The organism is Nonomuraea basaltis, assembly GCF_005893125.1.
GTDB classification, from domain to species: domain Bacteria; phylum Actinomycetota; class Actinomycetes; order Streptosporangiales; family Streptosporangiaceae; genus Nonomuraea; species Nonomuraea basaltis.
This window is the reverse complement of the sequence record NZ_VCJS01000004.1, coordinates 1-56,507: the sequence shown is the minus strand read 5'-3', so window position 1 is coordinate 56,507 and position 56,507 is coordinate 1. Positions and strand designations below refer to the sequence as shown.

The following is a 56,507-nucleotide window of genomic DNA, read 5'->3' as shown; positions in this document are numbered from 1 at the left end:
CGGCGCCGGCTATCGCATGGCGCACCTGCTCGACAACGAGGTGCTGCTGCACTTCGCCAACGCCTCCGCCTTCACCGGGCTCATGCTGGCCGCGATGACCAAGTGGGGCTACTTCCGGTACTGGTGGGTGCTGATCAAGCTGGTCATCACGCTGTCCCAGCTCTACGCGGGGATCTTTCTGCTCGGCCCCAGGCTGTCGGCGCTCGCCGACGGCACGCGTGACGCCGACCCGGTCCTGCTCGCCGCCACACTGCTGATGGCCTCGGCCATCGCCTTCCAGGCCTGGCTGTCGGTGGCCAAACCCTGGAAACGCACCCCTTGGGCGGAGGCGCGGCCGCGGACGATCGCGCCGCCCGGCTGGGTGACCGGCTTCGTGCTGCTGGTGCCCGTGCTGGACTTCCTGCTGGCCGTGCTCGTGTTCGGCAATCCGGCGCCGCTGTTCTTCGTGCTGACGGCGGTCGCGTACCCGATCTGGCGGGCACGCGCCCGTCGGCGGGATCCGGCCCTGGCGTAGCGGCTACCGGGCCCGGGCCGGTGGTGAGCCAGAGGCGGAGCAGGTGGCGGCGGTCCGGCTCCGGGTGGTCCTCGTAGGCACGCCATCCGCTACGCCGAGAACGCCCGCGTTCTGCTGGCCACCGCAGCCGAAGAGCAAGACCCCGCCAGTCGCGACGAACCCAAGAGTCGAAACGGTCCATCAGGGATGAAGACCCTTCGGTTCAGTCCAATGAACCTTCAGTTCGCATGAACTCTGGGACTTCCACGGGGTTGAGGACCCGGGGAACAGCCGTTATCGATGAGAACGATCTTGCTAGGGCTCCGAAGGACAGCAGCGGGACGCGGGTGGGATAGCTGCTGGTCAGCGTCCCGCGAGGGCCGCGTAGGCGGTGGAGCGGCGCGCAACAGGGGAGGCGGTGACTTCCGCGACCCCGAGCTCATCAAGGAGCGGACCACGAAGATCTGAGCAAGCTGGGTCAGCCCCCCGAGGCGTCGACCGGGCTCTCACGGCCCCTGGTGCGTCATCCCCCAGGCCTGAATCCTTCCGACCGCTGCGGACCGTGACAAGTGATGCCAAACCGTTGTCGGCGCGGCCTCCTGAGCAGGTTCTACGCCGATGGCTCAAGGACATCATTGGGCGGGTGCGTGCTTCTCGGCGGGAGGGCGAGATCCGGCGAGGAGGCGTTCGCGGTCGAAGGCACGGCGCAGCAGCCCCCAGCCGAGAATGTCCACGACCCCCAAGCCCGCCGCGATCAAGGAGTACAGAAGGTAGTCCGGCGGCACGAACCGGAAGCTGATCACCGCGGCCAGCAGGAACATCGGCACGATGGCGAGGCCGGACAGTTGCTGGGCCACCCGCAGATCGCGGGACCTCGCCGAGATCATCATCGTCGATATCACCGCGAACACCGCCATGAACGGCGTGAACACCACAGCCGCGAAGACCGACTCTCCGGAGAGCACCCACTCCACGACGGACGGGTGCACCCACAGCGTGGCGGCGCCGGCGAAGAGGCCGAACAGCAGCCAGGACAACAGGACGGACGGGATGCAGGCGGCGATCGCCTTGCCGCGCAACAGCTCACCATCGGTCGCCGGAGTGGTGAGCAGCGGCTCCAGCGTGCCCTGCTCGCGTTCGCCCAGCACCGAGTACACCGACACGACCGTCGGGATGATCACCGGGATCAGGATGAACAGCTCCAGCGACGCTCCCCCGGAGGCGCGTAAGTTCTGCTCGGTGGCGTCGGCCGGCAGCGGAATCAGGCCAGCCAGCGCCAGCGCGAACAGGAACGCCGGCAGCAACCCCATCGTGATCACCACGAGCCTGTTGCGCCGATACTCGGCGAACTCCTTGCCGACCACCGCCCGCACCCGCGTGTTCAGCACGTTCATGCCTTCTCCTCCCCCACCAGCTCCAGGTACACGTCCTCCAGGCTGTGCTCGGACTCGGCCAAGTGCACGATGCCGGCGTGCGCGCCCACCAGCGCGTCGGCCAGCAACGGCGCCACGCGCCGCGGATCGGTCACGGTGACCTGGTACCGATCGCCACCTCCCGCCCAGCCGGTGACGCCGTCGACGCGCCCGAACAGCACGCCGGGCTCGGACACCGGCGCCAGCAACTCCACGTCGATCGACGGGGTGAACAACCTCCGGCGAAGCTCGTCGGGCCGCCCGATGGCGATCAGGCTGGAGCGCAGGAACGCCACCCGGTCGCACAACCGCTCGGCCTCCTCCAGCCGGTGCGTGGTGAGCAGGATCGTCACTCCGCGGGATCGCAGGCCACCGATCAGCTCGCGTACGTCATGGGCCGCGGCAGGGTCCAGCCCTTGGGTGGGCTCGTCCAGGAACAGCACCCGCGCATCCGGCAGCAACGCGCGTGCCAGCGCCACCCGCTGCCGAAGCCCCTTCGACAGTGCGCCCACCAACTCGCCGCGCCGGTCTCTCAGATGCACGGCGTCCAGCACCGCGCCGATACGCCGCGTGCTCTCGCGGCTTCGCCAGCCGTACAGGCGGGCGAAGAACCGCAGGTTCTCCTCCACCGACAGCCGCGCGTACAGGCCCGGCGTCTCCGGCAGGACGCTGATGCACCCGCGGATCCGCGCACCGTTCTCCGGCGTCACCTCGACACCTCCCACCTTGGCCCATCCCGCTGTCGGCCGCAGCAACGTGGTGAGCATCCTGACCGTCGTCGTCTTGCCCGCCCCGTTCGGCCCGAGCAGACCGAACACCTCCCCCTGACCGACTTTGAACGTCAGGCCCTCGACCGCGAGCCGATCCCCGAACCGCTTCGACAGGCCGCCCGCCTCGATCGCCGCGCATCCATCACCGGTCATTTCATCCCCTTTCCCTGCTCTGAGGCTCGACCACCTCCACCGGCGGCGGCCCCTCCCTCACATCGTGAGCGACGCCGCCACGGACGAGACAGGGGCGAAGGTCCCACGGACCGCGGCCATAGGCCCGACCACGAAAAGACCTGATCAGGAAATGGTCAGCGCCGGACACGCGAGCAACATCACCGCGCCGAAGCCGAGCTTCAGCAGCGCGTCGATCACCCCGGACACCGGCAGCGGCGCTTCGAACCGCAGCCCCCAGCGCGTTGACCATGGTCAGCACGCCGAGGGCGGTGATCACCGGCCCGTGCGCCAGCCCCATCGGCACGAAATGCACCCCCACCATGAACAGAATCCACAGCAGGATCGTCCGGTCGTCCGCGCCCTTGGTTTTGGTGAGCACCAGATAGATCAGGCCCGCTTCGGCCGACTCGCTGAGCAGACCTCCGAGGGTCAGCGTGCCGTACAGGTCGAGGGCGAACGCCCGGAGCTCGCCCAGCCGTCGGATGGCCGTGTCAGCGCGATGCTCCTGGGCGGAGGCAACCACCGCCTCCGGCGGCCGGAGGCGGGCGTGTGGTCGTTCGCACTACTTCAGCCAGGCGGTGCGCTGGAGGCGGCTGGGCGGCGGCCGGGGCCGGGCGTGCCGCCAGGAGGGGCGGCGGGTCCGCACCCAGGCAGAGGAGGCGTTCGAGTTCTTCTTCTGACTCAAAATCGCCACCCGCAGAGCAGGACTTGCTTGCCCGCGAGGTGCCCGGATCTCAGGCGTTCATGTGCCCGGACGGCCTCCTCCAGCGGCAGCCGGTCGGCCACGACGGGACGGATTTCCCCCTTGGCGAGCAGCTTGAACAGCGTGGACAAGTCCTCGCGGAACTCCTCGGGGAACCGGTCGCGCAGCCGCGCGATCCGGTAGGTGGTGGCCCGTTTACGGGTGAGCAGGCTCGCGGCGAACACCACGGCACCGGCGAGGTAGAAGCCGACCAGCGTGCCCAGGCGGCGGCCGCGTGAGGAAAGCGCGGCGTAGTGGCCGAACAGCACCAGCCGACCTTGGGGACGGAGCGCGCGGAACGACTGCCAGCCCGTCCAGCCGCCGATTCCGTCGAGCGCCACGTCCACGCCGCCGCCCGCGCGCAACCGCCGTATCGAATGTTCGGCGGTGATGTCTATCGCCGTGCCTCCGAGCCCGGTGATGATCGCGCATTCCTCGTCGCCGCGCCCTGTTCCGTACATGCGCCAGCCGGCCAGCCGCCCCAGTTGCAGGGTGGCCCGGCCGACCGCGCCTGCGGCGCCCTGCACGAGCACCCGTTCCCCTGTACGCACCCGGGCGGCGCGGTACAGGAGCTGGTAGGCGGTCATGTAGCTGAGGATGAGCGTGACCGCCTCGGCCGAGTCCGCCGTGCCTGGGACCGGCACCAGGGTGTCGGCGGGCAGGCAGACGTAGTCGGCGTACGCGCCGTGCACGGTCAGGGCGGCCACCCGCTCCCCGACCTGCACACCCTGCACGCCCGCGCCGAGGTCATCGACCACGCCGACCAGGTCGTAGCCGGGGGTGAACGGCGGTTCCGGCCCGCCGGGGTAGACGCCCTCGCGCAGCAGGGCGTCGGTGAAGTTCACCTCGGTGGCGATCACTTTGACGCGTGCCTCCCCCGCCCGGGGCTGCGGCACCGGCTCCTCGACCAGCCGCATGACGTCCGGTCCGCCGTACCGGGAGACGACGATGCGCCGGTTGACGGTCACCACGCCGCCCCCTCGGCCCAGGCCTTGATGGTGAGCAGTTGCTTGTGCATCATCAGGAAGTCGCCCACGTCCATGGCCACCAGATAGCCCGGCCCGCGCGCCGTCGGCCGGGCCCGCACCAGCAGCCGGAAGTCCAGCCGGGTGCCGCGGCTCCGAAATCGAGCGGAGGCAGCCTCTTTCGGAGGCCAGGGCCGGAGAATCGCCTGTACTCGTCGCATGGCCCTCATCTCCTCATCCACGCCGCATCGAGTCCAACCAGCCTGCTCCCTGGCCGGTTGCTCCGGCCAGGGACGTTGGTCCCCGGTCGGCAAGGCATTACGTCCCGGCCCGAGCAGGGGGAGGCGAGTGTGGCATGCCCCGGATCGGTGCCCCTGCGCAGTGCCCGCCCGGGCCCCTTGGCCCTTGTGGAAAGGACCTTCGCCCCTGTTCGTGGATCTCTGGCGAGTGCAGCATGAAAGTGACCGCGAGACGGACGAGGGAGGCGGTCGAGACTCCGATGGAGAGGGGACCTGCGAAGATCCGCCGGAGGAGTCGAAGCGCCAGCCGAAGGGCCAAGGGCTTGGAGGCGGCCTCCATCGCCTGACCCGGGCCATACCGGCGCAGGAGGTCCGTCCCGTGCGTTGCGGTGGGCGACCTCGTGGGAGGCGGCGGTCCGCGACGGCCAGCCCGTCGTCCCGACCCCGGACACCCGCCAGGCGGGTGCCGCCGCACTCCTCATGTGGCCGGCGACCCGGCATCATGGGCGCCATGCCCAACACCGCCCTCGAACACGCCGTCACCCGGATCCCCGCCTTCGCTCCCGAGGTCAGCGCGGGTCAGGCACGCGAACGCCTGCTGGGCGAACGGTTCGACTCCGCCTCCGACGTCGTGATCCTGGACGCGGACAGCCGCCTGCTCGGCATGATCCCCATCGAACGCCTGCTCGCCGCGCCGTACGACACGCCCCTCTCGGAGCTGGCCGACACCGATCCTCCCGTCGCGCTGCCCGGCGTGGACCAGGAGGTGGCCGCCTGGCATGCCGTGCAGCACGGGGAGAGCAGCCTGGCCGTGGTCGGCGAGGACGGCCGCTTCCACGGGCTCGTGCCCAGACGACGACTGCTGCGCGTCCTGCTCGAAGAGCACGACGAGGACATGGCCAGGCTGGGCGGCAGCCTCAAGGCCAAGACCGCCGCCGAGGAGTCCGTGCGCCGCCGCTTCCTGCACCGCATCCCGTGGCTGCTGATCGGGCTGGCCGGCGCGATGCTGTCGGCGGGCATCGTCGCCTCCTTCGAAGAGCGCCTGTCCGCCAACGTGACCTTGGCGTTCTTCCTCCCCGGCGTGATCTACCTGGCCGACGCCGTGGGCACCCAGACCGAGGCCGTGGTGGTGCGCGCGCTGTCGGTGGGCGTCTCCGTCCGCCGGCTCGCCCGCGGGGAGGCGATCACCGGGCTGGTCATCGGGCTCGCGATGGCCGCCGCCTTCCTTCCCTTCGCCCTGCTGTACGGCGACCCGGGCGTCGCCATGACGGCCGCCATCGCGTTGTTCGCCGCCTGCTCCGTCGCCTCGCTGCTGGCCATGACCCTGCCGTGGCTGCTCAACCGCCTGGGCCGCGATCCTGCCTTCGGCTCCGGACCGCTGGCCACCGTCATCCAGGACCTGGTCTCCATCACGGTCTACCTGCTCACAGCACTGGCCTTCACCTGAGAACTCGGGACCACCGGCCGCCCTGATCAGGGCCATTCGCCTCATGCGCCGACAGCACACCCGGCGGACCCTGGAAGCAGCAGGAAAGGAGAGCAGGAGAAATGACCGTCACCAAGGAAGAGGTCAAGGTACGCGGCACGGAGCTCACCGACAGGGTCAAGACCGCGATCCACGAGGGCAACGTCCGCCGGATCATCGTCAAGGACTCCCACGGCCACACCGTGATGGAGATCCCCGTGACCGTCGGCGTCGTGGCGTTCATCGCCGCCCCCGTCGTCACGGCCGCCGCCGCACTGGCCGCGATTGCGGCCGAGTGGACCATCCAGATCCACCGCGACCCCGAGCAGGAGCCCCCAGCCTGAAGCCCGTCCGGTCACACGACGCCGTACCGCGCTCCCGAGCCGTGTGACCGGCCCCATTGAGTGACCTTGGTCCCGTGTTCCCCTGCCCTTCGGCCGATGAGATCGCATGCGCCACGAACGACAGTTGGCAGCGAGTATCCTTACGAAACAGGAGGAAGCGATGACGGCCACGGCAATCAGGCTCGAAGCGTGGCGGGGCTTTCATGGTGACAACTGGCGCTCGGCAGTGGACGTGCGTGCCTTCATCCAGGCCAACTACACGCCGTACGAAGGTGACGAGGGCTTTCCTGGCCGGGCCGACGGACCGTACGCGGGCGGTGTGGCGGAAGGTGTCCGCGTTGTTCCCGGAGGAGAGGCGGCGGGGCGTCTACGACGTCGACACCAAGACGCCGTCGTCGACCACCTCACACGCGCCCGGCTACATCGACCGTGACCGCGAGCTGATCGTGGGCTTGCAGACCGACGCGCCGCTGAAACGGGCCATCATGCCCGCGGGCGGGCTGCGCATGGTGGAGAACGGCCTGGCCGCCTATGGATACATCCTCGACCCCGGGTGAAGGAGATCTTCACCAAGTACCGCAAGACTCACAACGGCGGCGTGTTCGACGCTTACATCCCCGAGATCCTGGCCGCCCGCCGCTCCGGGATCATCACCGGCCTGCCCGACGCCTACGGCCGCGGCCGCATCATCGGCGACTACCGCCGCGTGCCCCTTTATCACGAACGGTAGCGGTCGGAAGGCCCTGCGGAGCAGGCGAAAGTCTCTGATCCCGAATCCTGGGAGGGATGACCGGCTCCCCCCGTACTCCGCGGCTCGATGGCGCTGTACCTGGACGAGTGGGTAATCCCGCGCCGGCAGGAGACCGGCACGCTCGACGTCCTGCTTGCTGGTCACCCCGGTCGGCGCGATCATCGGGCGCAGGTCGGTGGCCGTCGCCGTCGCCGCCACTGTTCGCCTTCGCCGGGTACGTGCTGTACGTGGCGGGTGAGTTCGTCGAGTCGCTGGAGCCATGGCCGCCGGTCTCGCCCTTCCACCAGGCGCTGCAGGGCGACCCGATGGGCGGCGGCCTACCGGCCTCCTCGGCCGTCGCGCTGGTCTTCATCGCCGTGTCCCTGCCGCTGTTCGACCGCCGGGACCTCGCCACCATCAGCTGATTCACGGCTCCAGCGACGGCGGGACAGGGTACGAAGGTCCGGTCGGGCGCTCGGTCCTGCCCGCGGCGTCGTAGATCTTCACCCACTTGATCGACGGGAACTGCTTGAGCGTCGGCCTGATCTGGTCGGCGATGGTGAACGTCGATCCCCACCGGTGCACGGCCCGATCAGGCCTACTCGGCGGCGCGGGCCTCCTGCCGGGACTGCTGGGGTTCAAAGCGCGCGGGATCAGCGCAGTACTCGCCGAGCGCGGCCGCGAACCGCGCCGCGTGGAAGCCGTCGGTGTAGCGGTGGTCGAAAGTCGCGGTCAACGGCAGTACCGGGCGTACGCACGACCTCGCTGTCCTCGGCGACGGGCTGCGGCCGCACGGCGCCGACCAGCACCAGCAGCGGCACCCGGTAGTAGGCGGCCAGCGGCGAGTACGCCCGGGTGATCCCCCACATGCCCACAGAGGTGACCATCGCGCCACCGAATGCCTGCCGGGGCAGGCTGATGCGGCGCAGGTCGAGGTTGAGGTCGGAGGTGAGCCAGGCGGAGATCGCGAGCACGTGACGCAACAGCCACCAGAGCATGCGGGCCATCAGCGCCTTGCCCCGGCCCAGATCGGGATCCACCCCAGCCTGTAAGGAACTTCGCCTGTCCTGCAGTTCCGCGGCGATCTCGGCGGCGGACTTGCGGTCGGCGTCGCGTACTTTGATGCCGGTCAGCTCGTCGCCTTCCCCGGTCGTGACGATGAAGAACACATCCACGCTCTCCCGCGCGCGTAGGCAGCCGCGCACGAGCCTGACCCGCAGCTTGGGAACCGCGGCCAGCGCATGCGCCACCGCCCGGCCAACGAATTGAGTCATCGTGACGTGCACGCCGGTGTCGCGGCGAACCGCGTCGATGTGGGCCAGCAGAGGGCGGGCGTCCAGTTCGAACTCGCCGTAGAACTGCGGATCGCGCGGCGGCCCCCAGCCGGCCATGGCCAGCCTCCGCCAACTCCTCGCACCGTCGGACATACCTCCATACCAGCGGCCAGAGCGGTCCTCCGCATCGGCCGAACGTCACCAACTTCCCCTGCCTTCCCGGCCTTGGCAGGCCCAGCCCTCGTCGGCTCTTGTCTACCTCGTGGTCAGTCCCTTGGGTCAAAGGCCGCGCCACCCGATTGCGTCGGCCTACCTTCCAGGAGATAGGCCACAACGTCCGCGGCGGTGTAGCCGGGGACGGCGGTCAGGTGCCGGACGGCGGTGAAGTCGGTGCCGGCGGTCACGATGGCCGGTTCGACATAGCCGTCGGGCCGCTGCTGGCCGTATCCGGCGGCGGCCAGCAGGGCGTTACACAGGCAGCGCCTGCCCTCGGTGTTCTGCACTCGTCCGCCGCGCCGCTGCTGGTAGACCTCGACCGGCTCGGCCGGACAGCGGTAACCGACGGTGGCGTCGGGCTTGCGGTACGGGGAGCGCAGCACGCCGAGGTCGCACAGCCGCGGTCGATCAGCGTAGACATCCTCGCGCGCCAACGTCCCGTCCAATTCCACGACTTTGAACGGGAACCCGGTCGGGGAGACCCGCGGGTCGGTCTGCACGCGCACGTCCCCCCTGGCCACACGCTTCAGCACGGCCTGTTTGAGCGGCGCCGCCATGCCCGATTCCGCGCAGAACGCGAACGCCGTACCGACCTGGACCCCGACCGCGCCCCCGGCCAGCGCCGACGCCAGCCCTTCCGGGCTGCCATAGCCGCCGGCCATCCAGAACGGCAGCCCGATCGCCGTCATCTGTCCCGGCTCGACCGCGTCGCGCTTGTCGTAGATGGGCTGCCCGGCGTCGTCCAGACGGCGCGGGCCGCGCGGCGGTGCGTTATGTCCGCCTGCGGACGGGCCTTCGACCACGAACCCGTCGGGGCGGGTGGCCGGGTCGGCGGCCAGCGCGGTGGCCAGGTCGACCGAGGCGACGATCGCCTCGAACCGGGGCCGGCGCAGGGTCGGCGGCAGCGCGTTCCAGAGAGCCGCGGGGTCGAACTCAACGATCGTGTCGCCGTCGGCGGAGGTCGCACCCTGCACCCGCATGGGCAGCGCCACCGGACAGTGTGCAGCCAGCCGGTCGAGCAGTGGGGGCAGTTCGGCCGGGTTGCCCGCACCCATCAGGATGTGATCGACTCCGGCCAGCATGGCGCCGTAGCAGGCGAACGGAATGGGTAACTCGATCTTGCGCAGGTAGTTGATGCCGATCCGGCCGTCATGTCCCTCCTTGGCCAGGAAGACCTCGGCAAAGTTCGCCACGATGGTCAGCGCCACGAGGGAGCGGCCCGGCCGCAGGGAGTACCGTGGCACCGGCCGAAACGGTGTTCCTGGCGGTTTGCCGCCAGGAACGTAGAAGCTGCGGATCACCTGCTGTGACATTGCCTGGATGGGGAAGTGCGCCAGCGCTCGGCGCATGTGCCCTCCGGGGTCGCCCAGTTGCAGGCGCCGCGCGCACACCAGGTCGATGGCCGTGCCGGAGACGACCCCCAATTGGCCCAGGGTCGAGACCGCCCGTGCCAGCCGCCAGTCGGAGACGGCCACTCCCATGCCGCCTTGGATGATCAGAGGCAGGTGCTCGATGTTCACGGCGTCCTCTTCAGCTCGATGCAAGGCGACCTCCGGTTATCGTGGTCGGGCCCACCGGTCCACACTGTTCCACCGCACCAACCGCTACTCGGCAGAACCAGAGTCGTTCGACCATACGGGTCCGGCCGAAGGACCCCTGGTGCGCTCCTCGGACCGCCATGGCTGGGCCAGTTCAACGATCCTGCGCACGGTTCAGGACGTTCCGGGGCGTACGAGCACGCAACGAGCAGGGCTGACATATTCCGAGGTCGCGCCCTTCCAGCTGGCCACAGCATGGTGCGCGGCTCGCTCCTCTGAGTACGTCGATTCGACCGACGCAATCTGTACTCGCTCAGCATCCGAATCCATGCCGAGGTGCGAGCGCTTCTCCCAGATCAGCGGATGACCAGAAAGGCACCTATGATCTACGGCCTCGCGGAGTCAGTGCCTTGGGCCTAGTCTTGACGCCCTCCAGCCTCCCGGCGGTGCTCGTCTGGCCAAGGTGCCAAGCCATTGGTTGCTCCACCGCAGGCCTCAGCATCTGGTCCCAATTCCTCTAGGTGTAGGGACGAAGGTCCCTGTTTTCGGGAACACTCGCCCGCACACGATGAAGGCATCGACAGCATCCGAGGTGATGACGATGATGTGGTGGGGGCATAACGACATGGGCGGCTGGGGATATGCACCCATGGGCCTGAGCACGCTGGTGTTCTGGGGATTGGTGATCACGGCGGTCGTGCTGGCCGCCCGCTACGTGGGCAGGACCGCCTGCCTAGGATCCGCTTCCCCGCCGCCGACCGCGGAGGAACTGCTGGCACAGCGGTACGCACGAGGCGAGATCGACACCCAGGAGTACCATTCCCGGCTGGACACGCTGCGCGGCCGGCACGACCACCCGGTCGACGGCTGACCGCGAGACGCTCGAGGCGGCCAGGGCGAGGCGCGCGCACGGTGCTGGTCGCCGGGCGGCTGCCCGGCATGGTCGCTCCCGGCGCATGGGCATGGGCGACCATTGGGTGGACAGCGACACACGCCAGGACGTGCCAGGGGCGGATCGACTCCAGCAGCCGGAACGGCCGGCCGCACGGGCACGTTCCGGCGCTGGCCGGATCCCGGTCGGTCATCTCGTAGCGGATGAGCGGCAGCGTCCTGCCGAACAGAACCGTGACCAGCAGCCGGTCTCCCGCCACACCGGGAGGGACCGCCGGTAGGCGTCCTCGACGACTACCGGGATCACCAGGTCCTCGAACCGGTGCATGCCCCGTTAGTGGCCGCATTCGGCGGCGATCCCGCTGGTCTCGGTGGCGGGCGTACACGTTGAAGGGCGGCACTCCCCGGGCGCGCGTGGCCATGGTGCGCCTCTCCGCCCGCGGCGCGACGCATGCGGTGGCGGGACCTTTGGCTCTATTGGCTTGGCGTGCCCGGCGATGATGCTGGTGATGATGCGGTCCATGAGCGATGACCAGACTGGTCACGACCACCGGACTGCCGGGCACGACCGAGCGCGGGGCACGAAGGGAGGGGATGCCTCGTGACCGTCAGCGACTGGGTGGTCATCGCGCCTCCGCGGGAGTGATCGCCTTTCTCGCCTGGTACTTCTTCGGCCCGCGAAGAGTGATGACCGCGACCCTGTCCCTCCTCCTCGCTGCGGCTCTGGCCTGGTGGCTGGTCGCCCGTCCAGCGCGCCCACGGCGCGGACCAGCACCGTCCAAGCAGGCGTCGTCGAGGTCGGCATGACCCCCTTGGCTCTCAACCGCTCAGAGCCCGTGGGGTGCTGCTCGAAACCGATGACAGGGTCTTTATCTGCGCGTCCACCTGCCATTCGACCCTATCTACGCATGCCCGCGGGGAGTGTGGCATCTTCCAGGGCACCGGAGGCGACCCCGCACCGGCCGGGCAGGGCCGGAAATCTGCACGGCGGAGGATCTTCGGCATTCCGCCGGGACCAAGGTCCTTGTCCAGCCGAGTCGTTCGGCTCTGCCGTCCCCACCCCGAGCCCCGCACAGTGAGCTGTAGGAGGTGCCCGATGAGGACGTCGATTCATCCACTGATGCTGTGCCTGCGCCTGTTCCGGCCGGACGGCAATCCGTTGCGCCGCCGCTCCGACCGGCTGGAGTCCGCTTTCGTGCTGGCGGCCCTGCTGTTGGTGCTGACCAGCCTGCTCCCGGCCGTGCTCGCCGGCCGGGCACTCTACGAGAACGCCTTACGGGATCAGTACGCCGGTCCCGGCGTCCGGCGACAGGTCATGGCCACCTTGCTGGAGGATGTCCCACCCGCCCGGGTGTCGTTCTCGGAGATTGCCTCGGCCAAGCCACAGACGATGGCGCGGTGGACGACCCCCGAGGGCGCGACGCGCAGCGGCCGGGTGCCGGCCCCCGCGCTGACCAAGGCCGGGACGATGGTCCGCGTGTGGATCGACGCCGCCGGGGCGCCCGCCTCACCACCCGCCGGCACGGACGTGCTCGCCGGCAGAGGCGTGGCGATGGGGATCTTCATCGTGCTCGTGACCACGTTGCTGACGCTTGCGGCCTTCTGGATCTATCGCCGGTGGGTGGACCACATCCGGTTCGAGCAGTGGGAGGCCGACTGGGTGCGGGCCGATGAGAGAGGGCGCCACCCCCGCCAGCCCTAGCCGGCCCAGGCCAACCGCGGCGTACCCATCCGGGACCGGGCAGACCGCGCACTCGCCAGTCGCCGCTCCGGCCGCATGCGGCGCACCAACCGACTGCTTCGGCTTGTAAGCACGCTCGCCCAGCAGGAACACCACAGCGGCATGTGCCTCCTTGACCTGGCTGTACCTCACGCCACCTCTACTTCCAGTTCGGTCATGTGACGGGGCGGGCCAGCCAGCTGTGTGACGGGGTCGCGGAGTCCAGCGCGGGCGGCTCCTCCAGCGCACGCGGCGGCGGGACCGGCCGGTCGGCCGCCACGGTGAGGAGGAAGTCGCCGTACCTGCGCCACCACCCGTGCAGCAGCCTCCCCTCCGCGGCGCGCACCGTCAGCCTGCCCCATGCGTCGCGAGGGGCGGCGCAGCCGAGCGTGACCTCGACCGAGCGGGTGTCCCTGCGCAGCCCGGTACGCAGCACCTTCAGCGCGCTCTCCTTGGCCGACCACAGCAGGTTGGCCCGCAGCGGATCGTCGCTGATGACGTGCTGCTCGGCCGGGGTGAAGTAGTCGGCGACGAAGGCGGCGCTGCGCGGCTCGACCAGCTCCAGGTCGCAGCCGACGGTGCCGGGATCCAGGCCGAGCAGGCACACCGCCCACCCGGCCCGGTCGGTCAGGGAGATCCCCACGGGCAGTGGCCGGCCGCACCAGTACGCCTCAGGCGCGCCGCTCGGGTGGTGCCGCACCTCCAGCTCGTACGGTGCCGCGGGGTAGAGCAGCCGCATCGCCTCCTTGGCCGTCCACCGGGCGACCAGGAACTCGGTGCGCCGCTTGGTGAAGCGCAGCCCGGCCGCCCGCTCCGCCTCCCTGGGCGCCAGCCAGCCGTTCCCGATGGGGAGGTGCTCCTCGCCCCGCGCCAGCCATCTCATGACGCGGCCATCCCGCGTTCCAGCGCGCCGATCACGTACGGCCGCAGCTCGGCCGCGGTGATGACCCGGTCGACCGAGCCGACCGCCAGGGCCCGCTGGATGCTGTGCACCTGGTCGAACTCGGCGGCCACCTCGCGCAGCTTCTCCGCCCGCACCTCTTCGGTGATCTCCAGCAGCCGCGAGCGCGGCCCCGACTCCCGCGCCGCGGCGACGCGGGGATCGCGTTCGGTGCGGGCGCGGACCTCGCGGACGAACACCACGGCCGCGGCGGGCGCGCCGCCGATGACCGACGCGTACGAGCCCTCCACGGCCGCGATCTCCAGCCGCGGGTTGAGCCGTTTGGAGAACACCACGAACGCGCCGCCGTGATAGCGGGAGATCACCACGAACACGATCGGCCCGGCGAAGTTGGTCACCGCCCGCCCGATCTCGGCGCCGTACTCGAGCTGCCAGCGCCGCATCGACTCCGGCGACCCGTCGAACCCGGACAGGTTGGCCAGCACCACGACGGGCCGGTTGCCGCCGGCCGCGTTGATGGCCCTGGCCACCTTCCGCGACGACTGCGGGAACAGGGTGCCCGCGGTCCAGGCGGGCGGCCCGTCGGCGGGCACGAAGCCGTGCCTGGGCTGCGGCGCGGACTCCAGCCCGATCAGGCAGGCGGGGATGCCGCCGACGTGCCCGTCCCAGACGACGGCCATGTCGGCGTCGCGCCAGCGGGCCCACCGCTCCAGCGGCTCGGCGTCCGCGTCGCACACGGCACGCATGACCGAGCGGATGTCGAACGGCTTCTTCCGCTCGCCGTTGTGCTCGGCGGAGAAGATCTCCCCGACCGTACGGAACTCCGGGCCGGAATGCCGAGCGTCCCGCACGTCTCGGCCCGCGGGATCGCCGGTGGGCCGCCTGCGTGGGTAACGTTCGCCGGGCACGACATAGCAGTGCTCGTAGTGGCGCAGCAGGATGAGGCCCGCCTCGGCGAGGCTGGCCGCGCCGTACTGGGCCTGCCCGTTGGGGCCCATGATGCGTTCGAAGCCGCCGATGCCGGTGTTGTCCTCGGCGGACACGCCGCCGGAGAAGTCCAGCGCGTGCTTGCCCGTCAGCACCATCGCGCTCCCCGCCACCATGACGAGGATGCCGCGGGTGTGCATGAGCATGGTGGCCTCAGCGTTCCAGTACGGCTGCGCGCCCACGTTCACCCCGGTCACCACGACGTTGACCTCGCCGCCCGCCTGGGTGAACTCGATGAGGCGGCGCAGCACGGCGGCGATCCAGTCCATGTTCTCCGTGCCGCTGTCCATCGCGATCCGCGCTCCGGAAGACAGCGCGAACCACTCGACCGGCACGCGCATGCGCTCGGCCAGGTCGAGCGCGGCGATGACGCGGCGGCACTCGGGCTCGGCCAGCGCCCCCAGGCTGCGTGTGGGGTCACCGAGGATGGCGACCCTGGCCATTCCCTCGGGCACTTTGGCGGTGCGGTTGGTGATCACGCCGACGACGAGGTTTGCGGTGTTCTGCCCCTCTGGCCTGTCAACGGGGACGAGCGTGCCGTCCTCGGCCAGGTCGTGCTCGGCGAAGGTCCCCGGCGGGAAGTCGCCGGGGGCGTGCTCGGGCGGGGAGAGCATCCTGACGATCTCGTACGGGTAGGGGGCGGCGAAGCGGCGGGCACGCAGCACCTTGCGGCGGTATTCGGTCAGCGGCCTGATCGGCTCCTGCCCGTAGGGCTCCTGGCGTACCGTGACGTGATCCTCGTCCAGCCCTTCGACGTGCAGGGCGGCGGGTCCGCCGGGCAGGCGCACCTGGAGCAGCAGCTTGTCCAGGCCGACGCCGACGGCCAGCGGCGCGAACGGGCGGGCCAGCCGCGGCCAGTCGGCGCTGGGCACATCGAACGGCGGGCGTACGCACAGGGTGATCCGGTTGGGCCGCGGCCGCTGGTCCGGTGGCGTGGCGGCCAGGTGCTCACGCATGGCCGCCAGCGCCTGCAGTCCCATCCGCTCCAGGCGGGGCAGGGACACGATGCGGCCGGTGTCGTCGCGTACGGGCGTCAGGTCGCGTACCTCGCCGATCGCGAACAACCGCACGTCGGCCGGATTGTCTCTGGCCACGCCGCGGAACAGGTAGACGTCCTCGGCCGAGCGCAGGCGTTCGAGCGCGAAGTTGGACAGCCGCCACAGCTCGGCCCGTTCGGCGATCATGGGGTGCAGGTTGCGGTAGAGCGGCTCCTCCGCGAAGCCCTCGGGCGTGTGCCGGTAGGCGAAGTGCTGGGTGCGGTGGTGCTCGGGGCCTGCGCCGTCCTCGCTGGTCACGGTCACGCACAGCCGCTCCAGGCGGTGGCCGGGGCTCTGGCCCGCGAGCAGGGCGGCGACCTCGGCCTGGGTGTCGTCGGCGGCGGGCCGCTCCCCCGGCCGCCAGGTCACCAGCTCGACGATCACCCGCCGCCACGGATCCACGCCGGACAGGCGCGCGCTGATCTCCGCACAGGCCTGGCGGATGTCGGCCAGCGGAGTGTAGTCGACGACCACGTGGTACAGCACACCGTCATGGTCGAAGTCGGCCGAGCCGTCACGGCCGACCCGCTCCAGCCGCCGGGTGCGGTAGAAGCGCCGGATGTAGATCTCGACGACGGCGCTTCTCATCTCCTCGCCGGACGCCTGCCAGCGGGCTAGCAGCGGCCCGCGCATCGGCTGCGGGCACCACACGAGCCGGTCGATCAGCTCGTCACGGTCGGCCCTGCCCGGCTCGGCGGCCAGCGCGTCGAGGTGGGACTCCATCTCGGCGTACACGGCGGCCAGCGCCCGCTCGTGCTGCGGCTCGTCGAAGTAGTGGAAGCGCACGTCCCTGGCCAGGTCGGCGACCACGGAGTGGCGTACCTGCGCGGCGACGGCCAGCCGGTCCATCAGCGCCCGGTCGGGAGGGGGCAGGCCGCGGTGGCGCAGCCGCCGCTCCAACACGGCCGCGACGGCGGGGACGAGGTCGTGGGCGCGGCGGAAGGAGCGGAACATCCACACCACGGCCTCTTCGAGCCACGGCGTCCGCTCGAGGCCGGAGACGCCGTACCTGGCCAGGACCCGCTCCAGCCGGGCGCGGAAGGCCGGCGGAAGCCCGGCCCTGTCGGGGTCGAGCCACTGCAGGTAGGACAGGATGTACTCCTGCGCACTGGCGCTCTCGGGCTCCTCCGGCTCGGGCAGCGGCCGGTACAGGCCGCTGACGTCGGCGAACAAGTCCAGGAACGCCTCCTCGCAGGCCAGCAGTTCCGGGTCGTCCGGAGCTTCCACCGGCTCGGGCAGGCCGATCTCACGCGGGTCCAGATCGAAGCCGAGCAGGCAGCCGCACAAGGCGTCGTACGCCGACCGGCACCCCGGCACCGCCGGCTCCGCGCGGCGCAGGGCGGCGAAGGACACGGCCGTCCCCGGCCGGTCGGGCTCATGTGCGGCCTCGCGGATGCGCAGCAGCGGCTGTCCCTCCACGACCTGCGTGTTGGCGGTCACCTCGACCGAGGCGACCTCGCCCGCGTACGGGGCGGTCAGCGTGGATTCCAGTTTCATGCTCTCCAGCACGACCAGCGGGTCGCCCTCGGCCACCCGGTCGCCGGGCGCGGCGCGGACGGAGACAACGAAGGCCGGATGGGAGGCCCGGACGATCCCGCCGTCGTCGCGGTGCACGCGGTGGGCCGCCCACTCGCCGTCCCGCTCCACCTCCACCAGGTAGGCCCTCAACAAATAAGCGGGGCCCTGGGCGGAGACCTGGGTGCGGTACGCGGCGCCGCCGCATGACAATCGCCGCTCGTGCGTGCTCAGCCGCCGCACGCCCACGTCCACCGACCCGTCGGCGGTCTTGACCCGGTACTCCTCGGGGCCGGTGCGCCGGACGCGCAGCTCGTACGGCCGGCCGCGGTAGCGCAGCCGGGCCCGCTGCCCCACCTGCTCGGGCACGTCGGGACGGCCCCGCCCGGCGGCCTCATGGAAGGCCGCCCGCTCGGCTTCATGGTCGGCGTCGTACGCCTCCACGGCGGCCTGCAGCACGGCGACCGGATCGGGCTCCGGCAGGTGTCCGCCGTCGGCCGTCAGCCGGTCCAGCCACCGGTTGTCGGCGGTGCCGCGCCGCATCTCCTCGCGGGACAGCAGCGACAGCAAGAAGGCGCGGTTGGTGGTGCCACCCTCGATGACCACGCGGGTGGCGGCCAGCGCGCGCCGCAACCTGGCCATGGCCTCGTTGCGATCACCACCCCTGGCCACCACCTTGGCGATCATCGAGTCGAACTCGGGCGCGACGGCGTCACCCTCTGACACGCCCGCGTCCACCCTGATCCCAGGCCCCGCCGGCGGCCGCCACACGGCGACCCGCCCGGGCGCGGGCGCGAACCCCAGCTCGGGGTCTTCCGCGCACAGCCTGGCCTCGACCGCGCAGCCGCGGGCTGGCGGCGGGCCTCCCTTCAAGCGGACGCCCATGGCCACATGGAGCTGGAGCTTGACCAGGTCGGCTCCCGTGGTCTCCTCGGTCACCGGGTGCTCGACCTGCAGCCGGGTGTTGACCTCCATGAACAGGTGGGCGCCGGTGTCCGGGTCGATCAGGAACTCGACGGTCCCGGCGTTCTGGTAGCCCGCCTCGCGGGCTAGCCGGACCGCTGCGTGGCGGACGGCGCGTTCGGCGGGCGGGGTGAGCGCGGTGGAGCCGGACTCCTCGATGACCTTCTGGTTGCGCCGCTGGACGCTGCAGTCGCGGACGCCCACGGCCCAGGTAGTGCCGTGCGTGTCCGCGATGATCTGCACCTCGACGTGGCGTGCGCGCGGGATGAGCCGCTCGACGAACACAGCAGAATCGCCGAACGTGGTCTCCGCCTCGGCACGGGCGGCGGCCAGCGCGGGAGCCACGTCTTCCGGCGCGTGCACCACTCTGATGCCGCGCCCGCCGCCGCCCGCCGCGGCCTTGATCACCACCGGGAAGCCGAGCCGCTCGGCGTGTTTCAGCGCGTCCGCGGGGTCGGTCACGGGTCCGCCGCTCCAGGGCACGACCGGCACGCCTGCCTTCTCCGCCAGCAGCTTGGCCGCGATCTTGTCGCCGAGCAGGCGGATCGTCGCGCTCCGCGGGCCGACGAACGTGATGCCCGCGGCCTCGCAACGCGCGGCGAACGAGGCCTGTTCGGCCAGGAATCCCCAGCCGACCCAGACGGCGTCCGCGCGGGCCCATTCCAGGGCCCGCATGACGTGTTCCTCGTCGAGATAGGCGGACTTGCGGTGGCCGTCACGAGGGTCGACGTACGTGGCCGGGCCGATCGAGACGGCCTCGTCGGCCATGCGGACGTACCAGGCGTCGGCGTCCAGGTCCGGGTGCAGGACGATCGTGGTTATAGGGGGCGTGGTCATGCGGGGCGTGGCGCCGTCGCGGTTGAGCTCCGCGACGGCGTCCAGCACCCGCGTCGCGGGCTCGCCCCGGTTGACGATCGCGAGCCGCCTGATGGCCGGCATGTCAGCCCTCCCCCGCTAGCGGGGTCAGCGTCCGCCTGACCTCTTCCGGGAGCTCACCGGGCAACGGGGTGCCCCGGTAGCCCTCGACGGCCACGAGCACGTTGCCGTCGCCGTCAAGTACCGCGCACCCGTACCGGCCGTCATCGGCTTCGACGATCGCCTGCACGTCCTTGGCGGTGCCCGGATAGAGGATGACACGATCCACGTGCGCGGGCAGCGCCAGCACGCGATCACGGGCGGCCTGCGCCAGTCCCGCCGTCTGGAAGCAGAGTTCGATCAGGCGCGGCGTGGTGGTGGTCGACCCTTTCGTCAGCGCCTCCGGCAGCGCGTCGGCCATCCTGGCCGCCGCTCCCGTGCCATGCGCCCAGGCCGCGGCGACCACCTGGTAAGCAGGGCCGTGGAAGAACAGCGTGTACACGTCGGACGGCGGCATCGTGGCCGCGGCCTCCCGCGCCCGGTCACGCCGCACACCTTCGCGCGCCGCTCGCGACAACCGGACGCTTCCGGTGAAGTGGATGGTGCGCTGCGGCCGGTCCTGTCCGGGGAGGAGCCGCTCGGCCGTCAGCTCGCATCTGGCGAGCAGGTCGTCGCCGTCGGGGGTGACGGTGGCGCGTACGGTCAGCGTGCGCGGTTCGTCGCGGTAGAACTTCACCGGCGCCAGGAAGTCGACATCCTCCACCGCCGTCACCTCCCAGGAGGGAGCGGCCAGCTGCGCCGCCTCGGCGAACGCCTCGATGCCCATGACGCCGGGCAGGACGGCGACGCCGTCGATGCGGTGGTGGTCCAGGAACGGCTGCTGCTTCGGGTCGAGCGTGGTGCGCACGACCAGGCCGGAGTGGACGCCGTACGACTCGATCGCGGCCGCCATGGGCTCTTCGACGGAGGCCATGGCCAGCCCGCCTGTCTCGTCGGTTTCGGCGCCCAGCACGCCGAGCGCTCCGGCGACGAGGACCTCGCCGCGCTCGCCCGAGCAGGTCAGCTCGCGCCGGATCCAGGGCCCGCCCACCTCGGGTGGCAGCATCTCGATCCCGGCCAGCTCCATGATCTTGGGGATGGAGCTACGGGTCGCCATGCCGATGCCGCCCCAGGCGGTCCAGTCCAGCGCGATCGCGCGGGTGCCTGGCCGGGTACGGCGCATGCCGCTGGTGACCTTGCACAGCAGGTCGTTGGCCGCGCTGTAGTCGGTCTGGCCGGCGTTGCCGAAGCGGCCGGCCACCGAGCTGAAGACCACGGTGGCGCCGATCGGCAGGTCTCCGGCGGCGTGCAGCAGGTTGAACCAGCCGTCGCTCTTGACGTCGAAGACCAGGTCGAACTCCTTGGCGGGCTTGTCGCCGAGTGACCGGCTGATCTCCAGGCCGGCCGCGTGGAGCAGCACGTCCACATGATCGCTCACGCCGCGCACGGCCGCCATGGACCGCTCGACCGCGTCCGGGTCGGTGAGGTCCACCTGGTGGTAGTACGGCGCGCCGCCAGCCTTCCTGATCGCCTCGATGGCTTCGAGCGCGGCGTGCAGCCGCTCGTATCGGGCCAGTTCGCGCTCGATGAGCACCGGTGTGGGACGCTCGCCACGCTGCTTGAGCATGACGGCAAGGTCCGCCTTGAGACCTTCGCGGTCCACCGCGTAGCGGCGCAGCTCGGGGTCGGCCGGGTCCGGCTCGTGGATGAGGTCCAGCAGGTGGAACACGCCGCCGGACGCGGCCGCCAGGTCGGCGGTGATGGCCGACACGATGCCGCCGGCCGCTCCGGTGATGAGGAAGACGCTGTCCGGGCCCAGCTCCAGCCCGCTTCCCTGGGCCGTCTCGAACGGGCGCTCGGCCAGGCCGACCGTCCAGCGCTCACTGTCGGCGTGGCCGACCTCGACGCAGCCGGGGTCGTTCAGCGTCTCCTCGATCAGGGCGTCGGCGAGCGAGGCCGTCTTGCGGCCTGTGGCGAAGTCGACGGCCTTCACCAGGGTGTCCGGGCGCTCCCTGCCGTAGGCCTTGGCGAACCCGGTGACCGCGCCGCCGAGCCAGGCGACGGCGCCGGCGTCGTCGTAGCCGTGGCGACCGCCGAGCCTGGTGGCGGTGACGAGGAAGGGGGCCTGGTCGTAGAGATGGTGGGCGACGGCGTAGAGGCTCTTCACCCGGCGCCGCAGCGCCTCGCGCCAGGCCGGCAGGTCCATGTCCTCCAGGGGGTCCTCGATGTCGAGTGCGGGCAGCCAGTAAACGCCGTCCACCGTGCCCTCCAGCCGCGCCGTCAGCTCGTCGGCTGGGACGGCGGGGTCGATGATGAGGACGTCGCAGCCCAGCTTGCCGAGCCGCGTGGCCAGCGCCTTGCCGACGCCGCCTGTGTCGGTGCCGATGACTATTCTGGTGCCTTCGCCGAGGCGGACGCCGGTGGGCTTGCAGCGGGCGAACTCGGGTCGCAGGACGGGCACCGGGACGCGCCGGGGGAATCCGGCGCTCGGCTCCTCCTGCGTGCCCCCCGGCTGCTCCTGCTGCGCGGCGGCCTCGGGCGTCGTGGCGGCGGGGAGGCGGTCGCGGATCCAGCCGACCACGTGGTCGAGCGTGGGGAAGTCACGCAGGCGCAGGTTCGGATCCCGCTCCAGGCCGTACCGCTCACGCACCGCCGCGAAGATCTCCGCCTGCTTGACCGTGTCCACGCCCAGGTCGGCCTCCAGATCGAGGTCCAGCTCCAGCAACTCCGCCGGGTAACCGGTCATCTCGGACACGATTGCGACAACGGTCTCTGACAGCGGATCCGCGTCTGTCGTGGGCGCGGGCTCAGGGACGGGCTCCGGCGTCGCATCCGACGGCGCGGAAGCGTCCGCCGCGATCGAGGGCGCGGCGGTCGTCGCGGTCACAGGCGTGACGGTCGGCACCGTGGTCGGCGCAGTCTTCGGCCTGGTGGTGGCGGGCGCGGGCGCGTCGATGATCCGCAGGCGTCGTTGGACCACTTCGAGCCCGGCGTCGGCGCGGCCCGCCACGGTGGACAACCACGCCTGCCAGGCGCCCGGGTCCACGACGCGGTACGCGTAGCCGAGCTCGTTCGGCGCCCGGTGCCTGCCGTCCGGCATCGGCGTCCAGCGCAGCAGCGTCATCGCGATCTGGGAGCCGAACCCGGCGGCCAGGCGCAGCGCATACCGGACCGGGTAGGCCCCGCCGGTGGACAGGTTGAGCTCGCCCAGGTCAGGGTCGGGCTCCTTGAAGTTGGGGACGGGTGGCACGATGCCGGTCTCCACGGCCTTGATCGCGACGACGTCCTCGATGCCCGCGCCCATCGCGTGGCCGGTGAAACCCTTGGTGTTGGTGATCACGACTGAGTCCGCGGAGGGGCCGAACGCCTGCCTGAGTGCGTGGATCTCGGCCGCCGCGCTGCCGCCGCGCGCGGGGGTGTAGGTCTCGTGGGAGACGAACACCGTCTCGGGCGCGATCGCGTGACGGTCTGCGCCGCGGCTCTCCGCCTGCCGCACCACCTGCTCCATGATCTGGGAGATGTGGTCGATGTCGAGGCGGGTGCCGTGGTAGGCGCTGTTGGCGATGACGGCGCCCAGCACCTCGCAGATCGGCTGCAGGCCGCGCTCACGGGCGGCTTCGGCGGACTCGACCACGATGGCCGCGGCGCCCATGCCGACGATCATGCCGTGCCGGCGGCGGTCGAACGGTGTGGCGGCGTCCTCGACCACGTCGTCGGTGGCGGCGGCGCCCGAGGCCAGGAAGCCGGAGCCGATCCAGGGCAGCAGCGTGTCGGAGCTGGCGTCGTCGGCCGAGACAATGATCACGCGGCGGCAGCGTCCGGTGCGGATCCAGTCCTCGGCCACGCACATCGCCTGGGTGGTGCTCGCGCAGGCGGCGTTCACCTGAGTGTTGGGGCCGCGGGCGCCGATGATCTCGGCGAACTGCGAGTGCCCCATCGACAGGCAGCGGAACAGGAAGCGCCGGTCGAAGACGTACGGCTCGGCCTCCAGGAGGCGGCGGAGCTCGGCGATGCGCCGGTCCACCTCGGCGGCCGCCGTCTCGTCGCCGCGCATCCTGCTCTGTACGGCCTCCAGGGCCAGGAGTTGCTCCCTGCGGCCCCGGTCGGTGAAGTACCGCTCCAGGTCGGCGGCGAAGGCGTCGTAGCCGGGGAACGCGGAGGCGAACACGACGCCGGTGTCGTCGCGCAGCGCCTCGGGCAGCCCCCACCGGTCGGGCAGGCGGGTGCCCAGCGTGGTGGTCTTGTAGTGCATGACCAACGGGATCCCGGCGTCGCGCAGCGCGTCGAACCCCGCGCCGATGGCCAGCCTGGTGGCGGTGTCGAGCGCGGCGTCCCTGGCCGCGTCCACGCCGAACTCGGCGACGACGTCGAGCGGCGCGTGCCGTCCGGCCAGCTTGAGCACGTCGGCCTCACTGCCGATCGTCTCGAACGTCGGGTCGCCCGCCTCGCGCTTGACCAGGCGGGTGATGCGGCGGTCCACCATGGCGCGGCGGAAGCGGTGCGGGATGGTGTCGATGAACTGCTGTCCCGCGAGGATGCGGGCCAGGTTGTCGTCGTCGAACACCCGCTCCACGCCGGGCAGCCCGAGCGCGGCGCCGGTCACCACGACCGGCTCGGTGGGCAGGGCTCCCTCCGCTTTCCCGCCCCCGTAGATTGCCAGGCCCTGTTCGAGGGTCCGCGCGAAGAGGCGGCCGAGCTGGGTGTAGGTCTCGATGGTCATGGCAGGCCTCGCGGAGGTGGGAATCGTGGGTGCGGTGAGGCGGGCGGCGTGTTGTGGCCGGGCGTGCGACGGGCTCGCCTGGTGCGGGATGACCTGCGGCCGGGCGGTGGGCCGCTCGTGGGCGGGGAAGGCCAGACCGGAGGCGTACAAGCCGCACAGGGCCTGGTTGAAGGCGGGCACGCCGCTGTTCTTGGGATGGTTGGTGAACAGGACCAGCACGTCGTCGTGCGCGGATCCGAGCACGTCCTCGGCGAAGCCGTGCAGTGCCTTCTTCGGCCCGACCTCGACGAAGACCCGCACCCCCGCGTCGTACAGCGTGCGCAGGCCGGTCACGAACCGCACCGGAGAGGCCACCTGCCGTCCGAGTATCTCGAGCATGTCCTCGACGCTCGCGCCGGAGGGGTAGAACTCGCCCGTCACGTTGGCCACGATCGGCTTGGTGGGCGGCCTGATGTCCAGGCGGCGTAGCACCGCCTTCAGCGGCTCGCTCACGGGGGCGACGATCGAGGTGTGGAAGGCATGGCTGACGGGGATGCGCATCGCGGTCATGCCCGCCTCGCGGAATCGGCCCACAACCGCCTCCACCGCCTGCGTCGCGCCGCCGACCACCGCCTGGGTGGTGCTGTTGATGTTTGCGACGACCACGTAGCCGTCGAACTCGGCGACGATACGCTCGATCTCCGGTAGCGGGCCGAAAACGGCCGCCATGGCGCCGCGGTCGGGCACCTCCAGCGTGGCCATCTCGTGGCCGCGGGCGCTGACCGCCTCCAGCGCGGCCTCGAAGGTCAGGGATCCGGCCGCGACCAGCGCGCCGTACTCGCCGAGGCTGTGGCCCATCACCATGTCGGGGCGCACGCCGTACGCCTCCAGCAGGCGGGTGAGCGCGGCGTCGACGGTGAGGACGGCGGGCTGGGTGATCTCGGTCTGCAGGAGCCGTTGCTGCGCCAGGCCGAGGTCGGCGTCGTCACAGAAGATGTACGACGTCAGCGGCCGGCCCAGCAGCGGCGTCATCACCCGGTCGGCCTCGTCGAACGTGGCGGCCACGATGGGCTCACGCTCGCGCAGGTCGCGCAGCATGTTGACGTACTGGGAGCCTTGGCCGGTGTAGAGGAAGGCGACCTTGGGAGCGGGGCCGCGGCCGAGGAACACGCCCTGGGCGCGCAGCATGCGCCACATCGCCTGGTTGCCGGTACGTAGGGCGGTGACCGCCTTCGCGGCCTTGGCGGCCAGGTCGTCGGGGTCGGCATAGTCGATGGCGACCCTGATGGCGGCGGTAGCGAGCGCGGCATCGGCCGGCTGCGGTCGCGGCGTGGCGCGCACCTGCTCAAGCCGGGCGATGACCTCGGCCTCGTCCGCCCCGCCCACGACCGCGGCCCCGCGCAGGGGCGGCCGGGGCCCGGCGGACGAGGAGCCCGCAGGCGAAGGGACGGCCCCCGGCCGCGTCGTCGCCTGGGCGGTGGTCGTGGCGTAGGTTCTGGGCACATCGGCGGGGCCGTGGCGGCCGGGGACGTGCTCCTCCAGCACGACGTGGAAGTTCGTGCCGCCGAACCCGAACGCGCTCACCCCGGCGCACCGCACGCCGCCGCCGGAGGGCCGGTCCCACTCCCGCAGCTCGGTGTTGACCCGGAAGGGGATGGCCGACCAGTCGACGCTCGGGTTCGGGTCGTCGAAGTGCAGGCTGGGCGGCAGCACCCGGTCGTGCAGGCTCATCACGGTCTTGAACAGCCCGGCCGCGCCCGCGGCCGCCTTGAGGTGGCCGATGTTGGACTTGACCGACCCGAGCGCGATCGACCCGGCCGACGCCCCCGCCTTCTCGAACACCTCGCTCAGCGCGCCCAACTCGGTGGCATCGCCGACGCGGGTGGAGGTACCGTGCGCCTCGATGAGGGTGGCCAGGGCGGGATCGAGCCCGGCGCTCGCCCAGGCGCGCTCGATGGCCAGCCGCTGCCCGATCGGGTTGGGCGCGGTGATCCCCTTGCCCTTGCCGTCGCTCGACCCGGCGATGCCGCGGATGACGGCATAAATTCGGTCGCCGTCACGCTCGGCGTCCGACAGCCGCCTCAACACGAACAACGCCGCGCCCTCGCCCATGACGAACCCGTCCGCGCCCGCGTCGAAGGGCCGGGTGCCAGTGGCCGACAGCGCGCCGATCTTGCAGAACTTGACGAACGCCGCCACGCCCATGTTCCGGTCCACTCCGCCGGTGATCACCGCGTCGAAGTCATGGGCCTGCAAGCCGCGTACAGCCGCGGACATGGCGGCCAGCCCGGAGGCGCACGCGGCATCGGCGGTGAAGTTGGGCCCGCGGAAGTTGAACAGGTTCGCCACCCGCCCGGCGATGATGTTGGCCAGCTCGCCGGGCATGGTGTCCTCGGTGATCGGCGGGTACCCGCCCAGGAAAGACCCGGTGGTCTCGCGCAGCACGGCCACGCGCACCGCCTCGGGCAGCCCGGCGAACGACTGCGCCTGCTCCAGCCGCCGCGCGAACTCCGGCAGCTCGATCCTGGTGTTGCTGCGGTAGTGCTTCTCCCCGCCGATGGCGTTGCCGATGACCACGGCGACCCGCTCGGGATCGACCGCCCAGCCTGGCCAGCCGGCGTCGTGCAGGGCCGCTCTGGCGGCGCTCACCGCCCACTTCTGGCCGTCGTCGAGCTGCGCGGCCACGGCCGGCGGCACTGCGAGGCGCCAGCCCATCGGGTCCCAGGGGAATCCCCTGACCCAGCCGCCGATCCGCGAGTAGGTCTTGTCCGGCGCCTTGGGATCGGGGTCGTAGTAGAGGGCGGGGTCCCACCGTTCGGGAGGCACGTCGGAGATGGAGTACCTGCCGCCCTTCACGTTCTCCCAGAAGGTGGCGGCGTCCGGCGCGTCGGGCATGATCGCGCCGAGGCCTACGACGGCGACCGGTTCGAGCGTGATGGCATTCATGGAAAGTCCTAAAGGTCCGCGCGGCCGTAAAGCACGTCCGCGATCACGTCCATGTCGGCGAGCAGGCCGCGCTGGGCCGCCCGCATCTCGTCCCCGCGGAGCCCGTCCGGCGCGGCGTCGTTCTCGGAAAGTGCGCCGATCACCCAGCGCCCGCCCTCCTCGGCGATCTTCATGACGGCCTCGCGGGCGAAGACCCGGCTGATGGCCGCGAGCACGGCGGGGCTGAAGCGGCGATCGGCCTTCTCGGGGAGGGTGCCGTCGAGCGCGGCGGCGGCACGGCGGGCGAGGCTGCCCGCGGCCTCGCCGTTGGCGATCAGCTCTCCGAGCCGCAGCAGGACGTGCTGGTTGCGGGTGAGCCGCCCGGCCCGGCAGGCCTCCATGACCGCGGCGAGGCATTCGAGCGCGAGCGCGGCGGTGGCCGCGCCGGTCTCCGCGGGCAGCGCGGCCAGCGTCGCGGCGGCGTCGCGGTAGTGGGCGCCGCGGGTCTTGAGGTGCTGCTGCCAGCGGTCTCTGGCGATGGTCATCTCGAGGATCTCGGAGGTGCCCTCGTAGATGGTGGTGATGCGCACGTCGCGTTTGATCTTCTCGACCAGGTACGGCCTGGTGTAGCCGTATCCGCCGTGGGCCTGGATCGCGGCCTCGGCGGCGGCGTTGCCCGCCTCGCTGGCGAGGTACTTGGCAATCGCGCCTTCGGTGTTGAGCGAGCCCTCGCCCGCGTCGATGCGGGTCGCGGTCTCCTCGATGAACGCCCGCGCGGCCTCCAGCCTGACCACGTGCGGCACGATCAGCTTGTGGGTGTAGCCCTGCTTGGCAGACAGCGTGGCGCCTGCCTGGACGCGGTCGGCGGAGTAGCGGATCGCCCGGTCGGCGGCCTCCCAGCCGCCGCCGAGGCCGAAGGCCGCCACCATGAGCCTGGTGTAGCCGAACACGTTCTGCGCCTGCACGAGGCCCTTGCCCTCGGCCAAGCCGACCAGGTTCTCGGCCGGGACGAACACCTCGTCGAAGTAGAGCGCCGCCGTGTTCGACAGGCGGATGCCGTGCTTGTCCTCCGGGACGGCCGAGGAGAAGCCCTCCGTGCCGCGCTCCAGGACGAACCAGGAGGGGCCGCCGGGGGCGAGCGCGAGCACGCTGCAGGCGTCGGCGATGGAGCCGTTGCTGATCCACTGCTTGCGGCCGTTGAGCCGGTATCCGCCCTCGACCGGCGTCGCCGTGGTGCGCAGCGCGCCCAGGTCGCTGCCCGCCTCGGGCTCGGTGGCCCCGTACGCGAACAGGATGCCCTCCTTGACGATCCGGCCGAGCCAGCGCTCCTTCTGCTCCTCCGTCCCGCCGAACAGGATCGGGTCGCTGCCGAGGAACGTCGCGAACACCGACGTGGCCAGCCCCAGGTCGAGCCGGGCCAGGCGCTCGCAGATGCGGTAGGAGTCGAACGCGCCGCCGCCCATGCCGCCGTACTCCTCGGGCACGAAGGCGAGCTGCACGCCGAGGTCGTCACCGCACATCTGCCGGATGGTGTCCTCCGGGCAGGTGTCATCGCGGTCGAGCGCGAGCTGGCGTTCCTCGGGAAGCGCGGCGGCCACGAAGTCGCCGAGTGCGTCGAGCATCAGGTCGAGACTTTCGAGGTCGAGGCCGCTCGTCATGGCTCGCCTCCTTCTGGAGTCTGCCGTTTCCCTGGAACGTAAAGCCGGGTGCGCGGGCGAGTCAGGGCACGGAGGCCCTTTCCTGAAGGACTTTCGTCCCGAATTCACGCAGCGGCCGAGCGGACCGGGAACCCGGCCAGCGCGTGGCGCTCGTCCAGCGCCTTCCACCGCACGCGCCGGTCGAGCGCGGCCGCGGGCGCCAGCACGAAGTCCTTGTCGGGGTCGATCCCGGGCAGTTCGGTACGCCCCTTCGATCGTCCCGATTCCCACACCTCCAGCACACACCTGACCGGCCCGCGCCCACAGAGGACGAAGTACCTCATGACCAGGGACCATCGGCACTGTTCGGAGGCCGGGGAACGGCTGGGATAGGGAGGTATGAGAGTTTCCGTCCTCGGCGCCGGCTCATGGGGCACCACAGTGGCCGCCCTGGTCTGCAAGCGGCACGACACGCTGGTCTGGACCCGTGATCCCGGCATCGCCGAAGAGATCAACGTCAGGCACCGCAACCAGGTGTACCTGCCCGGCTTCACCCTGCCCGCGGCCCTCGCGGCGACCGACGACCTCGCGACGGCCGCGACCAGGGCACAGGTCCTGATCATAGGAGTCCCCTCGCACGCCTTCCGCGGCGTGCTCCACCGGGCGTGTGCCCACGTCCCGCCCTGGATCCCGGTCGTCAGCCTGGCGAAAGGGCTGGAGCACGGAACCGACCTGCGCATGACCCAGATCATCGAGCAGGTGCTGCCCGGCCACCCCGCGGCCGCGCTGACCGGGCCCAACCTGGCCAGGGAGATCCTGGCTGGGAAGGCCGCGGCCACGGTCATCGCCACCGTGAACGAGACCGTCGCCACCATGCTGCAGGAGATCTTCCAGCGCGGTCTGCTGCGCGTCTACACCAACGGCGACGTGACCGGCTGCGAACTCGGCGGTGCGCTGAAGAACGTCGTGGCGATCGCGGCCGGCATGGCCGAAGGGCTGGGTGTGGGGGACAACACCAGGGCCGCGGTCATCACCCGGGGCCTGGCCGAGCTCACCCAGCTCGGCGTGGCCATGGGAAGCGAGGCGGCCACGTTCGCCGGCCTGACCGGACTGGGGGATCTCCTCGCCACCTGCCTGAGCCCGCACAGCCGCAACCGGCACGTCGGCGAGCAACTCGGCAAGGGCCGCAAGCTCGACGACGTGCTCGCGGAAATGATCATGACGGCCGAAGGCGTCCGCACCACCCCGGTGGCGGTGGGGCTGGGCGACCGGCACGCGCTGGAGCTGCCGATCTGCCGCACCATCCACCAGGTGCTCACCGGCGAGATCACCGCCCGCGACGCCTACGCGGGCCTGCGCCATTCGCCGGCCGGCACGGAGTCCGGCCCCTGGTGAACCGTGCGGGCCAGGAGGCGTACCAGCGCGGCCCCGGTGAGCGCCGACGCGGTGCCCGCAGCCGCCGGACGGCTTACGACAGCCGTTCTTCCTCCGCGAGGCCCTTGGCACAGGGATCGAGGGTCGATTTGCTCTCGTCGATACCCCCTAGGGTATAGTCGGGCATGGAACTGAACGAGGGCATGGTGGGCGACGCGCTGACCCGGCTGAAGCGGGCACACGGCCAGCTGGCCGGGGTGATCGCGATGATCGAGGCGGGCGAGGACTGCGCGAAGGTGCTCACCCAGCTCGCCGCCGTCCCCAAGGCGCTCGACCGCGCCGGATTCAAGATCGTGGCCAGTGGGCTCCGGCACTGCCAGGATGCCCAGAACCGCGGCGAGCAGCCCCCGATGAGCGTCGCCGAGCTGGAGAAGCTCTTCCTGGCCCTCGCGTAGACCTGCGGCCGTGCACCCTGCGGCCGTATATTTTTTGTCCCACCGATACCCCCTGGGGTATAGAAAGGAAAGTGTATGGACGTCATGTCGTTCCGCACTCCTGGTCTGGGCGACCAGACCTACCTGCTGGCACACGAGGGCAAGGGCATCCTCGTCGACCCCCAGCGCGACATCGACCGCTTCCTGAAGGCCGCCGCCGAGCACGACGTTGATCTCCAGTTCGTGCTGGAGACGCACCTGCACAACGACTACGTCTCCGGCGCCGAGCAGGCCGCGCTGCGCACCGGGGCCGAGCTGGTGCTGCCCGCCGCCGCGGCGGCCGCCTACCGGCACACGCCCGCCTTCCACCTGGAGGAGATCGATGGCGGCGGCGGGCTGGTGATCCGGCCCGTCCACACGCCGGGCCACACCCCCGAGCACACCAGCTACCTGGTGCTCATCGACGGGGAGCCGGTCGCGGTGTTCTCCGGCGGCAGCCTGCTGGTGGCCTCGGCCGGGCGTCCTGACCTGCTCGGCCCCGAACGCGCCCGCGCTGCTCCACAGCCCGTGGAGCCTCGGCCTGCCGGCGGCCGCCGCCCTGACCACAGCCGTTGGGATCGCGTTGCGGCGGCGGCACCGAACAGGCGCGAGGAATCAGCCGCCGGCCACTGACATTCATACCCCCAGCGGTATGAAGGAATAGGAGCGCACATGAAAGCCATCACCCCCAGCAGCGTGCGCACGACCTTCAGGTGCTGGGTCTCGGCCACCGCGATCCAATCGAAGACCGGCAGGTCGTAGCGGTCGGCGAAGGCCGTGTAGAGATCGTGGGCAAGCTTCTCCTCCTGCGCCACCGAGGCGACCATGCTCTTCTGCACGGACGTCAGCGTCCCCTTCGGCGCGGCCTGGTCGAACACCAGGCAGGATCCGCCCGGATTGCGCTGCCCGGCATACTGCCCCCGCCCGTGCGGCCAGGACCCGCCTGGACCGCCCGGACCGGCGGCCAGCGCCGGAACTCCGTGACGCCTCCCAGCGCCCACAGCGTGACGGAGACCGCCTCTATGTCGTGCCGTTTGGCGACCAGGGCGTGCGCCAGCTCGTGAGCCAGCAGCCACGCCATCAGCAGCAGCCCCGTGACGGCCCCGGCGGTCCAAGAAACCGCGCCGTCGCCGTCGCCGGCGACATGCCACCGCCCAGAGCCACCGTCACGAGTGCGACGATGGCGAGCGCGGACCAGTGGGCGCCGACGGGGATCCCGGCCACCCGTCCCAGATGCAGACTCTGCCTCATACCTTCACGATCCGTCGTGCCAATCTTCGTATCCAGCGGCGTTACGCCCAGGAGCGGGGGACTTTCATTCCTGGTCGGAGCATCCCTGTGCTGAACGATTCCCGCCTCCAACTGCTCGTACTAAACAGGCAGCCTGGAGCTCGGTGGACACGCCAGGGTGCTGTTCCAGGGACGCCGGCCGATTAGAACTGGCGACGGTAGGCGCCGGCAGCGCGCAGGCGGCCCGTGGCCATGGCGTCGGCCGCGCTGCGAGGCAGCACCCCGCCCACGGCCAGCCGATCGACCAGTTCGGCCGTATTGGCGCGGATCTTCTCCTCGATGGCGGCAAAGGCCTGCGCCCGGCCGCCGCCCTGGAGCTCCACCGACGCGCAGATCACACCCCCGGCATTGGCGATGATGTCGGGGACGCACAGCACACCCCGCTCGTGAAAGATCTGCTCGGCAGCAGCGGTGGCGGGAATGTTGGCTCCCTGAAGCATCACCTTCGCCCGCACGCGGGAGGCGTTCTCCACGGTGAAGACGTCGGGCCCGGCCGCGGGCACCAGCAGCTCGCACCCCAGCCACAAGATCGCGTCCCGGTCCACGGACTCGCCGCCGGAGAACGCGCCGACGGGCCTGCCCGCCTTCTTGGCATCCAGCAACGCCTCGACGTCGAGCCCTTCCTCGCGATACGTGGCGCCCGCGATGTCGGACACGGCGATGACCCGGGCTCCCCGTTCGGCCAGATACCTGGCCGCATGCGAGCCGACGGCGCCGAACCCCTGAACGACCACCCGCGCATCCTCCAGGTCGATCAGCTTGTCCGCGGCCAGCGCGTCGGCGCAGCAGGTCATCATGACCTCCTTGAAGGGTGTGGCTTGCTCTGCCTATGCTCCAGAACATGCCTCCGCCCACGATCAGGGCAGAACCTTACGTGGCGCTCCAGGGACCTACGGCACCGCCAGCACGTCCCCGGTGATGCCACCGGAGGGTCCAGGTCCCGTTGACACGCTCCGGGACCTGGACCGTATGGTGCGGTCAATCCGCTGTCTCGACGGTGATCCTGCGGGCGGCAGGCTTCTTCTCCTCGGCCGAGCGGGCGCAGGGGCTGCGCTTCGTGGCCTCCAAGGCCACCGGCTTCAGCAAGCTGACCGTCAAGAAGGGTGTCGCCAGGGTCTACCTGACCGGCCGCGTCACCAGCGGAGGGTCTGCCTTCACCATCGCCAACCAGATCAGGCCGACGCTCAAGCAGTTCCCGGCGATCAAGTGGGTCAAGATCTACGACTCGGCCGGACACACCGAGCACCCGGCCGGACCGTCGGACTCCGTCCCTCAGTCACTGGAGCCGTGAGCGCCTCGCACCTCCGCAGATGCGAGGTGAGACGGTCGAGGCCGAGTTACGGCTTGCGGGACACCGGCGGCTCGTCGCCTCCGAGGAAGTCCAGGCTGTCGGAGCCGTACCCGATGGGTCCCAGGTGCGTGGACAGGCCGAAGTCCCGCACCATCCTGGTGGCGATCTGGGTGGCTCCGGTCAGGTCGTTGGCGGCGCCGGTCGAGCCTTCGCCGAAGACGACCTGTTCGGCGGGCCGCCGCCCAGCCGCACCGCCAGCAGATCGCGCAGGTAGCTCTCGCTGTAGGGCCGCTCGACGTCGGAGAGCTTTTCGGTGACGCCCAGGGTGAGCCCGGCGGGCAGGATCGTCACCTTGGCGACCGGGTCGGCGTGCTCGCACAACGCCGCCACCAGCGCGTGCCCGGACTCGTGTACGGCCACCGCGCGACGTTCGGCCGGTAGCAGCGCCGCATCCAGCGTTTGAGGCCGGTTCGTCGCCGCGAGCAGGACGAAGCCGCTGGACTGATCGAAGCCGTCCATCTCGGCCAGAAGCTGGTTCAGGGTTTGCTCGCGCTCGTCGTTGCCGCGGCCGGTGACGACGTGGCGGTGATCTTTACCTGATGGGATCTGAGCCGACCCTGGTCATCGGGCGGCTTGGACCACTCGTGCGTCGGGGCCGGGGAAGACACCTCCCGCCAGCCGGCAGCGCCGTACCCAGGCCGCCGCGCTTTCCGCCCGGATGCGAGCCGACCGGCGCGAATGACAGGGCGGCGCCCCATGTACAAGGAAATGCCCGCTCCCAGGGATCCCTGGGAGCGGGCATTTCCTTGTGTGCACTACTTGAGCCAGGCGTTGCGCTGCACGATCGGCAGCTTGCCGAGGCCGAGCGTGGTGCCGGCGCCGGCCAGGGCCAGGCCGACGAGCACGATCGAGTAGATGATGTGGTCGTCCATGAAGGGGTTGTTGGCCAGGGGCAGTTCGGCCGCCCACATCAGGACCAGCATCGCGGTGCCGGCTCCGGCGGCGATCCGGGTGCCGATGCCCAGAACGAGTGCCAGGCCGATGCCGAGCAGGCCGGCCATGAACAGCCAGTCCACCCACGCCTGGCCGGCCAGGCCGGAGAAGAGGCCGCCGAGCGCGTTCTCGCCGGTGCCCTTGAGGAACCCGGTCGTCGGGCTGCCGCCCTCGATCCAGGCACGGTTGGCCGGAGTGGCGAATCCCCAGCCGAAGGTCTTGTCCAGGAACGCCCACAGGAAGACCCAGCCGATCGAGATCCGGGTGATCGCCCAAACGTAGTCGACCGGACGGCGCGCGGCGGCGGTGGTGGCACCGGTCTCCATGACGGGCCGGTTGATCGTGGCGGCCATGACGGCCCCTTTCCCTCTTTGATTCGTCGTCCCTATCTACTTCCATCACACCGTTTCCGGTGGTTCGCCAGCAGTGCCGTACGTCCGTCGTCCGTGGGACCTTGGTCCTGTCTGCCGGACGTCCGGCTGCCACACCCCTATGGGTCCACCACTGCGACGGGGCAGGGGCGTGCTGCAGGAGGGAGGCTTCGCCGGCCGCGAAGTCCAGGACGGCGTTGCCGGCTTCTTGCCCGCGACCACCACGGCCCAGCTCGACGGCGGTGACGATGGTGGCGAAGTGGTCGTCCAGCAGCACCAGGTCGGCGGCTTCACGGGCCACGTCGGTGCCTGAGGCGCCCATGGCGATGCCGATGTCGGCCTGTCACCGCCGAGCGGGCGCGCCGGGCAGAGCCTTTCGGCACCAGAGCGGGGGCCGTCCGGCACTGCCGGTAGCGAAGGCGTGCGCGGGAGGGTCGGTGGTGGGAGGTGTCTCATGTTCGCTCCACTCGATCACGAGTCCGGCGTTCGAAGGCTGCTGGTGGCGGCCGGTCAGGCGCCGTCGGTGCTCAACACCCAGCCGTGGCGCTTCCGTGTGGCCGGCCACGAGCTGGTAGAGCTGTACTCCGACGCTGAGCGGCGGTTGCGGGTGAGCGACCCGCGCGGGCGCAGCCGGCACGTCAGCTGCGGTGCGGCCCTGTTCAATCTGCGCCTGGCGGTACGGACCGCTGGGCGGCGGCCGATGGTGTTCCTGCTCCCCGCTCCTGAGGAAGAGCCCGATCTCCTGGCCGCCGTGCGCGTCGGAGCGGCGCTGCCCGCGACGGCCGAGCAGCGGGAGCTGTACGACCTCATCCCGGTGCGGCGCACCAGCCGCCGGCCGTTCTTCGACCGGCGGATTCCACCCGCGGTCATGGCCGAGCTGCGGCTGGCCGCCTCCCGCGAGGGCGCCAGGCTCGTGCCGCTCGACCGGCACGGCACCGCTGACACCCTTGACTACGCCGCCATGGCCGAGGACGAGCTGTCGCACGACCACGACTACCGCGCCGAACTGAGCGCCTGGACGATGCGGGGCGCGCTCTACGACGGTGTGCCGGACTACGCGCACGGCCCTCACGCCCTGCGGGATCCGTCCCCGACCCGCCACTTCGGGCGGCAGCATGGCGCGGCCCGGTTCGAGGAGCGGCCCCAGCTCTCCGTGCTCACCACGGCGGGCGACCGGCCCGTCGACTGGTTGCGGGCCGGGCAGGCGTTGCAGCGGGTGCTGCTGGTCGCGGCACGGCACGGCGTGTCGGCGTCGTTCCTGAACCAGCCGCTCGACCTGCGGGACATGCGCCGCCGCCGTGATCCGCACCACCGGCGCGGCCACCCACAGATGATCATCAGGTTCGGCTACGGCCCGTACGTGAGCCGGAGCCCGCGCCGCCCCGCCGCCGAGCTGGAGCTCGCACGTGCTTGACGGGACTCTCGACCTCTCGCCGCGGGACCTACGCCCTGTGTCGAGAGCGGGCCGGGAGCTGGGATGGAGGTACGACGACACATGGATATGCGAGGTACACGATGAGCATGACCGTCGAGGACGTGATGACCCGGGAGGTCGTCTCCGTCGGCGCCGCCACCCCGTTCAAGGACATCGCCGCGGCACTCGTCGCCGGCGGGATCAGCGCCGTGCCGGTGCTCGACGACGACCGGCACGTCATCGGCATGGTTTCCGAGGCCGACCTGCTGTGCAAGGAGCAGTTCCGCGAGCAGTACTTCGGCGAGGGCTACAAGCTCTCGTCCAGGTCGTACGCGGCCTCCGGAGCGTAGGCGTGCACCGGCAACTGCCAGGCATGCACCACCCTCAGCGAGCTGCCGCGCAGCGTCGCCTGCTCAAAGGCGTAGGCCAGGCCCCGACGCCCGGAAACTGAGCCTGTCAGAACGGCGGGGCAGCCCTACAAGAGCTGCCCCGGTTTGCGTCTCACATGGTGGTGGCCTCACCGCCGCTCCGCGAGCTCCAGCTTGGCGATCTGCTCGGTATGGTCGTCGGCCGGGTCGCGCGGAATGCGCGTCCCGTCGTGTTGTGCATAGGTCATGTCCGCTCACCTCGCGTCGGATCAGGCGACGAGCACCTTGACGGCGGCCGTGATCTCGGCCAATGCCTTCTTGGCGTCGGCGAAGTACATCCCGGTCGTGGGGGCCGTGTACAGCTCGTTGTCGATGCCCGCATAGCCATGGCCCATGGAGCGCTTGATGACGATCACGCTCCTGGCCTTGTCGGCGTCGACGATGGGCATGCCGGACACGGCGGTCCCGGGGCGCCGGGCGGCCGGGTTGACCACGTCGTTGGCGCCCACGACGAGGGCGACATCGGTCTGCGGCATCGCGGCGTTGGCGTCCTCCATGTCGGCGAGTTGCTCGTACGGCACTCCCGCCTCGGCCAGCAGCACGTTCATGTGCCCGGGCATCCGTCCGGCGACCGGGTGGACGGCGTAGGACACCTCGGCGCCGCGGCTCTCCAGCAACTCGGCCAGCTCGCGCAGTTGGTGCTGGGCCTGCGCGGCCGCCAGGCCGTATCCGGGAATCACGACCACCTTGGAGGCGTAGGCGAGCTGGATGGCGGCGTCGTCGGCTGACAGCGTCCGGACCGAGCCCTGGCCAGGCACCTGATCGCCGGCGCTGTCACCGGTGCCGAAGCCGCCGGCGACGATGGCGCCGATGGGCCGGTTCATGGCCTCGGCCATCAGCTTGGTCAAGATGGCGCCGGAGGCGCCGACGAGCGCGCCCGCGGTGATGAGGACGCTGTTGCCGAGCGCGAATCCCGCCATCGCGACGGCGGTGCCGGTGAACGCGTTGAGTAACGAGATCACCACCGGCATGTCGGCCCCGCCGATCGGGGTCACCATGGTCACGCCGAAGCCGAGTGCGGCGACGGCCAGCGCGGCCAGCGCCACGACGCCGCCGTGCCCGGCGAGCAGCAGCCCCGAGGCCACCGCCATGGCCGCGGCCAGCAGCGCGGTGACGGCTCGGCCGCCGGGCAGGACGACCGGGCGGCCGGGTACCAGGCCGTGCAGCTTGCCGGAGGCGATCAGCGAGCCGGAGAAGGTCACGCCGCCGATCAGCACGTCCAGCACTACCGGCAGTGAGGCGCCGTGCTGTCCGAAATCGTGCACCCCGATCAGTGCCGCGGCGCCGCCGCCGACCGCGTTGAACAGACTGACGAGCTGTGGCATGGCCGTCATCGGGACACGCCTTGCCAGCATCAGCCCGGCACCGGAGCCGAGCGCCGCCCCAGCCAGCAGCGCGATCCACGCCCAGGGCCGCACCCCGCCCTCGTGGACGAGCATGGCTGCGGTGGCCGCCACGGCGACGGCCATCGCGCCACCCGACAGCAAGTTGCCGCGCCGGGCCGTGACCGGCGAGTTCATCAGGTGGAGTCCGAGCACGAAGCTGGTCGCGACGGCGAGGTACACCAGCCGGATCGCGATGTCGAAGGCGCTCATCGCCTGCCCTCCCGGGGCCTGAACATCTCCAGCATCCTGTCGGTGACCACGTAACCGCCGACGACGTTCATGGCGGCGAACGCGGATGTGACGAACACGAGCGTGTAGCCGAGGACGCCGTCCGCGGTGAGCGCGATGATCAGCGCTCCGGCGAGCACGATGCCGTGCACGGAGTTCGCGGCCGACATCAGCGGCGTGTGCAGGGTCGTCGGAACCCGCCCGATGACCTCGAAGCCGAGCAGCAGGCTCAGCACGAACACGGTCAGATCGGCGAGGAGTTGCGTGTTCACGCCATGCCCCCGGTGAAGATCACGGCGAACTGAATGGTGTCCTCCGGGTCGATGGCGGGCACGCCGTCGCGCAGCACGTGGGCCAGGAAGGCGCACACATTGTGGGAGTAGGCGAGCGAGGCGGCGGCGGGCATCGTCGCGGGCAGGTCGCCTGCGCCGATCACGGTCACGCCGTTCTCGGTCACCAGCCGCTCCCCTGGTCTGGAGATCTCCACGTTGCCGCCGAGCTCGCTCGCGGCCAGGTCCACGACCACCGAGCCGGGACGCATGTCCTTGACCGCGGCCTCGCTCACCAGCAGGGGCGGGCGGCGGCCGGGGACCTTGGCCGTCGTGATCACCACGTTGTGGTGAGCGACGGGCCCGGCCAGCCGGTCCCGCAGGGCCCGCTGCTCGGTCTCGGTGAGCGCGCGTGCGTACCCGCCCTCGCCCGTCCCCTCGCTCCCCAGATCCAGGACGGTGGCGCCGAGCGAGGCGATCTCCTGCCTGGCCTCGGGCCGGATGTCGTAACCGGTGACGATCGCGCCCAGGCGGCGGGCCGTGCCGATCGCCGACAGGCCCGCGACTCCTGCGCCGAGCACCAGCACCCGCGCGGGCGGCGCGGTTCCGGCCGCGGTCACGAGCAGCGGGAAGAAGTGCTCGTAGGCGTGGGCGGCGATAACGGCGGCACGGTATCCGGCGACGTTGTCCTGGGAGGTGAGGGCGTCCATCGGCTGGGCGGCGCTCAAAGTGCGCGGCACCCGGTCCAAGCTCGCGGCCATCACCCCCTTGGCGGCCAGTTCCTCCGTGTAGGAGGCGTCGGGGTCCAGCAGGCCGACCAGGAACTGACCGCGTCGCAGCCGGTCTGTGAGCGGGCGGTTCACGCAGGCGACGATCGCCGCCCTGGCGTACAGCTCTTCGGCTCCGACGAGTTGCGCGCCCGCCCGCCCGTATGCGCCGTCGGGGAACCACGCCGCGGCTCCCGCACCTGCCTCCACGAGCACGTCGAGGCCCGCAGCCCGCAAGCGCGGCACCGCGTCGGGCGTGATCGCGACACGTCGCTCCCCTGTGCTGGTCTCCTTGACGATCCCGATGCCGGGCATGCGTCACACTCCTTCCGCGAAAACGTCTCCCTTCGAGGGTCGGCCCCTCCATGGACAGGGATGAGGGCCGAAAGTCCTCCATGAGGGGACGTTCGTCCCTCCATGGGCGACTGCCGCGGGACTACACCGGAGGAATGGAGTACCAAATCCGTATCCACGGCAGGGGCGGCCAGGGCGTCGTGACCGCGGCCGAGCTGCTGTCGGTGGCCGCCTTCCTGGAGGGCCGGCACGCGCAGGCGTTCCCCACGTTCGGTTCCGAGCGCACGGGCGCGCCCGTGGTGTCGTTCTGCCGCATCTCTGACCGGCCGATCCGCTCGCGAGAGCCGATCACCGAACCGGACGCGCTGATCATCCAGGACGCCACGCTGCTGGGCCAGATCGACGTGCCGGCCGGACTGCGCCACATGCTGGTCAATTCCACCAAGGACGCACGGGAGCTCGGCGTGGCCGGCGTGACGATTCCGGCGTCCGCCATCGCGCTGCGGCACGTCGGACGGCCGGTGCCGAACGCGGCGCTGCTCGGCGGCTTCTGCGCCCTCACCGGGATGTTGTCTCTGGAATCGGTGCACGCCGCGATCCGCGCCACGTTCTCCGGCCCGGTGGCCGAGGCCAACATCGCCGCGGCCGACGAGGCCTACTCCGACCTGAGGGAGGCTGTCCGTGCTTAGGCAACTGGAGGGATCGCAGGCGGTGGCGGACTCCGTCGCCCTGTGCCGCCCGGAGGTGGTCTGTGCTTACCCGATCTCGCCGCAGACGCACATCGTCGAAGCGCTCAGCAGGCACGTGACGTCGGGGCGGCTGACGCCGTGCGAGTACGTCAACGTCGAGTCGGAGTTCGCCGCCCTGTCGGCGTGCATCGGCGCGTCGGCCGCCGGGGCCCGCGTCTATACCGCGACCGCGAGCCAGGGCCTGCTGTACATGGCCGAGGCACTCTACAACGCCTCCGGGCTCGGGCTGCCGATCGTGATGACGGTGGCCAACCGGGCGATCGGGGCGCCGATCAACATCTGGAACGACCACAGCGACTCGATGTCGCAGCGCGACTCTGGCTGGATCCAGCTGTACGCCGAAACCAATCAGGAGGCCGTGGACCTGCACGTGCAGGCGTACGCGCTGGCCGAGGAGCTGTCGTTGCCGGTGATGGTGTGCATGGACGGGTTCGTCCTGACACACGCCTTCGAGCGAGTCGATCTGCCGTCGCAGGAGCAGGTGGACGCGTTCCTGCCGCCGTACGAACCGCGCCAGGTGCTCGACCCGGATGACCCCGTCTCGATCGGCGCGATGGTCGGCCCTGAGGCGTTCACCGAGGTGCGCTACCTCGCCCATGCCCGGCACCTGCAGGCGCTGGAACGCATTCCGGCCGTGTCGGCGGCATTCGGCCGAGCATTCGACCGGAACTCCGGCGGGCTGGTCCGCGGTTACCGCACCCAGGACGCCGAGACGGTCGTGCTGGCCCTCGGGTCGGTGCTCGGCACGCTGAAGGACGTGGTGGACGAGATGCGCGAGTCCGGCGTGCGGATCGGTGTGGCAGGGCTGACGACATTCCGCCCGTTCCCCGTGAGCGCGGTCCGTGACGTTATCGGATCCGCTCGCAGAGTGGTGGTTCTGGAGCGGGCATTCTGCGTCGGGGTGGGCGGTATCGTCTCGGCCGACGTGCGGACAGCCCTGGCCGGCAACGGTTGCGAGGTCGCCACCGTGATCGCCGGGCTGGGAGGACGGCCGGTCACCAAGGCCTCGCTACGCCAGGCGCTCAGCGCAGACTTGGAACCCCTGACCTTCCTCGACCTCGACCACGACCTCGTCGCCAGAGAGCTGCGGCGAGCCGAAACCAGGCGCAGGTCGGGGCCGAGCGCCGAGAACATGCTGCGTGACCTCGCCGGAGGTGGCTGACATGCCCGCACAACGCACCAAGTACTACCAGGTCGGCAGCTTCGCCGTCGGCAACCGGCTGCTTCCGCCGGACCAGCGGGCCGTGCAGGCCGGGCTCGACCGGGGCAACTCGCTCACCTCCGGTCACCGCGCCTGCCGCGGCTGCGGCGAGGCGCTCGGCGCGCGCTACGCCATCGACGCGGCCATCAGCGCGACCGCCGGCCGGATGATCGCGGTGAACGCCACGGGGTGCCTGGAGGTGTTCTCCACGCCCTATCCCGAGACATCCTGGCAGGTGTCGTGGATCCACTCGCTGTTCGGCAACGCCCCCGCTGTGGCGACCGGCGTGGCGGCGGCGCTGAAGGTCAAGGGTCGTACCGACGTGCGGGTGGTCGGGCAGGGCGGCGACGGCGGCACGGTGGACATCGGCTTCGCCTGCCTGTCGGGCATGTTCGAGCGCGACGACGACGTGCTCTACATCTGCTACGACAACCAGGCGTACATGAACACCGGTGTGCAACGCTCCGGCGCGACACCGCCCGCCGCGCGCACGGCCACCACACCGGTTACCGGCCGCGTGCCGGGCAACGCGTTCGGGCAGGGCAAGAACGCGCCGCTGATCGCGATGGCGCACGAGATCCCGTACGTGGCCACCGCCACCGTCGCGGACCTGCGCGACCTGGAGTACAAGGTGCGACGGGCAATGGAGTTCCACGGCGCCCGCTACCTGCACGTCCTGGTGCCCTGCCCGCTCGGCTGGGTCACCGCGGCTTGCGACACGATCCGCGTGGCCCGGCTGGCCACCGAATCCGGCCTGTTCCCCGTCTTCGAGGCCGAGCACGGCGAGGTCACGGGCGTGACCAAGATCCGACGCCGCGTCCCGGTGGACGACTACCTCGAACTTCAGGGCAGGTACGCGCACCTCTTCGGCGATCCCCCGCGCACCGACGTGATCGCCAGGATCCAGGCATCGGCGGACCGCAACATCCGCCGCTTCGGGTTGGTGGACTGACATGAATGACAAACCATTCGCGATCACTCTCGGTGTCGGGTCGAGCCTGGCGAACAAAACGGGCGCGTGGCGAACCGAACGACCCGTGTACATGGACCGGTTGCCGCCCTGCAACAACGCCTGCCCCGCCGGGGAGAACATCCAGCGTTGGCTGAGCCTGGCCGAGGAGCCCTCCTACGAGGCGGCCTGGCGGCAGATCATGCAGGACAACCCGTTCCCCGCGATCATGGGCCGGGTCTGCTACCGGCCCTGTGAGAGCGCCTGCAACCGCGGCACGCTGGACGAGGCCGTCGGCATCAACTCCGTCGAGCGCTTCCTCGGCGACGAGGCGATCAAGCAGGGCTGGACGATGCCGGTCACCATCGAGCCGTCCGGCAAGCGCGTGCTCGTGATCGGCGCCGGGCCCGCCGGGCTGTCCGCCGCCTACCACCTGACCCTCCTCGGTCACTCGGTGACCGTCATGGACTCGGGCTCGGCCCCGGGCGGGATGATGCGCTTCGGTATCCCCCGCTACCGGCTGCCCCGCCACATCCTCGACGCCGAGATCGACCGCATCCTGGACATGGGCGTGACGCTGGAGCTCGACCGCACCGTGACCGACCTGCCGCAGGCGATACGCGGCTACAACGCCGCCTTCCTCGCCGTCGGCGCGCACATCGGCAAGCGCGCCTACATCCCGGCCGGCGACTCGGCCCGCATCCTCGACGCGGTCGCGGTCCTGCGCGGCATGGAGGACGCCGAGCCGCCGCTGCTGGGCCGCCGCGTCGTGGTCTACGGCGGCGGCAACACCGCCATGGACGCGGCCAGAACCGCCAAGCGCCTGGGCGCCGCCGACGCGATCGTCGTCTACCGCCGCACCCGCGACCGCATGCCCGCGCACGACAGCGAGGTCACCGAGGCCGTCGAGGAAGGAGTGCGCATGAAATGGCTCTCCACGATCTCCCACGCGGACGGCGGCGCCATCACCATCGAGAAGATGCGCCTCGACGAGACCGGCTTCCCCCAGCCCACCAGCGAATACGAGGAACTGGCCGCCGACTCCGTGGTGCTCGCGCTCGGCCAGGAAGCTGATCTATCGCTGCTGGCGGGATTGCCCGGAATCGAGGTCGAGCACGGCGTCGTCAAGGTCGCGCCGAACCTGATGACCGGCTGCCCCGGCGTGTTCGCCGGCGGCGACATGGTCCCCGCCGAGCGCACCGTCACGGTCGCCGTCGGGCACGGCAAGAAGGCGGCCAGGCACATCGACGCGTGGCTGCGCCGCTCCTCCAACGAGGCGGCGCCCCGGCACGAACTCGCCGACTTCGACCTGCTCAACACCTGGTACTACAGCGACGCCCCCGCCACCGTCCGATCGAAGCTCGACCTCGCACGCCGCACCACCACCTTCGACGAGGTCGAACACGGCCTCGACCAGGAGACGGCGCTGTACGAGGCGCGGCGCTGCCTGTCGTGCGGCAACTGCTTCGAATGCGACAACTGCTACGGCGTCTGTCCCGACAACGCCATTGTCAAGCTCGGTCCAGGACTGCGGTACGAGATCGATCTGGACTTCTGCAAGGGCTGCGGGCTGTGCGTGTCGGAATGCCCGGCAGGCGCGATCGAGATGGTCCCTGAGATCACCTGACAGCGACCTTGGTCCCTGAGGCCAGGACCGTCCGGCCCTGCTCTCGCCCACGCCTGCCGGACAGTCTTGAGGCGGGAGGACGCGCGATGTCCTCCGCGGGACACGAGGTACGCCACGAACGGGAGTTCCGCCATGCCTGAGGGATACGACGTACTGCTGCGCGACGGTGGCATCGCCCACGTCCGCCCGCTACGGTCGGAAGACCGCCAGGCACAGCACGAGCTGGTGGGGCGCTCGTCGGAACGCTCGGCCTACCTGCGCTTCTTCACCGGCGGCCGCAACACCGCGCACTCCTACATGGACCGCGTCACCGGCGTCATCCGGCTCGACAGCGTCCATGAGCTGATCGACACCGCCAAGCTGCTGGCCGCCCAGCCGGTCGCGCCGCCGATGAGTGGGGTGGTGACATCATGCCGGTCTCGCTGGACTGGCGAACTCACCCAAGACGTCCTCCCCGAGGAAGGTGTTTACCGCTTCCACATATTGGCGGGGTTTGAACATGTGGATCACGTGATTGGCGTGGATCTTCTTATACCGGCTGTGCGGTACGAGCTGCCTGATCCGGGCCGCGTCCTCGTCATCCATCGCGCCGATCAGGCCGTGGCCCGGCACACGCCGCCAGTCGCCGTGCAGCACCAACAGCGGGCACGACACGTGAGCGAGCGCGTCGGCGTGGTCGAGCCCCTCGTAGAACCGGCCGTCGACGAAGGCCCGCGCGAAGTCCGGGTCGTACATGGACAGGCACTTGAGCAGCAGACGGAGGTTGAGAGGGAAGTAACGGATGTCCACGGGCTCGCTGGGATGGCGTGTCTGGAACGTCTGGACGCGACGGGACAGAAAGGAGATGAACCAGTCCGGGACGCGTTTCTCCCGGGTTTCGGAGACCGGGAGCGTCAAGCCGCTGAAGTAGTCGGCGAGATCCCGGTGGTGGGGATCGCCGAGGGTTTCGGCGAGGTGTTTCAGCCCGCCGTACACGAAGCGGTCGCGGTCGCGGAAGCGGGGCATCTCCGCGGAGAACACCGGGGCGTCCTCAAGGATCGCCGCGGCGACCTGATCGGGGAGGTTGGCCGCACACCACAGGGCGATGAGCCCGCCGGAGGAATTGCCGGAGATGACGGCAGGGGAGCGTACGACCTTGGACAAGAAGGCCGTCATGTCCGCGCCGAGGTGTCGCCACGAGTATTCGCCCGGGGTCCAGCTCGACTTGCCGTGCCCGCGCACGTCGACCGCGTAGACCCGCAACCGCCGCGACAGCGGCACCAGCACCCGCTGGTAGCTCTCCCAGATCCCCATCTGCGCCGGCAGCAAGACCAGCGGAGGTCCGTTGTCCGGACCCACCACGTAATTGATCCGCACGGCCCCGGTATCGAACTGGTGTTCCCGAAAACCGGCGGCGCGGACAGCCCTGACATCGATCGTTCCGGATAAGCCCTCGTACGGGTTGCGGTACGGATATGTGCTCATGAGCGTCCCTTCTCCCTGCGGTGGGGATCGGCGCCCGGTGTCGGGTCTTCGGAGAGGTCGGACGACACAAGCTCGATGAGCTCACTCAGGGCGCCGGCCAGCGCAACACGGCCCTGCGTGCTCATGCGTCCCAGGATGGCCGCGAATCTGTCCGCCGACTGCTGGTCCACCATGGTCAGCATCTGTTCCGCCTCGTCGGTGAGCTCCAGCCGGATCCGCCGACGGTCGTCCTGATCGCTGACGCGGCGCAGCAGTCCGGCGCGGACCAGCCGGTTGGCCAGAGCGGACGTCGCCGCAAGCCGTCGTCCGAGGGTCTGGGCCAGCTCTGACACCGTGCAGCCGGTTCGCCGGCGGACGGCGAACAACACGCGCAGCTGCGGCAGCGTGAGGTCGAGGTCCAGCCACGCGTCCGAACGCTGCAGGGCCAGCATCCGCAGCCGAGACGCGAGCCGCTCGACGTCGCGATCTCCATCAGATGTACTTGCTATGATGTGAATATTCTACATCACGTTGACTATCTCGCGCCGTTGCCTGATCCGCGATTTCGAGGCCCTGTTGCTCGATCAGAAGCGTGATCCAAATTGGCGTCGCCGATGGTGAAGCGATGAACTCGCCCTCGGTCCACCGCGCCGTCCCCGGCCACCAGCCGCCCCGTATGCCCGCGGGCAGCGTGAACCCGTCGAACGTCGTCTCGCCCTCGCGCTCGATGCCGCAACGGCGTGCCGGGCGCGATCGTGCGCAAGATCCAGCGCCGCGCCGGTTCGGGCAGCAGGTCGGCGGCGGCCGGTTCGAAGAGGGACGCGGCCGCGGTCTGCCGTTGCAACAGGTCCCAGTCGTGCCGTGCCTGTTCTGTGAGGTACGGCGGGGCGAGGATGACCGGTCATGCCCGCCTCCCCAGTGCGGGTACCACCGCTACCGGGCACCGCGCCCGATGCAGCACCCCGTGGCTGACCGAGCCGAGCACCATCCCCGTGAACCCGCCCAGCCCACGCGTGCCCACCACCACGAGATCGGCGCCTTTCGACGCCTGGACCAACGCGGGAACCGGGTGCCCGTCGACGATCGACTCGATCACCTCGGTGTCCGGATATTTCTCCCGCCAGGGCGTCAGCCGCGGTCCCAGTTCGGCCACCTCTCCGGCAGGTGACGGCCCGTACCCGGCGGGGTGCGGAGCACGGACGGGATACCGGCGGGCGTGGAGAACACGAACCCGGGCTCGGCGGGCGGCCGCCTGCTCCATGGCATACTCCAGCGCCAGATCTGCATGTGAGGAGCCGTCGTGGCCGACCACGATCTCTCCGTTGCCCTCATGCAGGGGCCTCCTGACGACGACCAGCGGGCAGCCCGCGTGCCCGGCGAGGCCGAGCCCGACCGAGCCGATCACCAGCCCGGCGAACCCGCCCAGTCCCCTGCTGCCTATCACCAAGGTGTCGGCCGTTTCGGACTCGGTCTTGAGCCGCTCCATCACGGCACCGGTGACCAGGGCGGTCGAGACTTGTACCCCTGGCGCGAGAGCGCGGGCCCGCTCGGCGGCACCGGCCAGCAGCCCCTGGACCCGCTCGGTCAGGGTCTCCTGGTCGCCGGACGCGGTGAGCGGGTGCTCGGCCAGCCAAGGCACGCGCACGTGGACGATCCGCAGCGGCAGGCGCCGGCGCACGGCGTCCCCGGCCGCCCAGACCAGCGCGGACCTCGCGGCCTGCGACCCGTCGATCCCCACGACGATCGTTCTGTTCATCATCAACCTCCTCGGGAGGACGCCGAGCCGGGCAGGCGCCCCGCCCGCTCTCGGCCGGGCGTCAGCGCTCGACGGCGATCCGGCGGCCTTGCGCCTTCTTTCCTTCGGCCGGCCCCACGCTGACCTCCAGGACACCGTCCTTGTAGACGGCCTTGACGTCGTCGGTCTTGGCCGTCGCGGGCAGCGTCACCGAGCGGGAGAACGATCCGCAGGCGAACTCGGAGCGGTGCGGCTCGGTGGTCTTCCGGGTCTTCTCCGCCCGGACGTGCAGCACACCACCGTCCACGGTGACCTCGACGTCCTTGTCGGGGTCGATCCCGGGCAACTCGGTACGCAGGACGTACCGGCCCTCGGCGATGTAGTCCTCAACCCTGAGGATCTGGCCGAACGGCCGGAACCCGAACATCGGGTACTCCGCCACTCGAACAGCTCCGTGAAGGGGAACCTCATGTCATCGCAGCCTCCCTTTCCGTGGTCCCGATTCCCACACCTCCAGCACACACCCGACCGGCCCGCGCCCACAGAGGACGAAGTCCCTCATGACCAGGGACCATCGGCCTGTGCGGCGGCGAGAGGACGGCGGGGATAGAGAGGTATGAGAATTTCCGTCCTCGACGACGTGCTCGCGGAAATGATCATGACGGCCGAAGGCGTCCGCACCACCCGGTGGCGGTGGGGCTGGGCGACCGGCACACGCTGGAGCTGCCGATCTGCCGCACCATCCACCAGGTGCTCACCGGCGAGATCACCGCCCGCGACGCCTACGCGGGCCTGCGCCATTCGCCGGCCGGCACGGGCTGCTCACCACGGTGAGCGCGTCTCCGTCCCGCTTGTCCTGCCCGGCTCGCCGTCTTGGTGGCGGGGGTTGTGACTGCCGGCCGCCGCCACCGATCGGTTCCCGGGAGGGAGGGCGCCTCAGGGATGGGGATCTCTGTCGCGCCTCGGCGGGTGTCTTCTTCCAGGATCGTGGAGCGGGTCGAGTGCGGGTAGGGCCGGAGGTCCCTGGTTCATCGGGACTTTCGGCGAACCCGGCGGGCCAGGTCGCACAGCGGCGGGGTCGGGATCTCCGCGCCGAGCACCACGGCCCAGCCCATGGTGACTTAGGTCACACACGGAACGGGGCGTCAGCCGACGAGCACTTTGACGGCCGCGGTGATCTCGGTCAGGGCCTTCTTGGCTGCGAGGTAGACCAGCCGGATCACGAGGTCGAAGGTGCTCATCTCACTTCTCCCTGCCGGCTTAAATGCGCGCGTTCACCACCAGGGAAAATGGGCATGCCAGCCCTTATGGACCATCCCGTTGACGCATTTCGGGCTCTCGCCGATCGGCGCGGCCGGCCAGGCGTGCGATTGATGCAGGCCCTGGCCCAGGCAGCGTCCGAGACCGTCAACGGGCCGCAGGCGTTTGCGCCAGAGGTCGCGCGAGGGTTCGGGCTGCCCGCAGCGGCCGGGCTCGGCCCGGCGAGCTTCTTCGCCGACCTGGCGGCCGGGCATGGGCGCCGCCACGTTCGGGTGTGTGTCGCCACCGCATGTTTCGCGGCGCGGGGCAACCGGCACCTGCCAGAGATCGAGCAGGTTCTGGGCCTGAACCGTAGCGAGCCCACGGCCGAGGCGTCCGTGCAGACGGTCCGGTGTCTGGGGTACTGCTACGCGGGGCCCTCCTGCCTGGACGGTGAAGTGCCCTGCACCGGCCCGTCGATCGCCGAGCAGGTCTCTGGCGAGAGGCAGCCGTACGCGCCGCCGATCCCTGTGGCGGACACCACTGGTGAGCCGGTCGTCCTCGCCGGAGTCGTCGCCGGTCACGCAGCCTGGCGGTCCTGGGTGGAGACCGTGGGCCGACGCACGCCCGAGCAGGTCGCCTCGAAGGTGGCCGCCTCCGGGCTGCGCGGGCGGGGTGGAGCCGGGTTCCTGGTGGCCGCCAAATGGGCGGCGGCGCGACCTTCGCCGGACACCGTGGTGATCGCCAACGGCGACGAGGGCGATCCCGGCTCCTACGCCGATCGGCTGCTGATGGAGGAGGATCCCGGGCGCGTGCTCGAAGGGCTGGCGCTGGCGTGCCTGGCCTGCGGGGCGCGCCGTGGCGTGGTGCTGGTGCGTTCGGAGTATCCACGCGCGCTGGCCCGGATGCGCGCGGCCGTGGCGCAGGCGTACGAGGACGGGCATCTGGGCCCCCGCGTGCACGGCAGCGACATGGATCTCGACGTCGAGGTGGTGAGCGGCGCGGGGTCCTATCTGTCGGGCGAGGAGACGGCGCTCATCGCGGGGCTGGAAGGCGGCCGGGGCTGCGCGCGGGCACGCCCACCGTACCCGACCAGCAGCGGCCTGTGGGACGCCCCGACCGTCGTCAACAATGTCGAGACCCTCGCGGCCATCCCCTGGATCGTCCGGCATGGCAGCGACGCCTACACCCGCCGCGGGACGCCGGGTGAGACGGGCACCAAGCTGGTCTGCCTGTCCGAGCGCTTCGCCCGCCCCGGCTGCTACGAGGTCGAGCTCGGCACGCCGCTGCGCTGGATCGTCAACGAGCTGGGCGGCGGCCTGCGCGACGGCGCCCAGCTCGCCGTGTTGCAGGTGGGCGGGCCGCTGGGCGGGTTCCTGGCCGAGCACGAGCTGGACATGCCGCTGAGCGAGGCCGCACTGAGCCGGCACGGCGCGGCGCTCGGCCACGCGGGACTGGTCGCCATCGACCATCGGCCGGCGCCGCAGGACGTGCTGCGGCACCTGTGGATGTTCGCCGCCGCCGAGAGCTGCGGCGCCTGCTCACCCTGCCGGGTCGGCTCACGCCGCGGGCTGGAACTGGCCAGAGCGGGCGATCCGCCTGGGGAGGCGTACGGCCGCATGCTCGAGGTGATGAGCCAGGCCAGCCTGTGCGCGTTCGGCCGCCGGGTACCAGCGGCCGTGCGAAGCCTGGCCCGCGCCTACGGAGACCGGCTGCGGGGGTGGGACGCGTGAGGGTGATCGTGGACGGTGCCGACGTCACCGTGCCCGAGGAGGCCACGGTGTTGTCCTCGGTCCGCGCGGCGGGCGCCGAGCTCCCCACGCTCTGCCACGACGACCGCATGTCGCCCGTGGGCTCCTGCCGAACCTGCCTAGCGCGGCTGGACGGGCACGTAGTCGCCGCCTGCGTGACCCCGGTCACGGACGGCGCCCAGGTACAGGTCGAGCAGGAGGACCTGAGCCGGCTGCGCCGCGACGCCGTGGAACTGATCGTCTCCGCGCTTCCCGGCCACGCCCTGGAGGGCGACACCGAACTGGCCCTGCTATGCCGCAGCCTCGGCATCGGCCCAGCAGCCGCCGAACCGGAGCGCGGCCGCGACGACAGCCACCCCTACGTCCGGCTGGATCGCGACCTGTGCATCGCCTGCGGCCGATGCGTACGCATGTGCGCCGACGTCCAGGGCACCTTCGCGCTCACCCTGACCGGACGCGGCAGCCACACCGTGGTCGCGCCGGGAACCGGTGGCCCCTGGGCCGAATCCGACTGCGTCGCCTGCGGCGGCTGCGTGGACACCTGCCCCACCGGCGCCCTCACCGAGCCCGGCCTGCCGCCCGGCACCCACCTGTCTGCGTTCACCCGTACCCGTACCACCTGCGGCTACTGCGGCGTCGGCTGCACTCTGGACGTGCTGACCCGCGACGGCAAGATCGCCGCGGTCACGCCCGCCCGCGACGGCCCGGTCAACCGCGGGCACGCCTGCGTCAAAGGCCGCTTCGCCCACGGATTCCTGCGCTCACCCGAACGGCTCACCCGGCCGCTGCTACGCCGCGGCTCCCTGCTGGAGCCGGTGGACTGGCCCGAAGCGCTCGACCACATCGCTCGCGGACTGCGGGCGGCGATCGACCAGGCGGGCCCGGACGCCGTGGCGGCGATCTCCTCCGCCCGGGCCACCAACGAGGAGAACTACCTCATCCAGAAGTTCATGCGCACCGTCATCGGCACCAACAACGTCGACAACTGCTCGCGCCTGTGCCACTCCCCCTCCGCCGCCGGACTGACCGCCGCGTTCGGCCTGTCCGGCGGCACCGACAGCTTCGACGACGTGGAGCAGGCCGACAGCCTGCTGGTGGTGGGTGCCAACCCGATAGAGGCGCACCCGGTCGTCGGCGCCCGGCTGCTGCAACACGTGCTGCGCGGCACGCGGCTGGTGGTCGCCGACCCGCGAACCGTCGGCCTGGCCGAGCACGCGAACGTGCACCTGCGACCCCGTCCTGGCACCAACGTCGCCCTGTTCAACGGGCTCGCCCACATCCTGCTCGCCGAGGACCTCACCGACCAGGAGTTCCTGCGCCACCGGGCCACCGGCTTGGAAGAACTCACTGCACTCCTCGACGACTACCCGCCCGAGCGCGTGTCGGCCATCACCGGCGTTCCCGCGCCCGACCTCGTGGCCGCCGCGCGCTTGTACGGCCGGGCCGAGCGGCCCGCGATCGTCTACGGGCTCGGCGTGACCGAGCACCTGCACGGCACCGACGGTGTGCGCACGCTGGCCAACCTCGCGATCCTGCGCGGCGCGGTCGGCACCGGCCGCGGCTACGGCGTGAACCCGCTACGCGGCCAGAACAACGTGCAAGGCGCCTCCGACATGGGCGCCCTACCCGACCTCCTCCCCGGCTACGCCAAGGTCGGCGATCCGGCCGCCCGGGCGAGGGCCGAGCGGGCTTGGGGCGTCCCGGTACCGCGCCGCGACGGCCTGCGCATCCCCCAGATGTTCGCAGCCGCGCGAGCCGGCGACCTGCGCGCGCTGTGGATCGTCGGAGAGGACGTCTGCGCCACCGACCCGGACACCAACCGGGTCGTCGAAGCACTGGAAACCTGCCCCCTGGTCATCAGCCAAGAGTTGTTCCTCTCCGAGACCGCCCGCCACGCCGACGTAGTGCTGCCCGCCGCGTCCTGGCTGGAAAAGGACGGCACCTTCGTCAACTTCGACCGCCGCTTCCAGCGGATATGTCCCGCTCTCTCCCCGCCCGGGCAGGCGCGCACTGACTTCGCCATCGTCCACGCCCTCGCCGCCGCGCTCGGAGCCGACCTGGGCTGCCCCACTCCGGCCGCCGCCCTCGCCGAATGCGGTCAGGTCGCGCCCGCCTTCGGCGGCATCTCCCACCAGCGGCTCGACCGGGAAGGCGCTCTCGCCTGGCCCTGCCCCGATCCCGAACACCCCGGGACACCCAAGCTCTACCTCGACCGGTTCGCCACCGCCGACGGCTTGGCCCACCTCGCCGCCTGCCTCTACCTCCCGCCGGGTGAAAGCCCCGACGACGACTACCCTCTCATCCTGATCACCGGCCGCCGGTGGGCGCACTACAACTCCGGCAACATGACCAGGCGCACGGACAACATCCGGCTGGCTCCCACCGATCAGATCGACGTCAATCCCGCCGACGCCGCCCGCCACGCCGTACGCGACGGCGACCCGGTCACCGTGGAAAGCCGCCACGGACGCGCGGCGCTGATCGCCCGCATCACCGGCGACACGGCACCCGGCCAGCTCTTCTGCGCCTTCCACTTCCCCGCCAACCGGGTGAACGCCCTCACCTCCGGCCACACGGACACAGTCACGTCGTGCCCGGAGTACAAGGTCACCGCCGTACGGCTGTCACCCGGCCGACCGGCTTAGCCGACCGCGAATCTGGCCGACGGCCCGAGGTGTCGTCGGGGCCTGGCTTCAGAGCCGCGTGGCAGGCTGGCCACCTCGGCGGCGTTGGGGGTTCACCGGGCGGATCGGCCCGGGAAGCCGCCGCCGATCAGATTGCGCAGCACGCGGTGCCCGGTGCCGAGCGGGTTGCGGCCGGCACCGATCACGGCCACGGACCGGGGCGCCAGCACGTGCTCGAGCGCGGCCCGGCCCGGCCTCCTCGTCGTGCCGAGCGCCTGCGAAACGTCCTGGTTGTTGATGCCGGGCATGCTGGACTCCCATCCGATTCCTGTGGAAGGGGACGAGTGGCGTTCGTGGCGCCGCCGTCCCCATCACCACATTGCCTGGTGCGGCCCGTCATCAGGCAGAGACGGACGGCCTGAAAGATCAGTGCCGAAGGTCCCGGCCGCTGCTCAGGACCGGTCCCAGACCACGGGGAGGTCGAACCGGTCGTACCGTTCCCAGACGAGGTCCTCGCGGACGCCGACGACACCGCCGAGCCCTTTGGCCATACGCACGGCCGCCGCCGCCTCGCTGCGGGTGGCGGTATATCCGGACAGCGTCACGATGCCGTTGTTCACCTGGACGGCGATCCCGGTCCGGTCATTCCACCGGGACTGCTCCGGGATGGCCTGCTCGACCCAGCGCTTCAGCTCGGCGTCGTCGCGCACGTACGCCTTGAGCAGGTCGCGCCTGCTGACGATGCCGATCAGATGCCTGTCGTCGTCCACGACAACCAGGCGTTTGACGCCGCGCTCGTCCATGAGCTGGGCTGCCGTCACGGTGGACACGTCCGGCCCGACCGTCACCGCCGGCGCCGACATCACCTCACCCGCCGTGGCGCCCATGACCTTGTCACCGCCGTCCTCGTCGCGCCCGGCCAGCCGCCGGCGCAGCCGGGCTCGCAGCCGCGGCCGGTAGCCTTCCCCGTAGTACTGCTCGCGGAACTCCTCCTTGCGCAGCAGGTCCGCCTCGGACACCACGCCGGCGACCCGGCCGTCGGCGTCCAGCACGGGCACGGCGCTGACCCCGCGCCGCACGAGCAACTCGGCGACGTCCTTGAACGGCGTGCCCGCCGCCACCGAGGCGACATGCGTGGTCATGACGTCCCTCACGATGATTCGCACCATGGGATCCTCCTCTTCTCCCTGCCATCGCACCGCCTCGCCTGGTCTGGCCTGTAGGGACGGAAGTCCCCCTGGCCGCGGCATTGGTCAGGGCCTTTCCGTTGAGTGCGGCGCGCCGGCGAACGGGTGACGGATGGCTGGTCCGTACGGGACCTTCGACTCTGATCCGGGCGCTGGCCCGTCGGGGAGGGTGGGGACACGACCAAAGGAGAGAAGAGCCATGCGCGCTGCCGTCGTCACCGGTTTCGACAAGCCCGTCGAACTGCAGGAGGTGCCCGTTCCCGAGCCGGGACCGTCCCAGGTCCTGGTCCGCATCGAGGCCAGTGGCCTGTGCCACACCGACATCCACGCCGCCCACGGCGACTGGCCGGTCAAGCCGGGCCTACCGTTCATCCCGGGCCACGAGGGCGTCGGCATCATCGAGAAGATCGGCTCCGCCGTGACCGGCCGGAAGGTCGGCGAGCGCGTGGCCCTCCCCTGGCTCGGCCACGCCTGCGGCACCTGCGAATACTGCGTCAGCGGCCGCGAGACCCTGTGCGAGTCCCAGCAGAACACCGGCTACGCGCTCAACGGCGGCCACGCCGACTACGCCGTCGCCCACGCCGCCTACGTCGTCCCCGTGCCCGAAGGGGTCCCATCGGCTGAAGCGGCGCCGCTGACCTGCGCCGGTGTCACCACGTACAAGGCCGTCAAGGTCTCCGGCCTGTGCCCGGCCGAACGTGCCGCGATCTTCGGCATCGGCGGGCTCGGCCACCTGGCGCTACAGTACGCGCAGATCTTCGGCGGTCAGACCATCGCCGTCGACGTCACCGAAGACAAGCTCGACCTGGCCGAACGCCTGGGCGCCGCCCACACGGTCAACGCCGCCACCACCGACCCGGTCGCCGAGATCCAGGCGCTCGGCGGGGCGGACGTGGCCATCGTGCTGGCCGCCAGCCCCCGCGTGCTGGAGCAGGCCCACGCCTCCCTACGGCGCGGCGGCCGTCTGGTGCTGGTCTCCCTGCCCAAGGACAACGCCATGAGCCTGCCCATCTTCCAGACCGTGCTCGGCGGCATCAGCGTCATCGGCTCCATCGTCGGCACTCGTGCCGACCTGGCCGAAGTGTTCCAGCTACACGCGCAGGGACGCACCAAGGTCATCTACCAGACGCGCAAGCTCGAGGAGATCAACCAGTCCTTCGACGACGTCCTGGCCGGCACCGTGCCCGCCCGCCTCGTCTTCGAACTGTGACCGCCTCCAGAAGGACGCGACCATGTGCAACTACTGCGGATGCCGGGAGTTCCCGCTGATCGGCCGCCTGTCCCAGGAGCACTGGGACATCGCCGAGTGCGCGGGAGCACTGCGCCGAGCCATCGGCGAGGGCCGGCACGGCGACGCCGCGGACCTACTCGACGAGCTGCTCGCCCGGCTGGTCCCGCACACCGCCGCCGAGGAGAGCGGGCTTTTCGCCGAACTCCGCGCCGACGGGCCGCTGGCCGACGAGGTGGAGCGGCTCTGCGCCGAGCACGCCGGCATCCACAGCGTGCTCGAAGCGATCGACCCGGCCGCGCCCGACTGGCCCGCCGTGCTGGCGGCCCTGGACCGGCTGCACCAGCACATCGACCACGAGGAACACGGGTTGTTCCCCGCCGCCGTCATCATGCTGCCGCTCGCCGCCTGGGACCGCATCACGCCCGGCCAGTCCCCGGCGACGACCGGATAGCCGGCACGTGCCGAACGGCCCAGGAGGTCGGGTCCTAGTCTTAAGTCCTGGTCCGACCCGCCATTTGCCACGTCGTTGCCCCATCCGAGGGTCAGCTTTCTGACACCACCGCCACCGGGCAGGGCGCGTGCTGGAGAAGGTAGTTCGCGGGGCCGAGGCGGGTGGCGCGCGTGCGGCCGATGACCATCAGAGTGGCGCGATCGACCGCGTCGCCCGCCTGGGTCCGAACCTCAGGATGGCGGGTCACCCACTCGGTCAAGTCGGCCGTGGAGGCGAGGGGAAGCTGGCGCAGGGCGGCCTCGCCGAACGCGAACTCCAGCACGGCCGGGTCCGGCTCCTTGCCGGCGACGACGATCGGCCCGGGGTCGGTGGGTGCGGGCAGTGGTCCTGGGCCCCGTACGACGATCACGGGGCAGTCGGCGTGGGCGGCGACGTATCCGGCGACCGCCCGGGGCGGCGCGCTGAGGCCGCGGTGGGGGCAGTTTCGCGTCGGGCTGCCCTGCGTGCTCAAAGCCGTGGGCCCGGTGCAAAGAGCGATGTCGGCGGTGTCCTGCTCAACCTGCGGTCACACGATGAAGTGGGGCAGGCCTACCGCGGGATGTCGGCGCGGATCGGCCAGGAAATGACGGGCGCAGTCGTTCAGCGCATGCTGCCTGCGGGCGTGGAGATCATCGTCGGCGGGTCAACTACCCGGCGTTCGGGCCGCTCATCATGGTGGGCATGGGGCGGGGTGACGGCGGACCTACCGGCCGACCGCGCCTTCCGCGTGCCGCCCGTCACCGATGCCACCGACATGATCGGCGAGCTGCACTGTGCCCCGCTGCTGCGCGGCTACCGTGGCTCCCGCCCGTGGACGTCCAGAGCCTGGCCGAGCAGGTCACGCGGATCGGCAGGCCTGCTGGAAGACCTGCCGCAGGTGGCCGAACTGGACCTCAACCCCGTCATCGTCACCCCGGACGGCGCGACCACGGTGGACGCGCGAATCAGGGTGGCGCCGTGCGAGCCGCCGCCCTCGCCACTGCTGCGGAGGCTGCGCTGACCAAGGGCTGACCAACGACCGTCCTGCTCGGGACTTCCGTCCCTTCTTCCCGGATCGTTCGGGAGATGTGATGAAAGCGACCACCAAGGAGGTAGGCATGCGTATGACCGTCGCGGACGTGATGACGGACAAGGTCGTCTCCGTCACCGCCGCCACCCCATTCAAAGACATCG

General features: G+C 70.9%; 51 protein-coding genes and 3 pseudogenes (1 of these 54 running past the window's edge). 25 read left to right on the top strand and 29 right to left on the bottom strand.

Annotated features, from left to right (window positions below; genetic code table 11):
- Positions 1-514: the 3' portion of a hypothetical protein gene (locus EJK15_RS02620; RefSeq protein ID WP_138708726.1), read on the top strand. Its footprint begins 116 nt before the window's first position; only the last 514 of its 630 coding nucleotides appear in the window; its start codon lies off the left edge, out of view; the stop codon is at positions 512-514.
- Positions 515-1,125: 611 nt separating this feature from the next.
- Here EJK15_RS02620 and EJK15_RS02615 read toward each other — a convergent pair.
- The 5 genes from EJK15_RS02615 to EJK15_RS02595 all read right to left on the bottom strand — a co-directional run bounded on the left by EJK15_RS02615 (position 1,126) and on the right by EJK15_RS02595 (position 4,777).
- Positions 1,126-1,887 carry an ABC transporter permease gene (locus tag EJK15_RS02615; protein WP_138708725.1) on the bottom strand — a complete coding sequence of 254 codons (762 nt, stop codon included), beginning with the start codon at positions 1,885-1,887 and terminating at the stop codon, positions 1,126-1,128.
- Entirely contained in the window at positions 1,884-2,828 is a 945-nt protein-coding gene (locus tag EJK15_RS02610) for an ABC transporter ATP-binding protein (protein WP_138708724.1), read from the bottom strand. Before EJK15_RS02610 ends, EJK15_RS02615 begins: the two co-directional genes overlap by 4 nt.
- A gap of 1 nt (position 2,829) precedes the next feature.
- Complete coding sequence (locus EJK15_RS02605) at positions 2,830-3,372, bottom strand: DUF6609 family protein (protein WP_138708723.1); 543 nt, start codon at positions 3,370-3,372, stop codon at positions 2,830-2,832.
- A gap of 158 nt (positions 3,373-3,530) precedes the next feature.
- Positions 3,531-4,562 (bottom strand): medium chain dehydrogenase/reductase family protein, encoded by a 1,032-nt coding sequence (locus EJK15_RS02600; protein WP_206060619.1) that lies wholly within the window; start codon positions 4,560-4,562, stop codon positions 3,531-3,533.
- The gene (locus tag EJK15_RS02595) at positions 4,556-4,777 is read right to left on the bottom strand and encodes a hypothetical protein (RefSeq protein WP_138708722.1); all 222 of its coding nucleotides are present in this window, start codon (positions 4,775-4,777) and stop codon (positions 4,556-4,558) included. Before EJK15_RS02595 ends, EJK15_RS02600 begins: the two co-directional genes overlap by 7 nt.
- Positions 4,778-5,306: 529 nt before the next feature.
- Here EJK15_RS02595 and EJK15_RS02590 point away from each other — a divergent pair.
- From EJK15_RS02590 to EJK15_RS02575, 5 genes are all read left to right on the top strand, one after another.
- On the top strand, positions 5,307-6,242 hold the full coding sequence (locus EJK15_RS02590; protein WP_206060618.1) for a magnesium transporter: 936 nt from the start codon (positions 5,307-5,309) through the stop codon (positions 6,240-6,242).
- 101 nt (positions 6,243-6,343) lie between these two features.
- Entirely contained in the window at positions 6,344-6,604 is a 261-nt protein-coding gene (locus EJK15_RS02585) for a DUF4342 domain-containing protein (protein ID WP_138708720.1), read from the top strand.
- 272 nt (positions 6,605-6,876) lie between these two features.
- Positions 6,877-7,161 (top strand): pyruvate formate lyase family protein, encoded by a 285-nt coding sequence (locus tag EJK15_RS76115; protein ID WP_276615351.1) that lies wholly within the window; start codon positions 6,877-6,879, stop codon positions 7,159-7,161.
- Positions 7,158-7,334 carry a pyruvate formate lyase family protein gene (locus EJK15_RS76110; RefSeq protein WP_276615350.1) on the top strand — a complete coding sequence of 59 codons (177 nt, stop codon included), beginning with the start codon at positions 7,158-7,160 and terminating at the stop codon, positions 7,332-7,334. Before EJK15_RS76115 ends, EJK15_RS76110 begins: the two co-directional genes overlap by 4 nt.
- Before the next feature lie 239 nt (positions 7,335-7,573).
- The gene (locus EJK15_RS02575) at positions 7,574-7,759 is read left to right on the top strand and encodes a hypothetical protein (RefSeq protein ID WP_138708719.1); all 186 of its coding nucleotides are present in this window, start codon (positions 7,574-7,576) and stop codon (positions 7,757-7,759) included.
- A 1-nt stretch (position 7,760) separates the two neighbouring features.
- Here EJK15_RS02575 and EJK15_RS70040 read toward each other — a convergent pair whose 3' ends face one another.
- The 4 genes and pseudogenes from EJK15_RS70040 to EJK15_RS02565 all read right to left on the bottom strand — a co-directional run bounded on the left by EJK15_RS70040 (position 7,761) and on the right by EJK15_RS02565 (position 10,344).
- Positions 7,761-7,919, bottom strand: a complete 159-nt coding sequence (locus EJK15_RS70040) for a hypothetical protein (RefSeq protein WP_171074065.1) — start codon at positions 7,917-7,919, stop codon at positions 7,761-7,763.
- Between the two features lie 13 nt (positions 7,920-7,932).
- A complete protein-coding gene (locus EJK15_RS77390; RefSeq protein WP_171074077.1) occupies positions 7,933-8,229 on the bottom strand; it encodes a 2-oxo acid dehydrogenase subunit E2 in 297 nt (98 codons plus the stop codon).
- A 172-nt stretch (positions 8,230-8,401) separates the two neighbouring features.
- A pseudogene (locus EJK15_RS77385) lies at positions 8,402-8,725 on the bottom strand (2-oxo acid dehydrogenase subunit E2); the annotation flags it as partial.
- A 149-nt stretch (positions 8,726-8,874) separates the two neighbouring features.
- Positions 8,875-10,344: a nitronate monooxygenase gene (locus tag EJK15_RS02565; RefSeq protein WP_240776723.1), complete on the bottom strand. Its 1,470-nt coding sequence runs from the start codon at positions 10,342-10,344 to the stop codon at positions 8,875-8,877.
- Positions 10,345-10,957: 613 nt separating this feature from the next.
- Between EJK15_RS02565 and EJK15_RS02560 the strand changes: the two genes are divergently transcribed.
- Complete coding sequence (locus EJK15_RS02560; RefSeq protein WP_206060617.1) at positions 10,958-11,233, top strand: SHOCT domain-containing protein; 276 nt, start codon at positions 10,958-10,960, stop codon at positions 11,231-11,233.
- A 1,116-nt stretch (positions 11,234-12,349) separates the two neighbouring features.
- A complete protein-coding gene (locus tag EJK15_RS02550; protein WP_138708716.1) occupies positions 12,350-12,955 on the top strand; it encodes an Rv1733c family protein in 606 nt (201 codons plus the stop codon).
- 193 nt (positions 12,956-13,148) lie between these two features.
- Here EJK15_RS02550 and EJK15_RS02545 read toward each other — a convergent pair whose 3' ends face one another.
- The 5 genes from EJK15_RS02545 to EJK15_RS02525 form a co-directional block, all read right to left on the bottom strand.
- A complete protein-coding gene (locus EJK15_RS02545; RefSeq protein ID WP_138708715.1) occupies positions 13,149-13,856 on the bottom strand; it encodes a 4'-phosphopantetheinyl transferase family protein in 708 nt (235 codons plus the stop codon).
- Positions 13,853-19,315 carry an ATP-binding protein gene (locus EJK15_RS02540; RefSeq protein WP_138708714.1) on the bottom strand — a complete coding sequence of 1,821 codons (5,463 nt, stop codon included), beginning with the start codon at positions 19,313-19,315 and terminating at the stop codon, positions 13,853-13,855. The genes EJK15_RS02545 and EJK15_RS02540 overlap by 4 nt, the downstream gene beginning before the upstream one ends.
- Before the next feature lies 1 nt (position 19,316).
- Complete coding sequence (locus EJK15_RS02535; RefSeq protein WP_138708713.1) at positions 19,317-26,915, bottom strand: type I polyketide synthase; 7,599 nt, start codon at positions 26,913-26,915, stop codon at positions 19,317-19,319.
- Between the two features lie 8 nt (positions 26,916-26,923).
- A complete protein-coding gene (locus tag EJK15_RS02530) occupies positions 26,924-28,552 on the bottom strand; it encodes an acyl-CoA dehydrogenase family protein (RefSeq protein WP_138708712.1) in 1,629 nt (542 codons plus the stop codon).
- Between the two features lie 104 nt (positions 28,553-28,656).
- Positions 28,657-28,875 carry a hypothetical protein gene (locus tag EJK15_RS02525; RefSeq protein WP_138708711.1) on the bottom strand — a complete coding sequence of 73 codons (219 nt, stop codon included), beginning with the start codon at positions 28,873-28,875 and terminating at the stop codon, positions 28,657-28,659.
- A gap of 55 nt (positions 28,876-28,930) precedes the next feature.
- On the opposite strand from EJK15_RS02525, the gene EJK15_RS02520 reads away from it, so the two are divergent.
- The 3 genes from EJK15_RS02520 (at position 28,931) to EJK15_RS02510 (ending at position 31,011) form a co-directional block, all read left to right on the top strand.
- Positions 28,931-29,926 carry an NAD(P)H-dependent glycerol-3-phosphate dehydrogenase gene (locus EJK15_RS02520; protein ID WP_138708710.1) on the top strand — a complete coding sequence of 332 codons (996 nt, stop codon included), beginning with the start codon at positions 28,931-28,933 and terminating at the stop codon, positions 29,924-29,926.
- Between the two features lie 164 nt (positions 29,927-30,090).
- Entirely contained in the window at positions 30,091-30,360 is a 270-nt protein-coding gene (locus EJK15_RS02515) for a metal-sensitive transcriptional regulator (protein ID WP_138708709.1), read from the top strand.
- A 75-nt stretch (positions 30,361-30,435) separates the two neighbouring features.
- Positions 30,436-31,011, top strand: coding sequence for an MBL fold metallo-hydrolase (locus tag EJK15_RS02510; RefSeq protein WP_240776722.1), 576 nt, complete (start codon positions 30,436-30,438; stop codon positions 31,009-31,011).
- A 68-nt stretch (positions 31,012-31,079) separates the two neighbouring features.
- On the opposite strand, the pseudogene EJK15_RS77380 reads toward EJK15_RS02510, so the two are convergent.
- From EJK15_RS77380 to EJK15_RS02500, 3 genes and pseudogenes are all read right to left on the bottom strand, one after another.
- Positions 31,080-31,205 (bottom strand): annotated as a pseudogene (locus EJK15_RS77380) (DUF2202 domain-containing protein); the annotation flags it as partial.
- Positions 31,206-31,222: 17 nt separating this feature from the next.
- Positions 31,223-31,459 (bottom strand): hypothetical protein, encoded by a 237-nt coding sequence (locus EJK15_RS74125; protein ID WP_171074059.1) that lies wholly within the window; start codon positions 31,457-31,459, stop codon positions 31,223-31,225.
- 352 nt (positions 31,460-31,811) lie between these two features.
- Positions 31,812-32,465, bottom strand: coding sequence for a Rossmann-fold NAD(P)-binding domain-containing protein (locus EJK15_RS02500; protein WP_138708708.1), 654 nt, complete (start codon positions 32,463-32,465; stop codon positions 31,812-31,814).
- Positions 32,466-32,665: 200 nt separating this feature from the next.
- Between EJK15_RS02500 and EJK15_RS02495 the strand changes: the two genes are divergently transcribed.
- Positions 32,666-32,959, top strand: a complete 294-nt coding sequence (locus tag EJK15_RS02495; RefSeq protein WP_138708707.1) for a GerMN domain-containing protein — start codon at positions 32,666-32,668, stop codon at positions 32,957-32,959.
- A gap of 154 nt (positions 32,960-33,113) precedes the next feature.
- Here EJK15_RS02495 and EJK15_RS02490 read toward each other — a convergent pair.
- Both EJK15_RS02490 and EJK15_RS02485 read right to left on the bottom strand, forming a co-directional pair.
- Positions 33,114-33,478 (bottom strand): annotated as a pseudogene (locus tag EJK15_RS02490) (hypothetical protein); the annotation flags it as partial.
- Positions 33,479-33,774: 296 nt separating this feature from the next.
- Entirely contained in the window at positions 33,775-34,305 is a 531-nt protein-coding gene (locus EJK15_RS02485) for a DoxX family membrane protein (protein ID WP_138708706.1), read from the bottom strand.
- 169 nt (positions 34,306-34,474) lie between these two features.
- On the opposite strand from EJK15_RS02485, the gene EJK15_RS70025 reads away from it, so the two are divergent.
- The 3 genes from EJK15_RS70025 to EJK15_RS02475 all read left to right on the top strand — a co-directional run bounded on the left by EJK15_RS70025 (position 34,475) and on the right by EJK15_RS02475 (position 36,087).
- Complete coding sequence (locus EJK15_RS70025) at positions 34,475-34,636, top strand: hypothetical protein (protein WP_171074064.1); 162 nt, start codon at positions 34,475-34,477, stop codon at positions 34,634-34,636.
- 141 nt (positions 34,637-34,777) lie between these two features.
- Positions 34,778-35,737: an Acg family FMN-binding oxidoreductase gene (locus EJK15_RS02480; protein ID WP_138708705.1), complete on the top strand. Its 960-nt coding sequence runs from the start codon at positions 34,778-34,780 to the stop codon at positions 35,735-35,737.
- A 101-nt stretch (positions 35,738-35,838) separates the two neighbouring features.
- Positions 35,839-36,087, top strand: a complete 249-nt coding sequence (locus EJK15_RS02475; protein ID WP_240776721.1) for a CBS domain-containing protein — start codon at positions 35,839-35,841, stop codon at positions 36,085-36,087.
- A 287-nt stretch (positions 36,088-36,374) separates the two neighbouring features.
- On the opposite strand, the gene EJK15_RS02465 is transcribed toward EJK15_RS02475, so the two are convergent.
- The 3 genes from EJK15_RS02465 to EJK15_RS02455 are packed head-to-tail and all read right to left on the bottom strand — an operon-like array spanning position 36,375 to position 39,129.
- Complete coding sequence (locus EJK15_RS02465) at positions 36,375-37,760, bottom strand: NAD(P)(+) transhydrogenase (Re/Si-specific) subunit beta (protein WP_138708704.1); 1,386 nt, start codon at positions 37,758-37,760, stop codon at positions 36,375-36,377.
- The gene (locus EJK15_RS02460; protein WP_138708703.1) at positions 37,757-38,050 is read right to left on the bottom strand and encodes an NAD(P) transhydrogenase subunit alpha part 2; all 294 of its coding nucleotides are present in this window, start codon (positions 38,048-38,050) and stop codon (positions 37,757-37,759) included. Before EJK15_RS02460 ends, EJK15_RS02465 begins: the two co-directional genes overlap by 4 nt.
- On the bottom strand, positions 38,047-39,129 hold the full coding sequence (locus tag EJK15_RS02455; RefSeq protein WP_138708702.1) for an NAD(P) transhydrogenase subunit alpha: 1,083 nt from the start codon (positions 39,127-39,129) through the stop codon (positions 38,047-38,049). Before EJK15_RS02455 ends, EJK15_RS02460 begins: the two co-directional genes overlap by 4 nt.
- A gap of 134 nt (positions 39,130-39,263) precedes the next feature.
- Between EJK15_RS02455 and EJK15_RS02450 the strand changes: the two genes are divergently transcribed.
- The 4 genes from EJK15_RS02450 to EJK15_RS02435 are packed head-to-tail and all read left to right on the top strand — an operon-like array spanning position 39,264 to position 43,634.
- Positions 39,264-39,797 (top strand): 2-oxoacid:acceptor oxidoreductase family protein, encoded by a 534-nt coding sequence (locus tag EJK15_RS02450; protein ID WP_138708701.1) that lies wholly within the window; start codon positions 39,264-39,266, stop codon positions 39,795-39,797.
- Positions 39,790-41,019 carry a pyruvate ferredoxin oxidoreductase gene (gene porA, locus EJK15_RS02445; protein ID WP_138708700.1) on the top strand — a complete coding sequence of 410 codons (1,230 nt, stop codon included), beginning with the start codon at positions 39,790-39,792 and terminating at the stop codon, positions 41,017-41,019. The genes EJK15_RS02450 and porA overlap by 8 nt, the downstream gene beginning before the upstream one ends.
- 1 nt (position 41,020) lies before the next feature.
- A complete protein-coding gene (locus tag EJK15_RS02440; RefSeq protein WP_138708699.1) occupies positions 41,021-42,010 on the top strand; it encodes a thiamine pyrophosphate-dependent enzyme in 990 nt (329 codons plus the stop codon).
- 1 nt (position 42,011) lies between these two features.
- Positions 42,012-43,634, top strand: coding sequence for an NAD(P)-binding protein (locus EJK15_RS02435; protein WP_138708698.1), 1,623 nt, complete (start codon positions 42,012-42,014; stop codon positions 43,632-43,634).
- A 408-nt stretch (positions 43,635-44,042) separates the two neighbouring features.
- Here the strand turns inward: EJK15_RS02435 and EJK15_RS02430 are convergent, their stop codons facing one another.
- From EJK15_RS02430 to EJK15_RS02415, 4 genes are all read right to left on the bottom strand, one after another.
- Positions 44,043-45,098 carry an alpha/beta fold hydrolase gene (locus EJK15_RS02430; RefSeq protein ID WP_138708697.1) on the bottom strand — a complete coding sequence of 352 codons (1,056 nt, stop codon included), beginning with the start codon at positions 45,096-45,098 and terminating at the stop codon, positions 44,043-44,045.
- Positions 45,095-45,529 carry a MarR family winged helix-turn-helix transcriptional regulator gene (locus EJK15_RS02425; RefSeq protein WP_138708696.1) on the bottom strand — a complete coding sequence of 145 codons (435 nt, stop codon included), beginning with the start codon at positions 45,527-45,529 and terminating at the stop codon, positions 45,095-45,097. The genes EJK15_RS02430 and EJK15_RS02425 overlap by 4 nt, the downstream gene beginning before the upstream one ends.
- A 449-nt stretch (positions 45,530-45,978) precedes the next feature.
- Positions 45,979-46,836: a universal stress protein gene (locus EJK15_RS02420; RefSeq protein ID WP_338089839.1), complete on the bottom strand. Its 858-nt coding sequence runs from the start codon at positions 46,834-46,836 to the stop codon at positions 45,979-45,981.
- A gap of 58 nt (positions 46,837-46,894) precedes the next feature.
- A complete protein-coding gene (locus EJK15_RS02415) occupies positions 46,895-47,254 on the bottom strand; it encodes an Hsp20/alpha crystallin family protein (protein ID WP_206060615.1) in 360 nt (119 codons plus the stop codon).
- 245 nt (positions 47,255-47,499) lie between these two features.
- Between EJK15_RS02415 and EJK15_RS70020 the strand changes: the two genes are divergently transcribed.
- The 3 genes from EJK15_RS70020 (at position 47,500) to fdhF (ending at position 52,447) form a co-directional block, all read left to right on the top strand.
- Positions 47,500-47,646: a hypothetical protein gene (locus tag EJK15_RS70020; RefSeq protein WP_171074063.1), complete on the top strand. Its 147-nt coding sequence runs from the start codon at positions 47,500-47,502 to the stop codon at positions 47,644-47,646.
- 539 nt (positions 47,647-48,185) lie between these two features.
- Positions 48,186-49,784 carry an NADH-ubiquinone oxidoreductase-F iron-sulfur binding region domain-containing protein gene (locus tag EJK15_RS02410; protein ID WP_206060614.1) on the top strand — a complete coding sequence of 533 codons (1,599 nt, stop codon included), beginning with the start codon at positions 48,186-48,188 and terminating at the stop codon, positions 49,782-49,784.
- Complete coding sequence (gene fdhF / locus EJK15_RS02405) at positions 49,781-52,447, top strand: formate dehydrogenase subunit alpha (RefSeq protein ID WP_276615349.1); 2,667 nt, start codon at positions 49,781-49,783, stop codon at positions 52,445-52,447. Before EJK15_RS02410 ends, fdhF begins: the two co-directional genes overlap by 4 nt.
- 92 nt (positions 52,448-52,539) lie before the next feature.
- Here the strand turns inward: fdhF and EJK15_RS02400 are convergent, their stop codons facing one another.
- Positions 52,540-52,734 carry a hypothetical protein gene (locus EJK15_RS02400; RefSeq protein ID WP_138708693.1) on the bottom strand — a complete coding sequence of 65 codons (195 nt, stop codon included), beginning with the start codon at positions 52,732-52,734 and terminating at the stop codon, positions 52,540-52,542.
- Positions 52,735-52,878: 144 nt separating this feature from the next.
- Complete coding sequence (locus EJK15_RS02395) at positions 52,879-53,595, bottom strand: CBS domain-containing protein (protein WP_138708692.1); 717 nt, start codon at positions 53,593-53,595, stop codon at positions 52,879-52,881.
- Between the two features lie 217 nt (positions 53,596-53,812).
- Between EJK15_RS02395 and adhP the strand changes: the two genes are divergently transcribed.
- Both adhP and EJK15_RS02385 read left to right on the top strand, forming a co-directional pair.
- Complete coding sequence (gene adhP, locus EJK15_RS02390) at positions 53,813-54,823, top strand: alcohol dehydrogenase AdhP (protein ID WP_138708691.1); 1,011 nt, start codon at positions 53,813-53,815, stop codon at positions 54,821-54,823.
- 22 nt (positions 54,824-54,845) lie between these two features.
- The gene (locus tag EJK15_RS02385; protein WP_138708690.1) at positions 54,846-55,295 is read left to right on the top strand and encodes a hemerythrin domain-containing protein; all 450 of its coding nucleotides are present in this window, start codon (positions 54,846-54,848) and stop codon (positions 55,293-55,295) included.
- Positions 55,296-55,386: 91 nt separating this feature from the next.
- Here EJK15_RS02385 and EJK15_RS70015 read toward each other — a convergent pair whose 3' ends face one another.
- Positions 55,387-55,806 carry an adenine nucleotide alpha hydrolase family protein gene (locus EJK15_RS70015; RefSeq protein WP_171074058.1) on the bottom strand — a complete coding sequence of 140 codons (420 nt, stop codon included), beginning with the start codon at positions 55,804-55,806 and terminating at the stop codon, positions 55,387-55,389.
- Between EJK15_RS70015 and EJK15_RS02380 the strand changes: the two genes are divergently transcribed.
- Positions 55,717-56,334 carry an acetate--CoA ligase family protein gene (locus EJK15_RS02380; protein WP_171074062.1) on the top strand — a complete coding sequence of 206 codons (618 nt, stop codon included), beginning with the start codon at positions 55,717-55,719 and terminating at the stop codon, positions 56,332-56,334. The two genes, EJK15_RS70015 and EJK15_RS02380, sit on opposite strands and share 90 nt — an antisense overlap.
- Positions 56,335-56,507 lie beyond the last annotated feature (173 nt).

Bases quoted from the DNA above. Each gene is read 5' to 3' on its own strand.
- EJK15_RS02590 (WP_206060618.1), top strand. From the start codon at position 5,307: ATGCCCAACACCGCCCTCGAACACGCCGTCACCCGGATCCCCGCCTTC.
- adhP (WP_138708691.1), top strand. From the start codon at position 53,813: ATGCGCGCTGCCGTCGTCACCGGTTTCGACAAGCCCGTCGAACTGCAG.
- EJK15_RS02485 (WP_138708706.1), bottom strand. From the start codon at position 34,305: ATGGCCGCCACGATCAACCGGCCCGTCATGGAGACCGGTGCCACCACC.
- EJK15_RS02585 (WP_138708720.1), top strand. From the start codon at position 6,344: ATGACCGTCACCAAGGAAGAGGTCAAGGTACGCGGCACGGAGCTCACC.
- EJK15_RS02535 (WP_138708713.1), bottom strand. From the start codon at position 26,915: ATGAATGCCATCACGCTCGAACCGGTCGCCGTCGTAGGCCTCGGCGCG.
- EJK15_RS02550 (WP_138708716.1), top strand. From the start codon at position 12,350: ATGAGGACGTCGATTCATCCACTGATGCTGTGCCTGCGCCTGTTCCGG.
- EJK15_RS02510 (WP_240776722.1), top strand. From the start codon at position 30,436: ATGGACGTCATGTCGTTCCGCACTCCTGGTCTGGGCGACCAGACCTAC.
- EJK15_RS02540 (WP_138708714.1), bottom strand. From the start codon at position 19,315: ATGCCGGCCATCAGGCGGCTCGCGATCGTCAACCGGGGCGAGCCCGCG.
- EJK15_RS02435 (WP_138708698.1), top strand. From the start codon at position 42,012: ATGAATGACAAACCATTCGCGATCACTCTCGGTGTCGGGTCGAGCCTG.
- EJK15_RS02440 (WP_138708699.1), top strand. From the start codon at position 41,021: ATGCCCGCACAACGCACCAAGTACTACCAGGTCGGCAGCTTCGCCGTC.
- EJK15_RS02475 (WP_240776721.1), top strand. From the start codon at position 35,839: ATGAGCATGACCGTCGAGGACGTGATGACCCGGGAGGTCGTCTCCGTC.
- EJK15_RS02520 (WP_138708710.1), top strand. From the start codon at position 28,931: ATGAGAGTTTCCGTCCTCGGCGCCGGCTCATGGGGCACCACAGTGGCC.
- EJK15_RS02385 (WP_138708690.1), top strand. From the start codon at position 54,846: ATGTGCAACTACTGCGGATGCCGGGAGTTCCCGCTGATCGGCCGCCTG.
- EJK15_RS02560 (WP_206060617.1), top strand. From the start codon at position 10,958: ATGACGATGATGTGGTGGGGGCATAACGACATGGGCGGCTGGGGATAT.
- EJK15_RS02515 (WP_138708709.1), top strand. From the start codon at position 30,091: ATGGAACTGAACGAGGGCATGGTGGGCGACGCGCTGACCCGGCTGAAG.
- EJK15_RS02615 (WP_138708725.1), bottom strand. From the start codon at position 1,887: ATGAACGTGCTGAACACGCGGGTGCGGGCGGTGGTCGGCAAGGAGTTC.
- EJK15_RS02425 (WP_138708696.1), bottom strand. From the start codon at position 45,529: ATGCTGGCCCTGCAGCGTTCGGACGCGTGGCTGGACCTCGACCTCACG.
- EJK15_RS02395 (WP_138708692.1), bottom strand. From the start codon at position 53,595: ATGGTGCGAATCATCGTGAGGGACGTCATGACCACGCATGTCGCCTCG.
- EJK15_RS02500 (WP_138708708.1), bottom strand. From the start codon at position 32,465: ATGATGACCTGCTGCGCCGACGCGCTGGCCGCGGACAAGCTGATCGAC.
- EJK15_RS02610 (WP_138708724.1), bottom strand. From the start codon at position 2,828: ATGACCGGTGATGGATGCGCGGCGATCGAGGCGGGCGGCCTGTCGAAG.
- EJK15_RS02400 (WP_138708693.1), bottom strand. From the start codon at position 52,734: ATGCCCGGCATCAACAACCAGGACGTTTCGCAGGCGCTCGGCACGACG.
- EJK15_RS02455 (WP_138708702.1), bottom strand. From the start codon at position 39,129: ATGCCCGGCATCGGGATCGTCAAGGAGACCAGCACAGGGGAGCGACGT.
- EJK15_RS02410 (WP_206060614.1), top strand. From the start codon at position 48,186: ATGCAGGCCCTGGCCCAGGCAGCGTCCGAGACCGTCAACGGGCCGCAG.
- EJK15_RS02525 (WP_138708711.1), bottom strand. From the start codon at position 28,875: ATGAGGTACTTCGTCCTCTGTGGGCGCGGGCCGGTCAGGTGTGTGCTG.
- EJK15_RS02420 (WP_338089839.1), bottom strand. From the start codon at position 46,836: ATGATGAACAGAACGATCGTCGTGGGGATCGACGGGTCGCAGGCCGCG.
- EJK15_RS74125 (WP_171074059.1), bottom strand. From the start codon at position 31,459: ATGGCGTGGCTGCTGGCTCACGAGCTGGCGCACGCCCTGGTCGCCAAA.
- EJK15_RS02465 (WP_138708704.1), bottom strand. From the start codon at position 37,760: ATGAGCGCCTTCGACATCGCGATCCGGCTGGTGTACCTCGCCGTCGCG.
- EJK15_RS02480 (WP_138708705.1), top strand. From the start codon at position 34,778: ATGTTCGCTCCACTCGATCACGAGTCCGGCGTTCGAAGGCTGCTGGTG.
- EJK15_RS02530 (WP_138708712.1), bottom strand. From the start codon at position 28,552: ATGACGAGCGGCCTCGACCTCGAAAGTCTCGACCTGATGCTCGACGCA.
- EJK15_RS02545 (WP_138708715.1), bottom strand. From the start codon at position 13,856: ATGAGATGGCTGGCGCGGGGCGAGGAGCACCTCCCCATCGGGAACGGC.
- EJK15_RS02595 (WP_138708722.1), bottom strand. From the start codon at position 4,777: ATGCGACGAGTACAGGCGATTCTCCGGCCCTGGCCTCCGAAAGAGGCT.
- EJK15_RS02450 (WP_138708701.1), top strand. From the start codon at position 39,264: ATGGAGTACCAAATCCGTATCCACGGCAGGGGCGGCCAGGGCGTCGTG.
- EJK15_RS02430 (WP_138708697.1), bottom strand. From the start codon at position 45,098: ATGAGCACATATCCGTACCGCAACCCGTACGAGGGCTTATCCGGAACG.